General features: G+C 35.3%; 68 protein-coding genes and 2 riboswitches (2 of these 70 running past the window's edge). Of the genes, 61 read left to right on the forward strand and 7 right to left on the reverse strand.

What is annotated here, in order from left to right; genetic code table 11:
- The 6 genes from citF to G7082_RS08895 all read left to right on the forward strand — a co-directional run.
- Positions 1–946: the 3' portion of a citrate lyase subunit alpha gene (citF, locus tag G7082_RS08870; RefSeq protein WP_420825009.1), read on the forward strand. 593 nt of this gene lie to the left of the window's left edge; only the last 946 of its 1,539 coding nucleotides appear in the window; its start codon lies off the left edge, out of view; its stop codon occupies positions 944–946.
- A 10-nt stretch (positions 947–956) separates the two neighbouring features.
- Positions 957–1,493, forward strand: coding sequence for a citrate lyase holo-[acyl-carrier protein] synthase (citX, locus tag G7082_RS08875; RefSeq protein WP_166034744.1), 537 nt, complete (start codon positions 957–959; stop codon positions 1,491–1,493).
- Positions 1,494–1,495: 2 nt separating this feature from the next.
- Positions 1,496–2,359, forward strand: a complete 864-nt coding sequence (gene citG, locus G7082_RS08880) for a triphosphoribosyl-dephospho-CoA synthase CitG (RefSeq protein ID WP_166034745.1) — start codon at positions 1,496–1,498, stop codon at positions 2,357–2,359.
- A 137-nt stretch (positions 2,360–2,496) separates the two neighbouring features.
- On the forward strand, positions 2,497–2,646 hold the full coding sequence (locus G7082_RS08885) for a DUF3953 domain-containing protein (protein ID WP_166034746.1): 150 nt from the start codon (positions 2,497–2,499) through the stop codon (positions 2,644–2,646).
- A gap of 182 nt (positions 2,647–2,828) precedes the next feature.
- Positions 2,829–3,806, forward strand: coding sequence for an NADPH:quinone reductase (locus tag G7082_RS08890; RefSeq protein ID WP_166034747.1), 978 nt, complete (start codon positions 2,829–2,831; stop codon positions 3,804–3,806).
- A gap of 3 nt (positions 3,807–3,809) precedes the next feature.
- Positions 3,810–4,133 carry a hypothetical protein gene (locus G7082_RS08895; RefSeq protein WP_166034748.1) on the forward strand — a complete coding sequence of 108 codons (324 nt, stop codon included), beginning with the start codon at positions 3,810–3,812 and terminating at the stop codon, positions 4,131–4,133.
- 51 nt (positions 4,134–4,184) lie between these two features.
- Here the strand turns inward: G7082_RS08895 and G7082_RS08900 are convergent, their stop codons facing one another.
- The 3 genes from G7082_RS08900 to G7082_RS08910 all read right to left on the reverse strand — a co-directional run bounded on the left by G7082_RS08900 (position 4,185) and on the right by G7082_RS08910 (position 7,972).
- Complete coding sequence (locus G7082_RS08900; RefSeq protein WP_166034749.1) at positions 4,185–5,924, reverse strand: ABC transporter ATP-binding protein; 1,740 nt, start codon at positions 5,922–5,924, stop codon at positions 4,185–4,187.
- 138 nt (positions 5,925–6,062) lie between these two features.
- Positions 6,063–6,617: a BMC domain-containing protein gene (locus G7082_RS08905; protein WP_166034750.1), complete on the reverse strand. Its 555-nt coding sequence runs from the start codon at positions 6,615–6,617 to the stop codon at positions 6,063–6,065.
- Positions 6,618–6,619: 2 nt separating this feature from the next.
- Positions 6,620–7,972: a 4Fe-4S dicluster domain-containing protein gene (locus G7082_RS08910; RefSeq protein WP_166034751.1), complete on the reverse strand. Its 1,353-nt coding sequence runs from the start codon at positions 7,970–7,972 to the stop codon at positions 6,620–6,622.
- A 300-nt stretch (positions 7,973–8,272) separates the two neighbouring features.
- Here G7082_RS08910 and G7082_RS08915 point away from each other — a divergent pair, with 300 nt between their 5' ends.
- The 55 genes from G7082_RS08915 to G7082_RS09185 all read left to right on the forward strand — a co-directional run bounded on the left by G7082_RS08915 (position 8,273) and on the right by G7082_RS09185 (position 54,156).
- On the forward strand, positions 8,273–9,370 hold the full coding sequence (locus G7082_RS08915; RefSeq protein ID WP_238842723.1) for an oxidoreductase: 1,098 nt from the start codon (positions 8,273–8,275) through the stop codon (positions 9,368–9,370).
- 25 nt (positions 9,371–9,395) lie between these two features.
- Positions 9,396–9,740 (forward strand): BMC domain-containing protein, encoded by a 345-nt coding sequence (locus G7082_RS08920; RefSeq protein WP_166034753.1) that lies wholly within the window; start codon positions 9,396–9,398, stop codon positions 9,738–9,740.
- Between the two features lie 18 nt (positions 9,741–9,758).
- Positions 9,759–10,202: a EutP/PduV family microcompartment system protein gene (locus G7082_RS08925; protein WP_166034754.1), complete on the forward strand. Its 444-nt coding sequence runs from the start codon at positions 9,759–9,761 to the stop codon at positions 10,200–10,202.
- Complete coding sequence (locus G7082_RS08930; RefSeq protein WP_166034755.1) at positions 10,202–10,765, forward strand: cob(I)yrinic acid a,c-diamide adenosyltransferase; 564 nt, start codon at positions 10,202–10,204, stop codon at positions 10,763–10,765. Before G7082_RS08925 ends, G7082_RS08930 begins: the two co-directional genes overlap by 1 nt.
- 66 nt (positions 10,766–10,831) lie before the next feature.
- Positions 10,832–10,980, forward strand: a riboswitch (adenosylcobalamin (AdoCbl) riboswitch).
- Between the two features lie 271 nt (positions 10,981–11,251).
- On the forward strand, positions 11,252–12,364 hold the full coding sequence (locus G7082_RS08935; RefSeq protein WP_166034756.1) for a 1-propanol dehydrogenase PduQ: 1,113 nt from the start codon (positions 11,252–11,254) through the stop codon (positions 12,362–12,364).
- Positions 12,365–12,427: 63 nt separating this feature from the next.
- Positions 12,428–12,772, forward strand: a complete 345-nt coding sequence (locus tag G7082_RS08940; RefSeq protein ID WP_275115389.1) for a BMC domain-containing protein — start codon at positions 12,428–12,430, stop codon at positions 12,770–12,772.
- 43 nt (positions 12,773–12,815) lie between these two features.
- Positions 12,816–13,388, forward strand: coding sequence for an ANTAR domain-containing response regulator (locus G7082_RS08945; RefSeq protein WP_166034757.1), 573 nt, complete (start codon positions 12,816–12,818; stop codon positions 13,386–13,388).
- Positions 13,381–14,796, forward strand: a complete 1,416-nt coding sequence (locus tag G7082_RS08950; RefSeq protein ID WP_166034758.1) for a sensor histidine kinase — start codon at positions 13,381–13,383, stop codon at positions 14,794–14,796. The genes G7082_RS08945 and G7082_RS08950 overlap by 8 nt, the downstream gene beginning before the upstream one ends.
- A 175-nt stretch (positions 14,797–14,971) precedes the next feature.
- Positions 14,972–16,348, forward strand: coding sequence for an ethanolamine ammonia-lyase reactivating factor EutA (gene eutA, locus G7082_RS08955; protein ID WP_238842724.1), 1,377 nt, complete (start codon positions 14,972–14,974; stop codon positions 16,346–16,348).
- A gap of 51 nt (positions 16,349–16,399) precedes the next feature.
- Positions 16,400–17,767, forward strand: coding sequence for an ethanolamine ammonia-lyase subunit EutB (locus G7082_RS08960; protein WP_166034760.1), 1,368 nt, complete (start codon positions 16,400–16,402; stop codon positions 17,765–17,767).
- A gap of 18 nt (positions 17,768–17,785) precedes the next feature.
- Positions 17,786–18,694, forward strand: coding sequence for an ethanolamine ammonia-lyase subunit EutC (gene eutC, locus G7082_RS08965; protein WP_166034761.1), 909 nt, complete (start codon positions 17,786–17,788; stop codon positions 18,692–18,694).
- Between the two features lie 30 nt (positions 18,695–18,724).
- Complete coding sequence (gene eutL, locus G7082_RS08970) at positions 18,725–19,381, forward strand: ethanolamine utilization microcompartment protein EutL (RefSeq protein WP_086951833.1); 657 nt, start codon at positions 18,725–18,727, stop codon at positions 19,379–19,381.
- Between the two features lie 32 nt (positions 19,382–19,413).
- On the forward strand, positions 19,414–19,863 hold the full coding sequence (locus G7082_RS08975) for a BMC domain-containing protein (RefSeq protein ID WP_166034762.1): 450 nt from the start codon (positions 19,414–19,416) through the stop codon (positions 19,861–19,863).
- Between the two features lie 14 nt (positions 19,864–19,877).
- Positions 19,878–21,356: an acetaldehyde dehydrogenase (acetylating) gene (locus G7082_RS08980; protein ID WP_166034763.1), complete on the forward strand. Its 1,479-nt coding sequence runs from the start codon at positions 19,878–19,880 to the stop codon at positions 21,354–21,356.
- Between the two features lie 58 nt (positions 21,357–21,414).
- A complete protein-coding gene (eutM, locus tag G7082_RS08985) occupies positions 21,415–21,693 on the forward strand; it encodes an ethanolamine utilization microcompartment protein EutM (RefSeq protein ID WP_218778632.1) in 279 nt (92 codons plus the stop codon).
- Between the two features lie 92 nt (positions 21,694–21,785).
- Positions 21,786–22,406, forward strand: a complete 621-nt coding sequence (locus tag G7082_RS08990) for a hypothetical protein (protein WP_166034764.1) — start codon at positions 21,786–21,788, stop codon at positions 22,404–22,406.
- Between the two features lie 45 nt (positions 22,407–22,451).
- Positions 22,452–23,099: an ethanolamine utilization phosphate acetyltransferase EutD gene (eutD, locus tag G7082_RS08995; protein ID WP_166036054.1), complete on the forward strand. Its 648-nt coding sequence runs from the start codon at positions 22,452–22,454 to the stop codon at positions 23,097–23,099.
- On the forward strand, positions 23,092–23,697 hold the full coding sequence (locus tag G7082_RS09000; protein WP_166034765.1) for a hypothetical protein: 606 nt from the start codon (positions 23,092–23,094) through the stop codon (positions 23,695–23,697). Before eutD ends, G7082_RS09000 begins: the two co-directional genes overlap by 8 nt.
- Positions 23,698–23,699: 2 nt before the next feature.
- A complete protein-coding gene (locus G7082_RS09005; RefSeq protein WP_166034766.1) occupies positions 23,700–23,969 on the forward strand; it encodes a EutN/CcmL family microcompartment protein in 270 nt (89 codons plus the stop codon).
- Positions 23,970–24,005: 36 nt separating this feature from the next.
- Positions 24,006–25,112, forward strand: a complete 1,107-nt coding sequence (gene eutH / locus G7082_RS09010; protein ID WP_166034767.1) for an ethanolamine utilization protein EutH — start codon at positions 24,006–24,008, stop codon at positions 25,110–25,112.
- A gap of 2 nt (positions 25,113–25,114) precedes the next feature.
- Positions 25,115–25,570, forward strand: coding sequence for a cupin domain-containing protein (locus tag G7082_RS09015; protein ID WP_166034768.1), 456 nt, complete (start codon positions 25,115–25,117; stop codon positions 25,568–25,570).
- Between the two features lie 18 nt (positions 25,571–25,588).
- Complete coding sequence (eutJ, locus tag G7082_RS09020; protein ID WP_166034769.1) at positions 25,589–26,422, forward strand: ethanolamine utilization protein EutJ; 834 nt, start codon at positions 25,589–25,591, stop codon at positions 26,420–26,422.
- A 13-nt stretch (positions 26,423–26,435) separates the two neighbouring features.
- Positions 26,436–26,894: a GNAT family N-acetyltransferase gene (locus tag G7082_RS09025; RefSeq protein WP_166034770.1), complete on the forward strand. Its 459-nt coding sequence runs from the start codon at positions 26,436–26,438 to the stop codon at positions 26,892–26,894.
- Positions 26,895–27,009: 115 nt separating this feature from the next.
- Positions 27,010–27,178: riboswitch (cobalamin riboswitch) on the forward strand.
- 150 nt (positions 27,179–27,328) lie between these two features.
- Entirely contained in the window at positions 27,329–27,844 is a 516-nt protein-coding gene (locus tag G7082_RS09030; protein WP_166034771.1) for an ECF transporter S component, read from the forward strand.
- A 1-nt stretch (position 27,845) separates the two neighbouring features.
- Entirely contained in the window at positions 27,846–28,928 is a 1,083-nt protein-coding gene (gene cobD / locus G7082_RS09035) for a threonine-phosphate decarboxylase CobD (RefSeq protein WP_166034772.1), read from the forward strand.
- Positions 28,909–29,799, forward strand: a complete 891-nt coding sequence (locus tag G7082_RS09040; protein WP_166034773.1) for a GHMP family kinase ATP-binding protein — start codon at positions 28,909–28,911, stop codon at positions 29,797–29,799. Before cobD ends, G7082_RS09040 begins: the two co-directional genes overlap by 20 nt.
- Positions 29,796–31,169, forward strand: a complete 1,374-nt coding sequence (locus G7082_RS09045; RefSeq protein ID WP_166034774.1) for a cobyrinic acid a,c-diamide synthase CobB — start codon at positions 29,796–29,798, stop codon at positions 31,167–31,169. Before G7082_RS09040 ends, G7082_RS09045 begins: the two co-directional genes overlap by 4 nt.
- The gene (gene cbiB / locus G7082_RS09050; protein ID WP_166034775.1) at positions 31,166–32,119 is read left to right on the forward strand and encodes an adenosylcobinamide-phosphate synthase CbiB; all 954 of its coding nucleotides are present in this window, start codon (positions 31,166–31,168) and stop codon (positions 32,117–32,119) included. The genes G7082_RS09045 and cbiB overlap by 4 nt, the downstream gene beginning before the upstream one ends.
- 29 nt (positions 32,120–32,148) lie before the next feature.
- On the forward strand, positions 32,149–32,793 hold the full coding sequence (locus G7082_RS09055) for a cobalt-precorrin-8 methylmutase (protein ID WP_166034776.1): 645 nt from the start codon (positions 32,149–32,151) through the stop codon (positions 32,791–32,793).
- A gap of 2 nt (positions 32,794–32,795) precedes the next feature.
- Positions 32,796–33,920 (forward strand): cobalt-precorrin-5B (C(1))-methyltransferase CbiD, encoded by a 1,125-nt coding sequence (gene cbiD / locus G7082_RS09060; RefSeq protein WP_166034777.1) that lies wholly within the window; start codon positions 32,796–32,798, stop codon positions 33,918–33,920.
- Positions 33,917–34,525 (forward strand): cobalt-precorrin-7 (C(5))-methyltransferase, encoded by a 609-nt coding sequence (locus G7082_RS09065; protein WP_166034778.1) that lies wholly within the window; start codon positions 33,917–33,919, stop codon positions 34,523–34,525. The genes cbiD and G7082_RS09065 overlap by 4 nt, the downstream gene beginning before the upstream one ends.
- Positions 34,515–35,072, forward strand: a complete 558-nt coding sequence (locus tag G7082_RS09070) for a decarboxylating cobalt-precorrin-6B (C(15))-methyltransferase (protein WP_166034779.1) — start codon at positions 34,515–34,517, stop codon at positions 35,070–35,072. The genes G7082_RS09065 and G7082_RS09070 overlap by 11 nt, the downstream gene beginning before the upstream one ends.
- A complete protein-coding gene (locus G7082_RS09075) occupies positions 35,073–35,831 on the forward strand; it encodes a cobalt-precorrin-4 methyltransferase (RefSeq protein WP_166034780.1) in 759 nt (252 codons plus the stop codon).
- The gene (locus G7082_RS09080; RefSeq protein ID WP_166034781.1) at positions 35,831–36,874 is read left to right on the forward strand and encodes a cobalt-precorrin 5A hydrolase; all 1,044 of its coding nucleotides are present in this window, start codon (positions 35,831–35,833) and stop codon (positions 36,872–36,874) included. Before G7082_RS09075 ends, G7082_RS09080 begins: the two co-directional genes overlap by 1 nt.
- A gap of 4 nt (positions 36,875–36,878) precedes the next feature.
- Positions 36,879–37,604 (forward strand): precorrin-3B C(17)-methyltransferase, encoded by a 726-nt coding sequence (gene cobJ, locus G7082_RS09085; protein WP_166034782.1) that lies wholly within the window; start codon positions 36,879–36,881, stop codon positions 37,602–37,604.
- A complete protein-coding gene (gene cobK, locus G7082_RS09090) occupies positions 37,601–38,350 on the forward strand; it encodes a precorrin-6A reductase (protein ID WP_166034783.1) in 750 nt (249 codons plus the stop codon). Before cobJ ends, cobK begins: the two co-directional genes overlap by 4 nt.
- Complete coding sequence (cobA, locus tag G7082_RS09095) at positions 38,347–39,777, forward strand: uroporphyrinogen-III C-methyltransferase (protein WP_166034784.1); 1,431 nt, start codon at positions 38,347–38,349, stop codon at positions 39,775–39,777. Before cobK ends, cobA begins: the two co-directional genes overlap by 4 nt.
- Positions 39,774–40,550, forward strand: a complete 777-nt coding sequence (locus tag G7082_RS09100; protein ID WP_166034785.1) for a sirohydrochlorin cobaltochelatase — start codon at positions 39,774–39,776, stop codon at positions 40,548–40,550. Before cobA ends, G7082_RS09100 begins: the two co-directional genes overlap by 4 nt.
- Positions 40,551–41,255 (forward strand): cobalt-factor II C(20)-methyltransferase, encoded by a 705-nt coding sequence (locus tag G7082_RS09105; protein WP_166034786.1) that lies wholly within the window; start codon positions 40,551–40,553, stop codon positions 41,253–41,255. It begins immediately after the preceding gene.
- Positions 41,256–41,271: 16 nt separating this feature from the next.
- Positions 41,272–42,006: an energy-coupling factor ABC transporter permease gene (locus tag G7082_RS09110; protein WP_166034787.1), complete on the forward strand. Its 735-nt coding sequence runs from the start codon at positions 41,272–41,274 to the stop codon at positions 42,004–42,006.
- On the forward strand, positions 42,003–42,299 hold the full coding sequence (locus G7082_RS09115; RefSeq protein WP_166034788.1) for an energy-coupling factor ABC transporter substrate-binding protein: 297 nt from the start codon (positions 42,003–42,005) through the stop codon (positions 42,297–42,299). The genes G7082_RS09110 and G7082_RS09115 overlap by 4 nt, the downstream gene beginning before the upstream one ends.
- Positions 42,286–42,966 carry a cobalt ECF transporter T component CbiQ gene (gene cbiQ / locus G7082_RS09120; RefSeq protein ID WP_166034789.1) on the forward strand — a complete coding sequence of 227 codons (681 nt, stop codon included), beginning with the start codon at positions 42,286–42,288 and terminating at the stop codon, positions 42,964–42,966. The genes G7082_RS09115 and cbiQ overlap by 14 nt, the downstream gene beginning before the upstream one ends.
- A 14-nt stretch (positions 42,967–42,980) precedes the next feature.
- Positions 42,981–43,784, forward strand: a complete 804-nt coding sequence (locus G7082_RS09125) for an energy-coupling factor ABC transporter ATP-binding protein (protein WP_166034790.1) — start codon at positions 42,981–42,983, stop codon at positions 43,782–43,784.
- A gap of 5 nt (positions 43,785–43,789) precedes the next feature.
- Entirely contained in the window at positions 43,790–45,295 is a 1,506-nt protein-coding gene (locus G7082_RS09130; RefSeq protein ID WP_166034791.1) for a cobyric acid synthase, read from the forward strand.
- Positions 45,296–45,889: a cob(I)yrinic acid a,c-diamide adenosyltransferase gene (locus G7082_RS09135; RefSeq protein ID WP_166034792.1), complete on the forward strand. Its 594-nt coding sequence runs from the start codon at positions 45,296–45,298 to the stop codon at positions 45,887–45,889. It begins immediately after the preceding gene.
- Positions 45,870–46,310: a precorrin-2 dehydrogenase/sirohydrochlorin ferrochelatase family protein gene (locus G7082_RS09140; RefSeq protein ID WP_166034793.1), complete on the forward strand. Its 441-nt coding sequence runs from the start codon at positions 45,870–45,872 to the stop codon at positions 46,308–46,310. The genes G7082_RS09135 and G7082_RS09140 overlap by 20 nt, the downstream gene beginning before the upstream one ends.
- Before the next feature lie 6 nt (positions 46,311–46,316).
- The gene (hemA, locus tag G7082_RS09145) at positions 46,317–47,621 is read left to right on the forward strand and encodes a glutamyl-tRNA reductase (RefSeq protein WP_166034794.1); all 1,305 of its coding nucleotides are present in this window, start codon (positions 46,317–46,319) and stop codon (positions 47,619–47,621) included.
- The gene (gene hemC, locus G7082_RS09150) at positions 47,593–48,570 is read left to right on the forward strand and encodes a hydroxymethylbilane synthase (RefSeq protein WP_238842635.1); all 978 of its coding nucleotides are present in this window, start codon (positions 47,593–47,595) and stop codon (positions 48,568–48,570) included. Before hemA ends, hemC begins: the two co-directional genes overlap by 29 nt.
- Entirely contained in the window at positions 48,518–49,252 is a 735-nt protein-coding gene (locus tag G7082_RS09155) for a uroporphyrinogen-III synthase (protein ID WP_166034796.1), read from the forward strand. The genes hemC and G7082_RS09155 overlap by 53 nt, the downstream gene beginning before the upstream one ends.
- Positions 49,230–50,207: a porphobilinogen synthase gene (gene hemB, locus G7082_RS09160; RefSeq protein ID WP_166034797.1), complete on the forward strand. Its 978-nt coding sequence runs from the start codon at positions 49,230–49,232 to the stop codon at positions 50,205–50,207. The genes G7082_RS09155 and hemB overlap by 23 nt, the downstream gene beginning before the upstream one ends.
- A complete protein-coding gene (gene hemL / locus G7082_RS09165) occupies positions 50,208–51,521 on the forward strand; it encodes a glutamate-1-semialdehyde 2,1-aminomutase (protein WP_166034798.1) in 1,314 nt (437 codons plus the stop codon).
- A complete protein-coding gene (locus tag G7082_RS09170) occupies positions 51,508–52,242 on the forward strand; it encodes an AIR synthase related protein (RefSeq protein WP_166034799.1) in 735 nt (244 codons plus the stop codon). The genes hemL and G7082_RS09170 overlap by 14 nt, the downstream gene beginning before the upstream one ends.
- Positions 52,243–52,256: 14 nt before the next feature.
- Positions 52,257–52,850, forward strand: a complete 594-nt coding sequence (gene cobU / locus G7082_RS09175; RefSeq protein ID WP_166034800.1) for a bifunctional adenosylcobinamide kinase/adenosylcobinamide-phosphate guanylyltransferase — start codon at positions 52,257–52,259, stop codon at positions 52,848–52,850.
- Entirely contained in the window at positions 52,847–53,605 is a 759-nt protein-coding gene (cobS, locus tag G7082_RS09180) for an adenosylcobinamide-GDP ribazoletransferase (RefSeq protein ID WP_166034801.1), read from the forward strand. Before cobU ends, cobS begins: the two co-directional genes overlap by 4 nt.
- Complete coding sequence (locus tag G7082_RS09185; RefSeq protein WP_166034802.1) at positions 53,602–54,156, forward strand: histidine phosphatase family protein; 555 nt, start codon at positions 53,602–53,604, stop codon at positions 54,154–54,156. Before cobS ends, G7082_RS09185 begins: the two co-directional genes overlap by 4 nt.
- A gap of 11 nt (positions 54,157–54,167) precedes the next feature.
- Here G7082_RS09185 and G7082_RS09190 read toward each other — a convergent pair whose 3' ends face one another.
- The 4 genes from G7082_RS09190 to G7082_RS09205 form a co-directional block, all read right to left on the reverse strand.
- Complete coding sequence (locus G7082_RS09190) at positions 54,168–54,893, reverse strand: aminotransferase class IV (protein WP_166034803.1); 726 nt, start codon at positions 54,891–54,893, stop codon at positions 54,168–54,170.
- Positions 54,894–54,908: 15 nt separating this feature from the next.
- On the reverse strand, positions 54,909–56,267 hold the full coding sequence (pabB, locus tag G7082_RS09195) for an aminodeoxychorismate synthase component I (protein WP_166034804.1): 1,359 nt from the start codon (positions 56,265–56,267) through the stop codon (positions 54,909–54,911).
- Positions 56,267–56,854: an anthranilate synthase component II gene (locus tag G7082_RS09200; protein WP_166034805.1), complete on the reverse strand. Its 588-nt coding sequence runs from the start codon at positions 56,852–56,854 to the stop codon at positions 56,267–56,269. The genes pabB and G7082_RS09200 overlap by 1 nt, the downstream gene beginning before the upstream one ends.
- A 240-nt stretch (positions 56,855–57,094) precedes the next feature.
- Positions 57,095–57,671: the 3' end of a collagen binding domain-containing protein gene (locus G7082_RS09205; RefSeq protein ID WP_166034806.1), read on the reverse strand. The gene runs 1,988 nt beyond the window's last position; the window shows 577 of its 2,565 coding nt (coding positions 1,989–2,565); its start codon lies off the right edge, out of view — the gene reads right to left on this strand; its stop codon occupies positions 57,095–57,097.

Raw genomic sequence — 57,671 nt, forward strand, 5'->3', positions numbered from 1 at the left:
TAAAGTCGTTTTAATCACGGATAACTTAGTTCCTTATCCTAATACACCAATCAGTATCCCGCAAACACAAGTAGATTATATTGTGGAAGTTGATGCCATTGGTAATCCAGATAAAATTGGTGCTGGAGCAACTCGTTTTACCAAAGATCCAAAAGAATTGAAAATTGCTGAGACAGTGAAAGATGTTATTGTTAACTCACCTTATTTTAAAGAAGGATTTTCATTCCAAACGGGAACGGGTGGGGCAGCTTTAGCCGTGACTCGTTATTTAAAAGAAGAAATGAAAGCTAAAGACATTAAGGCGTCATTTGCTTTAGGTGGTATCACGAAACCAACTGTGGAATTACTAGAAGAAGGTTTGGTTGCTAAAGTATTAGATGTTCAAGATTTTGATAAAGGTGCAGCAGAGGGAATGGCACAATTTGAAAATCAACAAGAAATTGATGCGTCATTTTATGCAGGTCCTCATAATAAGGGGGCAGTTGTTAATCAACTAGATGTAGTTATTTTATCTGCTTTAGAGATTGATACTCAGTTCAATGTGAATGTTATGACTGGATCAGATGGTGTTTTAAGAGGAGCTATCGGAGGACATCAAGATGCAGCAACTGCTAAGTTAACGATTATTTCAGCACCTCTTGTTCGTGGTAGAATACCAACAGTTGTTAAAGATGTGACAACTTTAATTACACCAGGATCAAGTATTGATGTTCTTGTTACAGAAATTGGTATTGCGATTAATCCGTTACGTCAAGATTTAGTAGATATCTTTAAAAATATTAAACGTATTCCTGTATTTACAATCGAAGAGTTACAACAACGCGCTGAAAAAATTGTGGGTGTTCCAGAACCTTTGCAGTTTACAAATCGTGTGGTTGCTTGTATCGAATATCGTGATGGCTCACTATTAGATGTTGTGAAAGAAATTAAACCTTATAAAGAATAGGAGAATTTAGATGATATTTGGATCAGGTGTAGAACAAACAGTGGAAGACATGCTAAGACATAGGGAACAACGAATGATGTTCCAAAAGAAATTGTTAAACGATAATGAAGAAGTAACCCTTATTTCTTATACCATGAATATACCTGGTCCAATTAAAAATAATTCAGCTATTTTTGAAATGTTTAATTATGGTTTTGGACTGATAGAACAAGCATTAAAAAACGAAAAGGTTGAGATTATTTATCAAAAAATAATTCAGCTACCAAGTGGAAATGACGGATTTTTTCTAGTGAAAGAACTACCTATTCCGGTAAAAGAGTTAACAATGAAATTAGAGGAACAAAGTGAATTTGGTCGTTTACTAGATATTGATATTTTGTCTATAGAACAGGAAGAATTAATTCAAGTAAGTCGATCACACTTTAAGGAAAATCCGAGAAAATGCTTATTGTGTTCCGCTGATGCCAAAAATTGTGCGAGAAGTCGAAAGCATTCTGTGGAAGAATTACAAATTAAAATAAATGAAATTTATGAAAGGATGACGTAAAGGTGGAACAAGCGGTAAAAAAAATAGCTCAGCAAGCTCAATTAGGGTTATTGTACGAAGTATCTTGTTTTCCTAAACCCGGTTTAGTTGATCCAATTGATTCAGGTTCTCATAATGATATGGATTATTTTACCTTTTTGGAAAGTAGTGTTGTTTTGTTACCTTTCTTTGAAGAATTCATTCAAGTAGGGTATGAGTTGAAATATCTGCCAATTACTGAAACTTTCAAAAAAATTAGAAAAATTGGTGTTTTAGCAGAGAATGAAATGCTTCATGTGACGCAAAATGTGAACACGCATAAAGGAGTTATTTTTTCATTAGGTATTTTCTTAACGATTTGTGGTAGGTTAGAAGTTTGGAAAAATGATGTTAGTTTAAAGCAATTCCAAATGGAAATAAAAGAGATGACATGTGATTTGTTAAATGATTTTGAAAACTTACCTAATGATAAAAGTGAGTTAACTTTTGGAGAAAAATTGTTTGTGGAACATGGAATGACTGGGATTCGAGGCGAAGCTCAATCTGGTTATCCAAGTGTGTTTGACTATGGCTTAACTTTCTATGATAAGTATCAAGGTAAAAATAATGAACAATTAATTGATACGTTGATGTTTTTATCACTTCATGTAGAAGATACTAACTTGATTAAACGGAGTCAGAGTATTTCAGTATTTGAATCGTACCGAGAAATGGCAAATAATTTTCTTGAGTTAGGCGGTTACTCGACTGAGTCAGGGCTGAACTATCTAAATAAATTAAATAGGCTGTTAAAAGAAAAAAATTGGAGCTTAGGTGGAAGTGCGGATACTTTGATATTGGTTGTTTTTGTTTCGAAATTAGTGAAGTTAGGATATTTGAAAAAGTAAGTTAAATGTGTACGAAAGTAACTATTTGTAAGTTTTTTTGGATAATCATTAAATTTAACACAAATTTAAAAATAAACCGTCCAAACTTACTAAGTTCTTAACCTTTAATTGATATACTCAAATAAAGGAGGGATAGTATGGGATTTTGGGTAATGATTTCTTTACTATTTTTAGGTTTACTTTTATTTTCTATTGGAAATAAAAAGGCTAAGCGATTTAGTGTATTTTTTAAATTGAGTGGTAGTATTTGCTTGTTAGTAGCTATCTGGCTAGGATTTCCTAAATAAGGTTCAATTCTTTTTTTATAAAATTAAAGGTGATTAGATGTAATTACAGAATCTAATCGCTTTTTACTATACTTTTATATATATATTAAACCTAAAATCAAAAACAAACCAATTGTTATCTTTCCACATTTTACCCCCGTTAGTATATAATAATCCTATCAAACAAAAAAAGGATGGATGACATGAAAGGTATTTTAGTTTCAGAATTTGGTAGTAGTGATGTTTTAAATTATACAGAATTACAAAGCGTACCAGTTGGGGACGACGAGGTAAGAATATCTTTAAAAGCAGTGGGAATTAATCCTGTTGAAACCTATATCCGTCAAGGAACATACAGTCTTTTACCAGAATTACCATACACACCAGGCAAAGATGGTGCTGGAATTATCGAAGAAATTGGTAAAAACGTTACAGAATTTAATGTAGGAGATCGAGTTTTTGTCTCAGTTGGAGGAAACAAGGGTCGTGGTACTTATGCAGAAGAAATAATTTGTAACACGGAATTTATCTATCCATTACCAGATAATTTAAACTTTGAAGAAGGCGCAGCCCTTGGAACAGCTGGAATGACGGCTGTTCATGCCCTTCATCAAAAAGGAAAAATTAAACCTGGTGATTATGTGTTAATTCACGGTGCAACGGGTGGTGTGGGGAATTTAGCTGTACAATTAGCTAAGTTACATGGTGCTATTGTTATTGCCACAGCGGGTAGCATTGAAGGGATGACCATGCTAGAAAAATTAGGAGCTGATTTCGTTCTTAACCATCGTGAAGAAAATTATCTAACTGTGATTGATGACATCACAAAAAATCACGGTATTGATGTGATTATTGAGATGTTAGCTAATGTTAATTTAGGTAAAGATTTAGAAGTCATGGCGTTAAATGGTCGAGTAGTGATTGTTGGAAATCGTGGTGAGGTGACGATTAACCCGCGCTTGATGATGACCAAAGACGTTCAGGTGATGGGATTTATTTCAGCAAACATGACACAAACAGAACGAAAAGAAAACAGCCATCAATTGGTTGCAGCTTTAAAATCAGGGGTTAGACCAGTCATTGAGCAGATTTTCTCCCTTGAAGATGCTCATAAAGCGCAAGATTTTATGATGAGTGAACGCAAAACCTTAGGTAAAATTGTGCTGAAAGTGGGGGAATAATCCATGAAAGATAGTTTATTAAAAGAACTCCAACAGCATGTGGCGTCTGAAAAAACGTATCTTGGCGATGGGTATTACCGAATTAGAGAAAAATCTGAGAAAGAAGTGGAGTTAGCTTTTCTTTTGATGGACCCTTGTGGTGGTAGTGTCGTAAATCCGCAAATCACCTTAGTGAAGGCTAAAGATAATTGGGAACCGGTAAAACTAATTGATTTAGGAATTAGCCCAACTGAAATGTATGAGGTGAGTGAAGAAACAGCTGAAAAACTTAAAGCTAGGTTGGATGAATTAGTTGGAAAATTTCAAGGCGCGATTAGCTCTAATTAATATAAGATAAAAAATCAGAAAGCGGGAAATTGCCACGCTTTCTGATTTTTTTTATTTAAATTGAGCATCATAGAGTGCTCGATATTTACCTGATTTATTCAACAATTCAGTATGAGTACCAGTTTCAACAATCCGCCCATCTTCCATTACGATAATCTGATCAGATTTTTGAATCGTGGAAAGACGGTGAGCAATCACTAAAGAAGTTCTGTGGCTTAATAATGAATCCAGAGAAGCTTGAATGTAGCGCTCTGATTCATTGTCTAAAGAAGCGGTTGCCTCATCTAAAATCAAAAGCGGGGCATTTTTTAAGAAGGTTCTGGCGATGGCGATTCGTTGTTTTTGTCCACCAGAAAGTTTTATTCCACGTTCTCCAACTTCGGTTTGAAGGTTATCTGGCAGAGAGTTAACAAAATCTGCTAATTTTGCTGCATGAACAGCATTTTCAATCTCAGATTCTGTTTTTCCTTCTGATCCATATAAAATATTTTCTAAAATAGTCCCATCAATTAACTCAATATCCTGCGTAACTAAACTAATATGTTGTCTCAAAGAAGTCAGAGTATAGTCTTCTATGGGATGATGATCAATCAAAATCTGGCCGCTTGTCACGTCATACAAACGTTCAAGGAGTTTCGTAATCGTTGTCTTTCCAGAACCAGACACGCCAACCAAAGCAGTCATTTTACCTTGCTCTATTTCAAAAGAAATATCTTTTAATATCGGTTGTCCGTTTGAATAGCTGAAATTAACGTGATCAAAAACAATACTTTCTTTAATTTCAGATAGATGTAAGGGGACTTTACGATCAATGACAGTTGGCTGAACCTCGTAGAGTTCAACGATTCTGTTGTAAGACACCACAGCTTGTTGAAAGCGACTCACCATTTGAGTGAACGAACGAATCGGTGTTTGTAGCATTTTTAGATAAGCCAGATAAGCAACTAATTCACCAATTGTTTGTCTGCCTTGGGTAATAGAAAATCCTGAATAAAGCAAAACAATCGCCATGCCAAGATAGTTAACTAGATCAATACTTGGAGCAAAAATTGTTTGATAAGACATGGCTTCAATGTAATTGGCTTTATTTTTATTGTTTAATTCTTCAAAAGTTTGGCTCTCATTTTTTTCATTGACGAAGGTTTTAATTAATAAAATAGAGGTCAAACTATTTTGTAAATGGTTATTGATTTCAGATGTAGAACTTCTGACTTTTCGAAAAGCTTGTTTAATGTGTTTACTGAAGAACAGATTTAGTAAGTAAAGCAGCGGAAAGGTAAGCGTGATTAACAATGTTAGGGTGACATCCTGAAACAACATAAAACCATAGATAAAAATAAAGGTGAAGAGGTTCGAGACTAATTTCAAACTTTGAGGCGAAATTAAATCTTGGAGGGTCTTCACATCACTTGTTAAACGTGTCATCAAATCTCCTGTTTTGGCATTTTCAAAAAATGAAAAATCTAAACCTAATAAATGTTGATATAAATCATTTCGTAATTGTGTAATCATGTTTTGACTTAAACGACTCATCATCATGGTGGAAAGATAGGTGAGGGCGCTTAAGAAAGAAGCACAAACAAGCAGCAACATCACTTGAGTAAAAATAAGAGACATGGATTTTTCTGGAATAGCGTGATCAATGATTTTTTGTGTAATTTGAGGAATGTTGAATTCAAAAAAGGAGATGCCTAGTAATAAAATGAAACTAATAAAAAGCTTCTTTTTTTCGTTTTTTAAAGAATGTCCTAAAAAATGTAACATGTCTAAAATATTGTCGTTTTTATTCAAAAAAATCCCTCCTATTCCTCTTTAAATATTCTTAAGACAACCATATTCTCGTTTGCTTGAAAAGTCAATTTAATGAGAAAAAAAGTACACTTCTAAAGTTAGTTTTATAATCTAACTTTAGAAGTGTACTAAGTCTATTTAAAACACCAAGCTATGAATTAACTCTTTTCTAGGATTAGGTAAGACAATGTGATTAATAATCATGGCTTCATCTTTAGCGCCTTCAATCCCAGCTTCAACGGCGGCTTTAACTGCATCTACGTCACCAGTTAGAACAACAAAAGATTTACCTGCAATACCAGTTGCGAGTTGTAAACTAATTAAATCAACATTAGCTGCCTTAACTGCAAAATCAGCGGCGATAATTGAACCAGCAGCGGAGTAATATTCAATGGCACCAATGGCTTTCGTATTTTCAGGTACATGAGTCATGTTAATCGCTCGAATGACTTGTGGATCAATTCGCGGAATGATGAGTTTTCCTACAACGTGCATGCCACCGATTCTAGCACCTTCTTCAATGGATTGACTAATTGAATCCACTCGTCCAGAAATTAAAATGTAATATTTTCCAGGACAGCTAGCTTTTGCCGAAATTAATTCGCAATCTGCCGCTTTTAGCATATAATCAACTGCTTCAATTCCTTTAGCAATACTGTTTAATTCTAAAAATCCTAATGTATCAATTGCCATAATTAAGCCACATCCTTTTTAATTTGAATTAATGAATCACTCACGCAGATGACTTCACCAGAAATACTGGCGTGAATCGGTGCGCCTAGTTTACCTTCATCCATATCAGCAATTAACTGACCCTTTTCAACACGGTCGCCTTTTTTGACTACTGGTTGGCAAGGAGCCCCAATGTGCATTTTTAACGGAATAAAAACTTCATCAGGTTCAAAAGTAATCAATTGACTTAAATCATTATTCACATATTTTTCTAAGCCCATTTTAAGAAGAATATTTTTAGGCGGTGTTTTTTGATACTCTCGCATAGGTTGTGGAATTAACTCTTCTCCGTTGTACTCATAGCGAATGCCTTTTTCAGCTAAACGCTGTTTCACGTAAATATTAACTTGTCTTGGAGATAAAGACATAGGACAAGCAATGACTTCACAAATACCACATTCACAACAAAGAATGGCTTGTTTCCAAATAGGGTCATCATCAATGTCATTTGGCACATCACTTGTTGCGAGATGTCGCATGACTTGGTGAGGATGTAAAGGAATCCCAATTTGGAAACGAGGACACAGTTGAGTACATAAACGACACTGAATACAAGCGGCTTTTGCTTGGGTAATGATTTGACTCATTTGGCGCTCATGTAGTGAATAGAGATATTCTTTTTCTTCTAGAATAATAATTCCAGAGGTTGTTTTTGTGACGACTTGATCATGAAAATTGTTATGATTGCCAATTTTCCCCATCATTGGTCCACCATTTAAAAAGATAAACTGTTTTAAAGGTGTGCCACCAGCTAGTTCTAAACAAGTTGAAAAAGACGTGCCAATTGGGACAAGAATCATGGTTGGTTTGTTCACTTCACCTGTTACGGTAATTAATTTTTGAGTCACAGGCGTTTCGTGCTCCATCGCTTCATAAATATTTAGCATGGTGGTAATGTTTGAAACAATACAGCCAACTTGTAAAGGAATGCCAGTTGGTGGAACAGTTCGTCCAGTCACTTCAAAGACCATCACTTGTTCGTCCCCTGCAGGATAAAAATTCTCCATTTTGTGAATCGTAATCGGGGCATTTTGTTCTTTGATTGCGGCTTCTAGGCAGGCAATCTCTTCATGGTAATAATCTTTTGTTGCAATCACAATGTGTTCACATTCCACAGTTTTTCCAACTGCTGTGATTGCCTTAATGCACTCACTGGCAAAATGTTTCATCACATAGTGGTCAGTTTTTAAGAGAGGCTCGCATTCAGCAGCATTGATGATGAGATACTCAGCTTTAGCATTTAATTTTTTGGATGTTGGAAAGCCAGCGCCACCAGCACCGACAATTCCTGATTTGTGAATTTTTTCTAATAGCATTTAATCACCTACAATTATTTATTTTTTAATGTAGAGGTCGTTGTCACGTTCAATTGTAAGCTCTTAACTTTTTTAAATCAATCATAATTAACAAAAATGTTTATAAATGAAAACGATTATCAGTCTCGTCTTGTGAAAAAAGTATAAGCTAGACGGACTATTTAAATTTTGCTATAATGTGGAACGAGTCAATAATTCAAATTAAATAAAGGACTTACACAGTGGTGAGTTCAACTTGCAAAGGCGCAAAAAGATTAAGTTCTTTTTGCGTCTTTTTTTATAAATGGAGGGATGAAGTTGATGAAAGCTAAAGAGATTTTTCAGTTACCGTCAGGGGTTACGTTGAAAAACAGGTTAATTTTTGCGCCGATTTCAACCATGGAAGACCCGCTTGATGGAAAGATGACATCAGATGAACTCAATTTTTTTAAATTAAGAACGGGGGCTGTTGGGGCAATTGTTGTGGGCTCTGCCTATGTTTCCCCAGATGGTCGAGGATATGGTAACAATATAAGTATCACTCATGACAGGTACATAGATAGTTTGAGTCAAGTGGCTTCAACCATTCAACAAGATAATACCAAAGCTTTCTTACAAATTTATCATGCTGGAGCTAATGCTAAATCAAAAAAATGGTGTGTGAGCTGTGAATCTCAAAATATCGTTGAAGAAAAAGACTATCAAGAATTATCAACAGCAGAAATTGAAAGAATAATCAAGGATTACCAAGAGGCAGTTTTAAGAGCTATTAAAGCTGGTTTTGATGGTGTTGAGTTACACATGGCGAATTCTTATTTACCAAACCAATTTATGATGCCAAGTTGGAATGTAAGGCAGGACGAGTGGGGTGGATCAAGAGAAAGACGTTTAAATTTTGCTAAACGCATCATTGAATCATCTTTAGAAGTTATCAAACAACATGCCAAAACTCCTTTTGCTTTAGGAATTCGATTTTCACTTGAAGATACGATGCTACTGGAGGATAATGAAAGAGATCAATCGTTCAAAGAATCACTAATGATTTTAAAAGAACTAGATAACATGACTCTCGATTATGTTCATGTCACTAGTTCGGATATATTAAGCAAAAAAGAATTAGAAGGTTATTCATTTGAACTACTAGATATTTTAAAACAAGTGCTACTAAAAACACCTTTAATCGGTTCAGGTAATTTACTTCAAGCTGAATCAGTAGAAAAAACCTTAGAGAAAACTGAATTAGCCTCTGCTTGTCGACCCTTTATTTTTCAACCAGATTGGGCACAATGCATTCTAAATCAAGAAGAAGTGGTGTTACCGAATAATCAGTTAACAGGTGAGATGAGGCAAACATATCAAATTCCAAGAAATTTATGGCGAGGCATTTTAGAAGCGTCAGATTGGTACTTATACAGATAAATTAAAAGAAGAAGAGGAAATAATTATGTCAGATAAAACAAGAGTGATACAAGAATCAGTTCCAGGGCGTCAGATAACCATTGCCCACGTGATTGCTAGTCCAGATAAGAGAGTCTATGAAAAAATTGGCTTGTTTGATTGTGAAAAAGAAGCCTTAGGTATTCTAACCATTACACCAGGTGAAGCAGCGATTGTGGCGGCGGATGTGGCTTCAAAAGCAGCAGCAGTAACAGTTGCTTTTATGGACCGATTTAGTGGAACGGTTGTCTTAGCAGGGGACGTCACAGCGGTTGAAGCAAGTATTGAAATGGTGAACAGCACTTTAAATGAATTGTTACAAATTCAAAGTGCGCCTGTTACAAAATCATAAAAAGCAAGTGGGATGAAAATGAAAAAAATTATGTTTATAGGTGCAGTTGGCACAGGGAAAACAACACTAACACAGAGACTTCAAGGTTTGGATATTACTTACCAAAAAACGCAAGCTATCGAATCAAGTCAATATATTGTGGATACACCAGGAGAATTTGTACAACGTCGTCAATTTTACAGTGCCCTTCAAGTGACATCCAGTGGGGTCGATTGTATTGGTATTCTGCAATGTGTGGACGAAAAATTCAATACTTTTCCACCAGGATTTGGCTCAATGTTTTCAAAACCGGTGATAGGGATTATTACTAAGATGGATAAAACAGATGATCCCGAACTGATTAAGAAGGCTGAACAATCGTTAAGAAGTTCAGGTGCAAGAGAAATTTTTAAAGTCTCATCGATTGAGGATGATGGCATCAAAGAATTATTAGCCTATTTAGAGTATGAGGAGGAAGCGTAATGGCAAAAATATACACTAAAACCGGAGACAAAGGCGAAACAAGTATTATTGGCGGTGAAAAAGTCGCTAAATGTTCTAATCGTGTGGAAAGTTATGGAACAATTGACGAACTTAATTCTTTTATTGGAATCATTGTTAGTCATATGAAAAATAGTCAAGATGTAAAAAAAGACTTGGCTGAAATCCAACAAATTTTATTTGATTGTGGGACAGATATGGCAACGCCCAATAGCACCAAAGGGTATCGTACAGCAGAAACTTCAACAAAGTGGCTAGAAGAGTGTATTGATAAATATTTAATCTCACCACCACCCATTACGGAGTTTATCATCCCTGGCGGTGATCCTGTTGCAAGTGAACTGCATTTTGCGAGAACCATTGCTAGAAGAGCTGAACGGATTGTGGTAGCCACTAGTTTAGAAGCTGAAATTAACGCAGAAGTATTGAAATTTTTAAATCGGTTATCAGATTATTTCTTTGCAGCAGCAAGGCTCATTAACTACCGTGAAAACCGTCCAGACGTTAGCTATCGTAGAAATAGTCAGGTTTTTTATAACGATTAATGAATCGTTTTCATTTTTTACTTTAAAAGTGTTGTCATACACAAAGTAATATGTTAATATCGACACATAGATTGAAAAATTTAATTATTTAGATGGAACTTTGGTGAAATTCCAAGACGGTCCCGCCACTGTAATAAGCAGATTGCTTTAAGTCAGGTCTTTCTAATAAATTAAACTTGGTACTTACTGTTCCGTGGTAGATCAGTGGGAGTTAGGAAACCAAAACGTAACGTTTTCTGACATTTAGCCGCTTGTTTTATTACAGTGCGTACCATATTCGATACTGATAAAAACACAACGATTCGTGTTTTAATAAAGCAATAGGCAAATGGAGAGACTTACTACTTGGTAGGTTGTAGCACAAAGGGGTGCTATCCTTGCCTTTTTTGTTTTCTAATTAATATAATAGTTGGCAATGACGCTACCGAAAGAACCTTTTTGATAAGGGTATTTTTGGTGGCTTTTTTTATTATCGGAGGTGGAAAAGTGAAACAAATTAAATTTAGTACAGAAATTTACATGGGAAGTGATGCATTAAGTTTCTTAGGCACATTTGAAAATGAACGCATTTGTATTGTGACAGATAAGTTCATGGTCGAATCAGGAATGATTGATTATGTGATAAGTGAAATTAATGATTCCAATGCGTATGAAGCGTTTATGGATATCGTCCCAGATCCAACCATTGAAAATGTTGTTAGTGGTGTGGAGAAATTAGCTGAGTTTAAACCAACACAAATCATCGGTTTTGGTGGAGGGTCAGCCATTGATGCGTCAAAAGCAATCAAATTAATGGGCGTTGAACTTGGACTAATTGAAGCAGCGAAGTTAATCATTATTCCAACAACAAGTGGAACAGGTTCTGAGGTTACTAACTTTTCAGTAATTACTAATAAAAAGGAAAATTTAAAATACCCATTAGTGGATGACCGATTACAACCAGAAGTGGCAATTTTAGATCCACGATTGGTTAAATCAGTTCCTCCTGTTATTACGGCAGACACAGGGATGGATGTTTTAACTCATGCTTTAGAAGCTTATGTTTCAACAGAAGCAACAGTTTTCTCAGATGCCTTGGCAGAAAAAGCTGTGGAGTTAATCTTTAACTATTTGGAAAGAGCTTATAAAAATGGTGAAGACATGGAAGCAAGAGAGCAAGTTCACTACGCTTCATGTTTAGCAGGTCTTGCTTTTAACCAAGCGTCACTGGGATTATGTCATGGTATTGCGCATACGATTGGTGGTAAATTACATTTAGCTCACGGTCGAATTAACGGCGTGTTACTTCCTTCAATTGTTCAATACAATGGAAATGAAAGTCAACGAGCGTTAGAGCGTTATGCTTTACTCGCTAAGAAACAAGGTCTTTCTAATTCTCGAGGTAAAATGGGTGTTAGAAACTTGATTAACGAAATAACTAGTCTAAGATCAAAACTGAACATGCCAAGTAACTTTATCGAAGCTGGACTAACAAAAGAAGATGTGGCACCTTTTATCAGTCAAATCAGTGAACAAGCACTACTTGATCCAACAACGAAGACTAACCCAAAAGCACCAACAGTGGAAGATGTTAGAAAAATTGTGACAAATTTATTTTGATTATAGAGTGATGACAAGGGTATAATACTTTTATAGTAAATAAAAGTGGAAAGGACGAGCGTCTTGGAAGAAAAACAACGATTGATTCAAGAATATGTTCCAGGTAAACAAGTAACGATGGCTCATATTATCGCGAATCCAACTCAAGACAGTTATGACAAGCTAGGTTTGATGAATGAAGGGTATGGTTCAATCGGAATCTTAACTATTTCACCAAGTGAAGCAGCCATCATAGCAGTTGATTACGCTCTAAAATCAGGAGATGTTGAAATTGGTTTTATTGATCGATTTAGTGGAACGGTTATTCTAACAGGAGATTTATCTTCAATGGAAGCAGCCTTCTCAAATACTCTTAGATTTTTAGAAGAAACATTAGATTTTGCTAGTACAGTAGTCACCAAAACATAGACGTTTTGAAAAAGTAAAATGATAAAAGCTAGGAGTGAAGCTCGTGAAAGGAAAAGTTATCATTGTCGATGATGAACCTCTTACAAGAGTAGACTTAAGAGACATGTTAGAATTAGAAAACTATGATGTTGTCGGTGAGGCAGCAGATGGCTTTGAAGCAATTGAGTTGGCTAAAAAGCATCATCCAGATTTAATTATTATGGATGTTCAAATGCCACTTTTAGACGGTTTAAGTGCTGGTAAGAAGATTATGAATGAAAAATTAGCAAGTGCTATTTTGATGTTAACTGCTTATAGCGATGTGAGTAATCGACAAAAAGCCATGAGTTTTGGGGCAGCAGGTTACTTAGTCAAACCATTAGATGAAAAATCCTTTATCCCAATGGTGGAAATGGCGATCACTAAAGGCAATCAAGTGGAAAAGCTTGAAAAAAATGTGGATAAGCTGTCTGAAAAACTTGAACAAAGAAAAATGATTGAAAAGGCAAAAGGAATCCTAATGGCAAAACAAGCTTTGTCAGAAGAAGATGCTTATCAACATATTCGTAAATTGAGTATGGATAAGAGATGCCCAATGATTGATGTGGCTGAAATGCTTGTGATGGCAAATGATTGAGTCAAGGATTCGAGAATTAAGTCAGAAGTATTCTAGTTTAAGTGATTCAGATATTGATGAGTTAATAAAAGAGGCAAAACGGATTGAAGAAACAAATAAATATCGTGAAGAAGATGTTTTCATTGATATCTTATCAGATGTAACAGATGAAGCGGTCGTTGTCTATCACCGCAGACCTTGCGAAAATGAATCGATATATAGTGAAAATGTTGTAGGAAAAATTGCTAAAAGGCTCAATGAACCAGGTGTTTATCGGACCTTTGAAACAGCTCTTATTACAGAAGGACTTCTTGCAAAGACGCAAGAGAATCACTGGATAAGGCAAAAAGTTTTTCCTTTACGAAATAATAAAAAAACAATTGGTGTCCTTATTGTGGAATTTCCAGTTAAAGAGATCAGGGGTGAAGCTATCACTGAGAATTCTCAAAAAGACTTGGACGTACCGGATGCTACAACTGTGTTTTACAATTCTTTAATGGATAACCTAGACGAAGCTATTCTTATATTTGATGCCAACGGTTATCTTGTAATGAATAATGAAGTAGCCAATAGTTATTACTTCCATTTTGGATACATGGAGAAAATAATTGGTCTTCATTATGACAATTTATCTTTAGATACATCAACCTTTGAGCAAATGATTTACTTAAAAGGAACTGAAAAGTGGTGTAACATTCGCGAAAAAGAAATTGTTTTTGGTAGTTCTCATTTTCAAATGAAGCGATTCTTTGATGAGAAGACGGGCATGTTTACCATGATCTTACATGATAAAACAGAAATTTATAATCGAGAAGTTGAAATTGTGGAAAAATCGGTGGCAATTAAAGAAATTCATCACCGAGTAAAAAATAATCTGCAAAGTATTGTTTCTCTCTTAAGAATTCAGTCCAGACGTTCGAACAATCAAGAGGTTGTGAAGGTGCTTCGAGAAAGTGAATATCGAATTTTAGCTATTTCTGCCACACATGAATTATTATCTAAAAAAATTGATAATGATATCAGTTTAGCAGAAGTGTTAGACGTGACAATTTCCAATTGTTACCGGGCATTTTTAGATAACAAGAAAGTCATTATTGAAAAGAATATTGACGAAACAGTTGTCCTAGATAGTGATAAAACAGTTACCGTGGCTTTAATAACCAATGAATTATTACAAAATAGCTTTGAACATGGTTTCTTGAAAGAAAGTAAAACAAACAAAATTAAAGTGGATGTCATTCGATTAGAAGACAATATGGTGTCAGTGTCTGTTAAAGACAATGGTGCAGGTTATCACACGAGTGACGTGAACAATAGCAGTTTAGGTTTAAAAATAGTCACAAGTTATGTCAAAGATAAATTAAGAGGTAAGTTAAAAATTGTTTCCAGTCATGCGGGAACATCAACTTACTTTAGTTTTAAAATTTAATATACTTTAGACAAAGTAGTTTAAAGATCAAGCAATGGTGCTTAAGATAATTCTAATGTTTATTAGGGTTATTTTGAGCACCTTTTATTTTCAAAAAAATTAAGGAAGGAGGGATTTAGTGTCAGAAGAAGTAGTATTAAGTGTTGGCATTGATTTGGGAACCTCAACGACTCAGATGATTATTTCCAAATTACATATCAAAAATATGGCATCTTCTTTTACGATTCCAAGAATTACCATTACGGATAAAGAAGTCGTCTTTAAAAGTGATATCATGTTCACTCCTATTTTAGAAAATAATTTAATCGACGTTAAAGCGATTGAAAACTTTGTTAAAACCCAGTATGAAAAAGCGAATATCAGTAAAAGCGATATTCAAATTGGTGCGGTGATTATTACCGGTGAAACAGCGAGAAAAGAAAATTCAAGCAATGTGTTACAAGCTTTAAGTGGCTATGCGGGAGATTTTGTTGTCGCTACAGCAGGTCCAGATTTAGAAAGTATTATCGCAGGTCGTGGGGCAGGGGCTCAGACTTATTCTAAAGAGAAACACACAACGGTGGTTAATTTAGATATTGGCGGTGGTACAACTAACTTAGCCTTGTTTTATGATGATGAAGTCTTTGATACAGGGTGTTTGGATATTGGTGGACGACTGATTAAGGTCAACCGACAAACTCAAGTCATCGAGTACATCGCACCAAAAATAAAAGAAATAATTGCTAAGGAAAATTTAGATATTTCCCTTGGACAAAAAACAACAGCCGAAAAATTACAACCAATAATCAAAATTATGGTCAACACACTTGAAAATAGTGTGGGGATTGGCGAAAAAAGTCCCTACTACGACATGATTATTACGAATAAAGGCTTATCTTTCAATCGTAAAATCGAAGCCATTTCATTTTCTGGTGGTGTCGCTGATTGTATTACCCAAGATAATTTAGCAGACCCATTTAAATACGGGGATATTGGGTTATTACTTGGGCAAGGAATAGCTAATTCAGTACTTGTAAGGGAGTTTGAAGTGGTTAAATCCGTTGAAACAATCAGAGCAACTGTTGTTGGTGCAGGCTCTCATACGGCCGACATTAGTGGTAGTACGATTACTTATAAAAAAGAAATCTTGCCCATTAAAAATATGCCGATTCTAAAATTATCTCAGCAAGATGAAAGTGGTCAAAAGGCTGAGATAGCTGAAGCCATTAAACAGAAGATGAAATGGTATCAATTAGAAAATGAGTTCCAAACAATCGCTTTGGGAATTGAAGGCGAAAAAAATCCGACATTCCAACGAGTCTTAGATTATGCAGAAGCGATTGTTGAGGGCTTGGACTTAATCATTCAAAAAAAAGAACCACTCGTGATTAGCGTCCAAGAAGATATGGCAAAAGCTTTAGGTCAATGTTTGTTCAGTGTTTTACCTAAAGACTATCCATTTGTCTGTATTGACAGTGTGAAAGTTGAAAATGGGGACTACATTGATATCGGCATGCCTGTTGCCAATGGTAATGTCTTACCAGTAGTTGTAAAAACGTTAATTTTTAATTAGTTCGTTATGAACTAGATGAAATAAATAGTTAAATAAGGAGGAATTTAAACGATGATTTTGAAAACTAGACTTTTTGGCAAAACTTACGAATTTAAATCAGTAAAAGAAGTTCTTGCTAAGGCTAACGAAGTAAAATCAGGAGATACATTAGCACGAGTAGCTGCTGAATCTGCTGAAGAGAGAGTAGCGGCGAAAGTTGTACTTGCTCAATTACAATTAAAAGATTTATTCAATAACCCAGTAGTACCTTACGAAGAAGATGAGGTAACACGTATCATCATCGACGACGTGAACAAAAGAATGTACGAACAAATTAAACACTGGACGGTGGAAGAATTACGTGAGTACATCTTAGATTTTAAAACAAATGATTACGAAATCAAACAAGTTGCTCGTGGGTTAACTTCTGAAATGGTTGCTGCTGTAACTAAATTAATGTCTAACATGGATTTAATCTATGCAGCACAAAAAATTATTGTTATCAAAACAGCAAACACTACTATTGGTGAACCAGGACGTTTGTCTGCTCGTTTACAACCAAATCACACAACAGATGATATTGATGGTATTACAGCTTCACTACTTGAAGGGTTATCATATGGTATTGGGGATGCGGTTTTAGGTCTTAACCCTGTAGATGATTCAACAGAAAGTGTTGTTCGTATCTTAAATAAATTCGAAGAAATAAGAAATGAGTGGGAAATTCCAACGCAAACTTGTGTGTTAGCTCATGTTAAGACACAAATGGAAGCAATGAGAAAAGGTGCGCCAACTGGCCTTGTTTTCCAATCAATCGCAGGCTCTCAAAAAGGAAATACAGCGTTTGGATTTGATGCTAATGATTTAGCAGAAGCAAAATCTTTAGCTCTTGAAACTGGTGCAGTTGCTGGACCAAACGTGATGTATTTTGAAACAGGTCAAGGTTCTGAATTGTCATCAGATGCTCATTACGGCGCTGACCAAGTAACAATGGAAGCTCGTTGTTACGGATTTGCCAAACGTTTTGATCCATTTATCGTAAACACCGTAGTAGGATTTATTGGACCTGAGTATTTATATGACTCTAAACAAGTTATTAGAGCTGGTTTAGAAGATCACTTCATGGGTAAACTTTCAGGAATTTCAATGGGATGTGACGTATGTTACACAAACCATATGAAAGCTGACCAAAACGATGCTGAAAACTTAGCGGTTCTTTTAAATCAAGCAAACGTTAACTTCATCATGGGTATCCCTCATGCAGATGATATCATGTTAAATTACCAAACAACTGGTTACCATGAAACAGCTACATTACGTCATTTAATGAACAAACGCCCAACAAGAGAATTCGAAGGTTGGATGGAAAAAATGGGACTTATGGAAGATGGTCGTTTAACTGAAATCGCTGGTGACGCATCAATTTTCTTGAAAAAGTAAAGGAGGTCAATAAAAACAATGGTAGATGAAAAAAATTTAAAAGCTTTGATTGAAACAATTTTAGCTGAAATGTCAGGCCAAGAAGGTCAAACAACAACGGAGGAAGTTGTCTCAAGTGTTCAATCTCACTTATCAAACGAGCAATCTGACGTTGAAGATGGATGTATTCCAGATATTACAGAAGTTGATATTAGAAAACAATTTTTAGTACCTAACGCACATGATGAAGAAGGTTACTTAAGAATGAAGTCATTTACACCAGCTCGTCTTGGTTTATGGCGTTCAGGTCCTCGTTACAAAACGCAATCAATGTTACGTTTTAGAGCAGACCACGCTGCCGCTCAAGATGCTGTTTTCTCTGATGTACCAGAAGAATTAGTCAAAGAAATGGGCTTCACTTCAGTTATTACTAAATGCCAAGACAAAGATGAGTATGTGACTCGTCCTGACTTAGGTCGTCAATTTGATGTTGAAAATCAAGAAATCATTAAGAGCAACACAACGAAAGGTGCGAAAGTTCAAATCGTTGTAGGTGACGGTTTAAGTTCAGCCGCAGTTGGAGCAAACATTAAAGAAATTTTACCATCAATCAAACAAGGTTTAAAAATGTTTAACCTTGATTTTGATACGCCGGTTTTTGTTAAATACTCACGTGTTGGGGCAATGGACGAAATTGGTGAATTAACAGATGCTGATTGTGTCTGTATGTTAATTGGTGAAAGACCAGGTTTAGTAACTGCTGAATCAATGAGTGCTTACTTAGCGTATAAACCAACAGTTGGTATGCCAGAAGCACGTCGTACAGTAATTTCTAACATCCACAAAGGTGGAACACCAGCCGTTGAAGCTGGCGCATATATTGCCGAAATTATTAAAAATATCATTGTTAAGAAAAAATCAGGTATTGATTTAAAAGAATCAGAGTAACTCTTTAAAACAAACGAGGAGGAAATGTTAATGATTAATGATTCATTAGGAGCTAACGTATTAAGCTCAAAAATTATTTCTAATATTGATCCAGGTTTAGCAAAAGCGTTAAATCTTGATCCGGTGAAACACCGTAGTTTAGGTTTAGTCACAGGTGATTGCGATGATGTTACTTATGTGGCTTTGGATGAAGCAACTAAAAAAGCAATGGTTGATGTGGTTTATGCTCGCAGTCTTTACGCTGGAGCTGGAAGTGCTAGCACTAAATTAGCCGGTGAAGTCATTGGAATTATTGCTGGTCCTAACCCTGCTGAGGTTAAAAGTGGTTTAGATGTGGTTGTTTATGAAATCGAAAACAGTCCAGGTTTTGTGAGTGCTAATGAAGACGATAGTATTCCTTACTACGCTCATTTAGTGTCTCGTACAGGAACTCATTTATCTAAAGAAGCTGGCATTAAAGAAGGCGAATCTTTAGCTTACTTGATCGCTCCGCCAATCGAAGCAATGTACGCTTTAGACGCAGCAATTAAAGCAGCAGACGTTGAAGTGGCAGCCTTTTATGGCCCACCATCTGAAACGAACTTTGCGGGTGGTTTATTAACGGGTAGTCAATCAGCTTGTCAAGCAGCGTGTGACGCGTTTGCTCAAGCGGTTCAATCAGTAGCGGCTAATCCAAAATCATATTAGTTGTCACTTAATATAAGAAGGAGGTAGCCAAAATGAAAATAGAATCATTAGGATTAATTGAAATCAAAGGGTATCTAGGTGCCGTAGCTGCAGCAGATGCCGCTTTAAAAACAGCCGATGTGACCCTTTTAAATGCAGAAGTCATTAAAGGTGGTCAAACAACGATTCAACTAGTTGGAGACGTGGCAGCTGTCAAAGTTGCCGTTGAAGCTGGTAGCGTTGTTGCTGAGAATTTAAACTGTTTAATTTCAAGCCATGTCATTCCGAGAATGGCACAAGACACTGCTGAGATGGTAATGGCAAGTGTTGAGGCTAAAAAAAAAAACAAAGAAGCTAAAAAAGAAGTAAAACAAGAGATTGTGGTTGAAGAAATTGAGATCAAAGAGGAACTTAAAGTAGAAGAAACACCAACATCAAAAATTCCTAAAATTGATTTGAAAAAATCAGAATCTAAAAAAGTAACAAAACCTAAAAAGAAATAAGGAGGGAATAAATTTTGGTAAACGTAGTTGATAAAGATTTAATTTCAGTCCAAGAAGTTCGTAATCTTTTAAGAGATGCGACAGAAGCACAAAAAGAATTAGCTACTTTTTCTCAAGAAAAGATCGATAATATCTGTCAAGCAATGACAAAAGCAGCTTATGATAACCGTGTGAAGTTAGCCAAAATGGCCAATGAAGAAACTGGATTTGGAATTTGGCAAGATAAAGTAGTCAAAAATTCATTCGCTTCTAAAGCTGTTTGGGAAAACATGAAAGACATGAAAACAGTTGGCGTAATTAACGAAGATAAAGTGAATAAAGTCATGGATATTGCAGTTCCTGTGGGAGTTGTTGCTGGTTTGATTCCATCAACTAACCCAACATCAACTGTTATCTATAAAGCACTTATTTCATTAAAAGCTGGAAACAGTATTGTCTTTTCTCCACATCCAACTGCCTTAAAATGTATCACTGAAACAGTAGATATCATTAGAAATGCAGCTGTTAGAGAAGGATGTCCAGCCGGAGCAATCAGTGTGATGGCAACACCAACGATGCAAGGAACTGCTGAATTAATGAAACATGATTTAACTAAATTAATTTTAGCAACAGGTGGCTCTGCCATGGTTAAAGCGGCTTATTCATCAGGAACACCCGCAATCGGTGTCGGACCAGGAAATGGCCCAGCCTTTATTGAAAAAACGGCAAACATTCCTGTGGCTGTTAAACACATTATGGAATCAAAAACATTTGATAACGGAACAATTTGTGCTTCTGAACAATCAATTGTTGTTGAAGAAGTCAGTAAACAAGCTGTTATTAGTGAATTCAAAAAACAAGGTGCTTACTTCTTAACGAAAGAAGAAGCGGCTCAATTAGAGAAATTCATCATGCGTGCAAACGGCACAATGAATCCACAAATTGTCGGGAAATCAATTGATACTATCAGTAAATTAACTGGTTTAACTTTCCCACAAGGCACACGTGTCTTAATCGCTGAAGAAGATCGAGTGGGAATGAAAGTTCCTTATTCTAGAGAAAAATTAGCACCAATTTTAGCATTCTATACAACCAAAGATTGGGAAGATGCTTGTCAGTTATGTATTGAAATATTAACTAATGAAGGTGCCGGACACACAATGGTTATCCATACCGAAGATGATAACGTGGTTAGAGAATTTGGCTTGAAAAAACCTGTCTCTCGTTTATTAGTCAATACGCCAGGAACATTAGGTGGTATTGGAGCCTCAACAAACATTAACCCAGCTTTAACATTAGGTTGTGGTGCTGTCGGCGGAAGTTCAACTTCAGACAACATCAGCCCAGAAAACTTATTTAACTTAAGAAAAGTCGCTTACGGCGTTTGTGAATTAGATGAATTACGTGGTGAAGATCTTAATCTAGTTGATAATAAAGTTGAAACATGTTCAACTAAAGATTCAAAAGATGAATTAATCAACAAGATTGTGGCAGCAGTGCTAGAAAAACTTTAAACTTGGTTTTAATTATATTAAAATAAATTATACATAAAATATTAGGAGGAACATTATTATGAACGCAAACGCATTAGGAATGATCGAAACAAAAGGTTTAGTAGGAGCTATCGAAGCAGCAGATGCAATGGTGAAAGCAGCTAACGTAACATTAATTGGTAAAGAACAAGTAGGTGGCGGATTAGTAACAGTTATGGTTCGTGGTGATGTAGGTGCTGTTAAAGCGGCAACTGACGCTGGAGCTGCAGCAGCTGAACGTGTTGGAGAATTATTATCAGTTCACGTAATTCCTCGTCCACATTCAGAAGTTGACGAAATTTTACCAAAAATGGGTTAATTCTTTAACTTAATATGAGAAAAAAATAAAGAGTCTAAAGGGTATATGTCTATATGAATATACCCTTTTCTCAAAGAGAAGGGTGTGTTATCGTGGCCGTTTTAACTGAATATGACGTTCGAAATATCTTAAAAAAAGAATGTCTAACGGAAATGATAATTGCAAAAGGAACCATTGTAACACCTTCAGCTAAAAGTTTTTTAAATGATAAAGGCATTACCATTCTTTTTGAAAAAGATGAGGCAGCGCAAGTTGAGGTTGAGATTTGTGAAGAGGAAGTTTCGGAAACACATGAAGTTCCTCAGTTTAGTGGTGATCATTTTTTACTCAAAAAGAATTCTATTCAGTGGACACTGCTAAAAATTGAGTTTATTAAATTTCAAAAAAGCTTAACAGAAGTAGAAAATAGTCATTTGAATGATCCTTTACATTTAATTTTAAAAATGATTGATGACGTTGTTTCAGGTCTAGGACAGACCTTTTGGCTTAATACGAACTATTTAACTTTGGAAGAAGAATCAAAAGAAGTTGAACTTAGTATTGAATTAGAAGACTATCAACTTGAATTATATCGCTTAATGCTACTTACAAAGAAGCGTTGTTGTGAGTTAGTTGAGTGCCATAAAGACGGTTTTGGTATCTGCCAAAGAGAAGATTTACTGGAGTTAGAAGTGAGATTCCCTGAATACATTAAGTCATTGATTAATAGTTAAAAATGTTTATTTACTCTAAACGAAGGAGGTTATCAAACAGTGGAAATTACAAATGAAAATATTGATGAAATCATCAAAGAAGTCGTATCAAGATTGCAACCTAAACGTGATTTTGAAGTGGAAGCAAGTGGTCGTCACGTCCATTTATCTCGCGCCGACATTGATACATTATTTGGAAAAGGCTATCAATTGACTAAAGTCAAAGACTTGTCTCAACCAGGCCAATTTGCCTGTAAGGAACGGATTAATTTAATCGGTCCTAAAGGTGTCCTTAAAAATGTTGTCATTTTAGGCCCTGAAAGAAAAGAATCTCAAGTAGAGATTTCTGGAACAGACGCTTTAACACTAGGTGTGAAAGTACCTGTCAGAGAAAGTGGCGATATTGTTGGCACTCCAGGTATTCTGATGATGAACGGAATGACAAGTTTACAATTATCAAAAGGATTGATTATTGCTAAGCGTCATGTCCATTTAACAGAAGAAGATGCGTGGCGTTTTAAAGTCAAACAAGGAGAAATCGTTCAAGTTAAAATTGACGGCGAACGTCCACTTATTTTTGATGATGTGGTGATTCGTGTGAGTTCTAAATTTGCGACCTATATGCACATTGATTACGATGAAGCCAATGCATGTGGCTTTAAAAAAGGAACCAGAGGAACAATCATTAAGAAATTAGGTAATTGGAATGGATAATTTTGAAGAACTTGTTCAGATTGTGACTCAAAAGGTTTTAGAGGCTTTAGGAGACAAAACAGGAATCTACCAAGATAAAACAAATGCTTTCGGTGTTTATGGTGAAGAAACAGAGGTCTTAAAACAATTCATAAAAGATTCAGAGCATGAAATTTCTGTATTATCAGATTCTTCAACTGGTGTGGTAATATCACAACTTTCATTAGAAACCTTGATGAGAATTGCCAACATGTTACCTGAAACACCAGCAGAAAAAATTATTTTAGAAGCTCTTTTGGAAAAGAAAAAAGTTTATGTTTTAAACAATGGTAAAGAATACCGATCACTCATTAAGAAAAGTCTTTACGGTGTGAAAGAACAAGTCCAAAAAGCTGAAAATCAGTGGTCAAAATTTGGTGCCGAGTTTGTCACAGTTAAATTAACAAGCGTGACAAATGAAAACAATAAAAAAGTTATCACAAGGGAATCACTACAAAAAGAAATGAATCAAGGCATAAGTGAATGGACAGTCACAGATTCAATGATTGTCACACCTTTAGCTAAAGATTTTATTCGGGAAAAACAATTAAAGTTTAATTATGTAAGAAATGAGGAATAGTCATGTTAATTGGAACGGTATCAGGTAGTCTTTGGGCAACTCGCAAAAATGAAAATTTGAGTGGCTTAAAATTTTTATTAGTAGACATTGAAGAAAAATCACCAGATGTACCCACAAAAACAATCGTAGCAGCTGATACTGAAGGTGCTGGCTTTGGCGATGTTGTCTTAGTGACAACAGGTGGTTCTGCTAGGGTGGCTCTAGGCTCATCTGAAGTTCCAGTTGATGCGGCAATTGTTGGTATTATCGATTCTGTTGAAAGAAATCAGTAGTACTAAGTTAAAAAGGACATTAGGAGGCAGCAATTAATGAGTATTAATGAAATTATTATGTATATTATTGCATTCTTCATGGTTTTAGGCGGAATTGATTACGTTTTAGGTAATAAATTCAATCTAGGTAACCAATTTGAAGAAGGTATTATGGCAATGGGAGCTTTAACTTTATCAATGGTGGGGATTATTACTTTAGCTCCAATCTTAGCAAATATTTTAAAACCAATCGTTGTGCCAATTTATACAGCGCTAGGAGCAGATCCAGCAATGTTTGCAACGACTTTATTAGCAAACGATATGGGTGGTTATACACTAGCTATGGAAATGGCTCAAACGCCAGAAGCAGGACTTTTTGCGGGAACTATTTTAGGTGCCATGATGGGACCTACAATTGTTTTCACGATTCCAGTAGCATTAGGAATCATTAAAAAAGAAGACCAAAAATATTTAGCAACAGGTGTTTTATCAGGAATGGTTACTATTCCAATCGGAGCTTTTGTGGGTGGTTTAGTGGCAGGCTTTGAAGTTAAGATGCTTATCATGAACTTAATCCCAATCGTTATCGTAGCAGCTTTGGTTATGGTGGGCTTATTATTAATTCCAGATGGTATGATCAAAGGTTTCACTTACTTTGGTAAAGGTGTGGTTATCATCGCTATCATCGGTTTAGTATTAGGTGCACTGCAACAATTAGTTGGTATTACAGTGATTGAAGGCATCGCCCCAGTTTCAGAAGGTATCGAAGTAGTCGGTGGGATTGCTTTAACATTAGCTGGAGCATTTGTATTAGTTCAAGTGATTACACGTGTCTTCAAGAAACCTTTAATGGGCTTAGGTAAAGTCTTAGGTATGAACGAAACATCTGCAGCAGGTTTAGTAGCAACTCTAGCAAACAACATTGCTATGTTCCAAACAATGAAAGACATGGACGAACGTGGAAAAATTATTAACGTGGCATTTGCTGTATCAGCGTCATTTGTTTTAGGTGACCACTTAGGCTTTACAGCTGGTGTTGCTAAAGAGATGATTTTCCCAATGATCGTTGGTAAATTAGTTGGTGGTATTACAGCGATTGCTGTGGCAATTTTTATGGCAAACAAAACAATGAAAAAAGCAGAAGCAACTAAAGAGGTGGCTTAATCATGGATGATAATCAAAAAAGTATTATTGAAAGCGTTGTTCGCCAAGTCTTAATGGAAAAAATGAGCGGACTCTCTCAATTAACTAAAAATGTTGACCCAAGTGGTGTTTTATCAGTTAAGTTACCACTTTTAGAAGTAAATGAAGATGATCGTTTAGATACAGGAACACCTAGTGATGTGGTTTATTGTAAAGACCTTGTGACTTTAGAAGAAAGCCCACGTTTAGGCTGTGGACTAATGGTAATGAAAGATACAACTTTCGACTGGACACTTGAGTATGATGAAGTTGACTATGTTATCGAAGGAACATTAACGGTGATTGTTGATGGACGTCGAATTTCTGCTGGTCCTGGAGAAATTCTATTTGTACCAAAAAGCAGTAGTATTCAATTTTCAGTTGAAGGGGATGCAAGATTCGTCTATGTGACGTATCCGGCAGACTGGGCATCACAATAATTTTTTAGGAGGTTTATTATGGTTGATTTAAAACAAGTGAATCAGGTACTACAAGAATTTAATGAGATCGTAAATACTAAAAAATATCGCCCTTTTGACAAGAATAAAACACTAAAAGTTGGCGTGGATTTAGGAACTTCTTCGATTGTTTTGGCTATTTTGGATGAACAAAATAAGCCGATTTATGGAAGTTTTGAATATGCGGAGGTAGTTAGAGATGGCTTAGTAGTGAACTACATTCAAGCAGTTCAAATTGTGACGAAGTTAGTTCATGAAGCTGAAGAAATACTTGGCGTTGAATTAACAGAAGCTGCAACGGCTGTTCCACCTGGTACATTAGGGAATGATTTTAAAGTCGTTTCTAATGTGTTAGAATCTGCTGGCTTAAATGTAACGACTGTTGTTGATGAACCATCAGCAGCAGCTCGTTTACTTGATTTAGAAAAAGGTGCTGTTATTGATGTGGGTGGTGGTACAACGGGGATTAGTATTATTGAAGATCATACTGTTGTTAAAACGATTGATGAGCCAACTGGTGGGACACACATGTCCTTAGTTTTAGCTGGCTATCATAAAGTACCAGTGCCAGAAGCAGAATTAATTAAGCGAGATCGAAGCCGTGAGTCAGAAACCTTTATGATCATTAAACCAGTAGTGGATAAAATGGCGAATATTACAAAACAGTTTCTTGAAACCTATCCAATCGAACCTTTATTTGTTGTTGGTGGCGCCAGTTTCTTCGATGATTTTTCGAAAGTCTTTTCTAAGTATCTAGGAAAAGAAGTGCTTAGACCTGACTACCCTCAATTTGTAACACCAATTGGTATTGCCATTGCGAGTGAAAAAGAGTAGAGGTGTTAGTGAGATGATTTCAGAAGTAAAAAAATTATCGGTCGATGATTTAGATGAGTGTGTTGCAACCTTTAAAGATGCCTCTTTAAATCAAGCCTATGCTGGTCAAGTGATTGATTGGATAAAAACTGGATTAAGTCATAATGAGTTATGGGGTGCGTTAACTAATACAGGCGAACTCATAGGAATCATGTGGATAGAAGAAAAAGGCTTTTTTCACGAGTATCCATATCTTGCTTTAATATGTGTGAAAGATTCTTATCAAGGCAAGGGATTAGGTACTTTTTTACTAAGTATCTATGAAGCAATTGGTAGAGCCTTGAATAAGAAGAAAATAACACTTATGGTAGGCGATTTCAATGTGAATGCTAAAAGGTTATATGAATCTGTAGGATATCAAGAAATTGGTAAAGTTCCTTCAGCGTACATGCCGAATATTGCTGAATTTATTATGTTAAAAGAGTTAGATTAGTAGTAAGGGAAATTCAATTAAACTTAAATTAGTGAATGATTAAACTTTCACAATCAGTTCGAATTTTATTGATAAAGAGGCACGAGTGTTATATTATTAAACTAGAGATTTATGACAATTTAATAGCAGTTTTAGTGATGGGAAATGAGGTGTAATTCCTCAACAGACCCTTTCTACTGTAATGCGGACGAAATTCTTGAAATACCACTGTCGAAAGATTTGGAAGGTAAGAAAAGTAGGGTGAAGCAAAGTCAGGATATCCAAGCTAAATCGAGAAAAAATAATTCTATCGGGAAATTGTTTTTTTTGGTGTGTTAGCTTGCTTTTTTTAGGGGTATTCTAACAGATATTTAGTATACAAAAAAAACAAACTATTGTTCTGATTGAACGATAGTTTGTTTTTTTTATATAAAATTATAAAAGGAGCGTTTGGAATGAACAAAAAAACAAAAGAAATGACGTTGATTGCATTGATGATTGCACTGAGCATTCTAGGAGCAAATATTAAATTACTTGGCTCGATTGCACTGGATTCTTTTCCGGCTTTTATTTCTACAATTATTTTAGGGCCAGGAGTTGGAATGATGGTTGCTTTCTTTGGTCATATGGTTTCAGCAATGTTATCAGGATTTCCTAGTACCTTACCAATTCATTTGATGATTGCAACCATGATGATGCTATGTGTCTTTGTATATGGTTACATTAGAAAAAAATACAGTCGGTACCCAGTGATGTCTAAAGTGGTTTCAATTGCAGTAGCCTTTATAATTAATGTTCCTCTAGACTTACTTTTACTATATCCATTCTTAAAAGAAGTTGTTTTTGTATTATTTGTACCTCTAACAATTGCAACATTTGCTAATCTATTTTTAACAGAAGTTGTGTATGCTTGTTTACCTTCTAAAATAAAAAATTATTCTAAAATCCAACAAGATATGAAAGGACATTAAGATGGTCGGACCTCACGGTGGTAATGTTAAAGAACTAACTGAGTTATATCAATTATCAGAACAATCAATCATTGATTTTAGTGCCAATATCAATCCATTAGGTGTATCGAAAAAGCTTAAAGAAGAGATAAATAATAAATTTGATCAGGTACTTCATTATCCAGATTTAAGATATAAAGAATTAAAAAATCTTATTGCTAAGCATCATGAAGTTAAATCAGAGGAGATATTTTTAGGTAATGGTGCAGCAGAAGCAATCTATGCTTTAGCAAGTGCTTTGGATTCAGAAAAAGTCTTAGTGCTAGCTCCCACATTTTCTGAATATGAAGATGCTTTTGCTCATAAATTAACAGATATTCGTTACTTTAAAACTGAAAGTACTGATTTTTCAGTCAATATGGATGATTTAATATCTGCTATTAAGCAAGAAAATGTAGACACGATTTGTCTATGTAATCCTAATAATCCTACTGGAAAACTAATAGAGAAAAAAGAAATTAAGCGTTTGTTAGCGTACTGCGACGAACATAATATACGCTTAATCGTAGACGAAGCTTTCATGGATTTTTTACCTAAAGAAGAATCTTTAACGAGTGAATTAGCAGAAAATCAGCATTTATTTATTATTAGATCATTAACGAAAATTTTTGCTATTCCTGGCTTGCGTCTAGGTTATTTACTAACAAGTAATGAAAGTGTCATGATCAAACTAAATCAAAGAGCGATTCCGTGGCGGATTAATTGCTTTGCAGAAATAGCGGGAAAAGTTTCTTTAGAAGATGAAGAATATCTAAAAGAAAGTCTTTCTTATATTGAAACAGAACGAAAATTTTTAGAAGAAAACCTAAAAAAAATATCAGACATAACATTGTTTAGTAGTACGGTTAATTTCATATTCTTTAATTGTTCCAAGTATAGTTATCTGCAAAAGGATTTATTAGAAAAGGGCATATTAATCCGTGATTGTTCAAACTATCAAGGGCTTTCTGATTATTATTTCAGAATTGCTGTTAGAAGTCATGCTGAAAACGAAGTACTAGTAAAAGTATTTGAGGAGTATTTCTATGGAGAAAATAACAGTTAGCTGTTCTGGAAGTTGCGGGGAGCTTATTCAGGGGTATGTTGATGATGTTCCTTATTTGGTGAGTTGTGGGATTAAGTTATTTTCCTATGTAACGATCAGTGAAGAGGGCAGTCAAAAAAGTCAAATCGGAAAGAAAGCAATAAAAGCTTCTCGTTTAGTTGAAGACTATTTAAACATTCCAAAAGAAAAGCAAAGGCGACTGAAAATAGCCATTCAATCTGAATTAACTAAGTCAAAAGGGATGGCAAGTAGTACTGCTGATATTGCAGCAACTATTTACGGAACGGCGCTTTTTTACGGAATTGACCTTGCTAAAAAAGAAATCGCTTACCTATGTGTCCAAATAGAGCCGACAGATAGTGTTTTTTTTGACTCAATGACCTTATTAGATTTAAAAAAAGGAAGAGTGATGGATATTTCTCAATGGTTCCCTGATTTTTTGGTCTTAATGTTAGAACCTAATAAAGGTATTAATACCCAAAAACATCATACCTCAAAAAATGAATTACTAGCTAAAGAGCAATCTTTACAATTTAGAGAAGTCTATCAAACTTATTATGAAGCAGTGAAGGAGAAAGAGTTAGCTAGATTAGGTGAAGCTGCGACAAAAAGTGCTTGTTTAAACCAAGAAATATTACCAAAACCTTATTTTAAAGAGATACTTTTAGTTAAAAAAAAATTTGATTCTGTTTTTGGTGTTAATGTTGCTCATAGTGGGACAGTTGTTGGTATTTTATTAAAAAATTTAAGTGAAATAGAAGCAATTAAAGAAGAATTAACAAAATTAGGTGTGACACGTTTTTATAAAAAAATAGGTGTCCATCAATCATATTTTGAAGGACTTCAACAAGTGGAGGACATGGAAAAATGAAGAAAATCATGGTGAGTGCGGCATCTAGCGGTTCAGGAAAAACCACTGTCACTTTAGGTTTATTAGAAGCTTTGAAGAGGCGAAATTTAGATGTTCAACCGTTTAAAGTGGGACCAGATTATGTAGATACTAAATATCATAGTCGTATCACAGAAAATTCATCGAGAAACTTAGATTCGTTTTTAATTCAGAATAAAGAGACGATTAAATATTTGTTTGATAAACAGGCAAGTCAAGTTGATATAGCAGTGATTGAAGGTGTGATGGGATTGTTTGATGGCTTTGGCATAGATAAGGATTGTTGTTCAAGTTCTGCTATGGCAAAAGACTTAAACGCACCTGTTCTACTTGTTGTGGACGGTAAATCAGCATCCACCTCGATTTCAGCGGTTGTTAAAGGCTTTGAGGAATTTGATTCAGATTTAAAAATTCAAGGAGTGATTGTCAATAATATCGCGTCTGAAAATCATTTTAGTTTAGTTAAAGGAGCGATAGAAAAATACACGAAGGCAACAGTGTATGGCTATCTACGGAAAAATCGAACCTTTGCTCTTCCTTCGCGTCAATTAGGCTTAGTACCAGATAATGAGATTGATAATGTCATGGGAATTATTGGTTTAATTGCAGACAGTTTGGAGGAGACCGTTGATATTGATCGTTTACTGTCAGATTTAGTAGATGAAGACGTGCAGCAAATCAACTTTCCTTTTGAGTTAGTACCGAGCAATCAATCTATTAAGATTGCCATTGCTAAAGACGATGCCTTTCATTTTTATTATCCAGATAATTTAGAGTTATTAGAAAAAATAGGTGCTGAAATTATTGAATTTAGCCCGATGAGAGATAAAGAATTACCTCAAGCTGATTTTTACTATTTTGGTGGTGGCTACCCAGAAGAATTTGCGAAAGAATTATCAGAAAACAAAGAGATGCGTGAGTCTGTTTTAAAAGCTCATGAAGCTTGTAAACCTATTTTAGCTGAATGTGGTGGGTTAATGTATTTAGGAACTTCCTTAAAAATCGCGGAGGATAGCTTTCCAATGGTTGGAATTTTTGAAGGTCAGAGTGAGATGACTTCGAGATTAAAACGTTTTGGTTATTGTTACGGTGTGTTAAAAGAGGACTGCTTACTTGGTAAAAAAGGGGATAAAGTTTACGGACATGAGTTTCATCATTCTATTTTTGAAACGTCTGAAGAAACAGCCATGTTAATGGAGAAAAAAAGAGATGGCAAGCTTATCTCTTCATGGGAAGGTGGTTATCAAAAAAATAATACTTTTGCTAGTTACTTGCACTTACATTTCTTTCAAAGTGAACCATTTATTTATCAACTTGTTAATTCGATACATGTTCAGGAGGACGAGACATGACCATCATCCTGATTATTTTAGCCTTTGTTTTAGATTTACTAATAGGAGATCCTTATCACTGGCCTCATCCGGTCAAAGTCATTGGCAATTATATTAATTTATTTCAAAAAGATTTTGTCAAACCAACGGATTCATCGAAGAAAAAATATGTATTAGGTGGCTTTTTATGGCTAAGTACGGTGATCTTTGCTTATTTAGCAACTTGGATTTTGATCGTCGTCGCCTTTAATATCAACGCTTATCTTGGAATGGCAGTGTTTGTTTACCTAGCCTATACCACTTTAGCCACCAAATCTTTGGCTAAAGAAGGTAAAAAGATCATTAAAACCCTTGAAAATGGCACGATTGAAGAAGCTAGATATCAAGTCTCAATGATTGTCGGTAGAGATACGAGTGAGTTAACAAGAGAAGAGATTGCTAAAGCTACCGTTGAGACGATTGCTGAGAACACATCGGATGGTGTGATTGCCCCAATGATTTTCTTGTTTATTGGAGGACCACCTTTAGCGATGGCTTATAAGGCGGTGAACACACTAGATTCAATGGTGGGTTATTTGACACCTAAGTACAAAGAAATTGGTTATGTCTCAGCGAAGATGGATGATCTCTGGAATTTGATTCCTGCCCGAATCAGTTTTTTATTGATAGCTCTGAGTAGCGTGTTACTTAATATGAATCCTAAAAATACATTTATGATTGGCTTTAGAGATCGTAAGAATCATAAAAGTCCTAATGGGGGTTATTTAGAAGCACCCGCTGCTGGTGCATTAGGAATTCAGCTAGGTGGAAGTCATGTGTATCACGGTGTAGAAATCTACAAACCAACTATTGGGGAAGCTTTAAAAGAAGTTGATAGTGGTGATATTTTAAAAATGAATCAACTATTGTATTGTTCAGCGATACTAGGTTTAGTGTTGTTTTCAATGATTTTATTTCTGATTCAACGATAAAAAATATAAAAAAGGAATGTGAATGACTGATGAACTATATGAAAGACCCTAAAGGAATCGAAACAGAAAGCTTTGTTATTATCCAAGATACGATTGATGAAATAAATCCTGAATATCGTTTTAAAAATAAAACAGAAGAAATGATTATCAAAAGAGCGATTCATACAAGTGCAGATTTTGATTATTTAGAAAATTTACAATTCACACATGATGTGATTGAAGCAATGAACGCCTTTTTCAAAAACGGAAAAGGCACGATTTATACAGATACAACCATGGCTTTAAGCGGTATCAACAAACGAGTTTTGGATAAATTAAATATCTCTTACAAGTGTTTTATTTCAGATCCTGAAATCGTCAAAATAGCCAAAGAAAAACAAATCACACGTTCCATGGCAGCCATTGAACACGCCAGCACTTTAGAAGGAGACAAAGTATTTGTGATTGGGAATGCTCCAACGGCGATTTATAAAATACTAGAAATGGTTCAAGCAAAAGAACTAGATATTAAAGCTGTAGTGGGAGCACCTGTTGGATTTGTGGGAGCCGAAGAATCAAAAGAGGCTTTATTTGAAAGTGATATTCCAGCGATTGTAGCACGAGGACGTAAAGGTGGTAGTAATGTAGCTGCTGCCATTATTAATGCAATTATTTATCAATTGGACGTGGAATAAACATGGAAGAATTTGTCTATGTAAATGGGAAAAAGATGAAAAAAGGCTATACAACAGGCTCTTGCGCAACAGCTGCTTCAGTTGCGGCGACTCATCTTTTACTGAATTCAGAAGAATGTGAAGAAGTCAGTGTCACAACACCAGTTGATAAGGAAATCCAAATACCCATTGTTTCTTTAGAACGAGTGGATGAAAAGACAGCGATTGCCGCTGTAAGGAAAAATGGCGGGGATGACGCTGATGCCACTCACGGCATGTTGATTTATTCAAAAGTTACTTTAAGAGATGATGCTCCAATCATGATTGAAGGGGGAGAAGGAATTGGTCGCGTGACCCAAGAAGGCTTACTTGTTCCAATTGGTCAACCCGCTATTAATCCTAAACCAAGAAAAATGATTGAAGATAATGTGCGGAAAATTATTGGGGAAAACTGTGGAGCAGATATTCAAATTTTTGCACCAGAAGGTTATGAAATTGCTAAACAAACTATGAATCGTAATTTGGGAATTATTGGTGGTATTTCAATTTTAGGAACAACAGGCATTGTGACTCCAATGTCTGAAGATAGTTGGAAAGCCGCGATTTCGATTGAACTTGAGATGAAGAAGAAACAAGGTTTTGAAAAAATTATCCTTAGTCCAGGGAATTACGGGGAAGAATTTGCAATCAATAAAATGATGATTGATGAAGAAAAAATTGTCTCAATGAGTAATTTTGTGGGTTACGTATTAAAAGAAGTCCAGCGAATTGGATTTAAAGAAGTGTTGATGATTGGTCATTTAGGCAAATTAATCAAGGTATCAGCTGGTATTTTTTCAACGCATAGTAAAGATGCAGATGCCAGAGCAGAAATCCTAGTAGCAAATTTGGCACTCATGGGCATGTCCGTACCAGATTTAGAAAGAGTTTCAAAATGTCTAACCACAGAAGCGGCGGGAGACATTATTAGTGAAACGGGTTATGAAGGTGTTTATCAAGTCATTGTGGATAAAATTAAGTTTCGTAGTGAAAAATTACTAAAATTCAGAGAACCCAAAGTAAAAGTCGAAGCGGTTATTTTTTCTTCAAAAACAGGACTTCTAGCATCAACTCAACCGATTAAAGAGTTAATGGAGGCGTGGCGATGATCACAGTGACTGGTATTGGACCAGGTGAAGAAACTCTTGTGTTAAACAGAGTATTAGATGAAATTAAGCAAGCTGAGATTGTGATTGGAAGTACCCGCCAGTTAGAAATCGTTCCAAGTACTTTTACTGGTTTAAAAAAAGAATTACCCAAAAAATTATCAGAGTTAGAAGATTTTTTACAACAAGAAAAAGCTAAAAGAATCGTTCTCTTAGCATCAGGAGAACCACTACTATACGGTATCGGAAATTGGTTGAGTAATAAATTTGATGAAGAAGAGATTCAGATTATACCAGGTATCAGTTCCATGCAGTACTTATTTAGTCGGTTGAAATTATCGATGAATGATACTTACTTAACGAGTAGTCACGGAAAAGAACCGAATTTTGATTTGATTTTATCCTTACCTAAAGTGGCGTTAGTAACAGATGAAAAAATCGGACCTTTTCAGATTGCTGAGGAGATTCGTCGTCGTGGGTTGAATAGAACTATTTTTATTGGTGAAAACCTAAGTTATCCAGAAGAAAAAATTAGAACATTTAATGAATCGACTGTACCAAATGAAAAATACGAAATGAATGTGGTGGTGTTGTTAGATGAAGGATAGTTTATTTGTCAGATCAAAAGTACCAATGACAAAAGAAGAAATCAGAACCATTAGTTTAGCTAAACTAAATTTAAAAGAAGCTAAACGGTTTTTAGATGTTGGCGCTGGGACAGGTAGTATTTCCATTGAAGCCTGTGTTGAGTACCCTGATTTAGAGGTTATTGCCATTGAAAGTAAAGACATTGCTGTTGATTTGATTTTAGAAAATAAAGCTAAATTTGGTGTTTCTAATTTAGAAGTGATTAAAGGAAAAGCACCGATTGAACTTGAAAAGAAATTTGACAGTATTTTTATTGGTGGCAGTGGTGGCAATTTAGAGGATATTTTAAGTTGGAGCCTTGAGCTTTTAAATCCTGGTGGTGCACTTGTTTTAAATTTCATTTTACTAGAAAATGCAACGGTTGCCTTTAAATGGCTTGAGGAACGAGAAATTGAGTATAGCACCGTTCAAGTTCAAGTAGGTAATGGGACCAAATTAGGAAGTGGTCATTATTTTAAACCACTGAATCCAGTAATTATTATTGAAACAAAGAAAGAGGGAAAATAAATGACACAAGTACATTTTGTTGGAGCAGGTCCAGGAGCGACTGATTTAATCACATTGAAGGGATACCGTCTTCTTCAAGAAGCAGGCATGGTGATTTATGCAGGCTCATTAGTCAATCCCGAATTACTAACTTATTGTCAAAAAGAGTGCGAGATTTTAGATAGTGCCTCAATGACATTGAAGGAAATTATTGATGCTATGGATCGTGGCATCAAATCAGGTAAAGAAGTGGTTCGTTTACAAACCGGTGATTTCTCAATTTACGGCTCAATTAGAGAACAAATTGAAGAGATGAATAAACGTGACATTCCTTTTACTTGTACACCAGGTGTCAGTTCATTCTTAGGAGCAGCTTCAAGTTTAGGTGCCGAATACACTGTACCAGAAGTGTCTCAAAGTGTGATTATCACGAGGATGGCTGGTAGAACACCAGTACCAGAGCGAGAAAGTATTCGTTCATACGCTCAACATAGAACATCAATGGTTATCTTTTTATCTGTTCAATCAGTCGATCAAGTAGTGGACGAATTAGTAGCAGGTGGTTATCCAGAAACAACACCTGCAGCAGTTATCTATAAAGCAACTTGGCCAGAAGAGAAAAAAGTCGTTGGAACATTAGTTGATATTGCTGAAAAAGTAACGGAAGCTGAAATTACCAAAACAGCTTTAATCATGGTAGGAGACTTTTTAGGGGAAGAATTCTATTACTCTAAATTGTACGCAGCCGAATTTCAACATGAATACCGTGATGCTAAGTAATGAGTGAAAAGATTGCTATTTTAACTTTAACTAAAACGAGTTATGAGTTAGGTGAAAATTTGAAAAAAAGCTTTGATGAAACAGAAGAAGTGACGATCTTTGGATTAGAGAAACATGTGACTGAAGACGCAAAAATCTACTTGGATAATAAATTTAGCAGAGGATTTTCTGAAAGTTTTAAGAACTTTGACCATCTCATTTGTATCATGGCAACAGGCATTGTGGTTAGGCATTTAGCTCCTTTGATTCAAGATAAAAGGCACGACCCATCTGTGATTGTCATGGATGAAAAGGGGCAATTTGTGATTAGTCTCTTGTCAGGGCATATCGGTGGGGGCAATGAATTAACGAGAAGAATTGCTGACAATCTGAATGCTCAAGCTGTGATTACTACAGCCACAGACGTTCAAAACGTGACGGCGATTGATAGTTTAGCTAAATCGATCAATGGCTGGTATGAAAATTTTAAAGAAACAACGATACGAGTGAATGGGTTACTTGCGGCTCATAAAAAAGTTGCTCTCTTAGATGAAGAAAAACGTATTACTGATATCAGAGGATTAATGAAGATTGATAATTTAACGGAAGAAGTCATGTCTGAATTTGAAGCCATTATTATTGTGTCGACTAAAAAAATTGAAACTATAGCAAAAACAAGTTATCAAGTTGTTCCTCGCTTATTTGTATTAGGTATGGGAGCTAAAAAAAATACCCCTTTGTCAGTCATCGAGAGCGAATTTGAAACATTTTGTGAGCAACATCAAATTCATCCAAGAAGTATTAAAAAAATTGTCAGTATTGATTTAAAAAAAGAAGAACAAGGAATCATTGATTTTTCAAAAAAATTAGAAGTTCCTTTTGAAATATTTACAAAAGAAGAATTAGAAGAATCATCGTTGAAATACCCTCAATCAGAGTTTGTTAAATCAATCGTTGGCATTGGTAATGTGGCATTGTCATCAGCTGATTATGCAACAGGTGGTCAAGTTTTGACAGATCGATATGGAAACAACGGTGTGACATTTGCATTAGGAAAGGATTGAAAATATGTTATATGTTGTTGGATTAGGACCAGGTGGCAGTGAGCAATTATCATTTGAAGCCAAGGAAGCGATTTTGAATTCAGAAGTGATTGTCGGTTACGTAACCTACATGAAATTAGTTAAAGATTTAGTGAAAGGGAAAGAATTGGTTCATAACGGTATGCGTCAAGAAGTAGAACGTTGCCAAAAAGCAATTGATATTGCTTTATCAGGAAAAGATGTGGCGGTTATTTCTAGTGGAGATGCTGGTGTTTATGGTATGGCTGGACTTATTTTAGAGTTAATTCATACACAAAAAATTGACCTACCTGTTAAAGTGATCCCTGGTATCACAGCAAGTATTGGTGGAGCAGCTCTTTTAGGAGCACCATTGATGAATGATTTTTGTCACATTAGTTTAAGCGACTTAATGACCCCTTGGGAAATGATTGAAAAGAGACTCCGTGCTGCATCTGACGCTGATTTTGTCATCTGTTTATATAACCCAAGAAGTAAGGGTCGTCCTCATCATTTAAAAACGTCTCTTGATATTATGAAGCAATACAAAGGGGAAGACACGATTGTTGGTATCGCTAAAGACGTGGGTCGAGCAAAAGAAGAAATTATCCTAACAACCATTAAAGAGTTAGATGAAACCTTAGTTGATATGACAACGGTTGTCATCGTTGGAAATAAAGAAACCTATGTCTCTAACGGTCGAATGGTAACACCTCGAGGGTATTCTTTATGATCCTCGTTTTAGGTGGAACATCAGACAGTTTAACCATTGCTGAGTCACTTGAAAAAAAGGGTTATGATGTTTGTTTTTCTGTGGTGACTGATTACGGTGAACAGTTGGCCGAAAAAAAAATCAATAAAATTAACAAAGGGCGAATGGATCAAGCGCAAATGGAACAATTTGTGCTTGATCACAAAGTTTTCTTGATTTTAGATGGGACTCATCCTTTTGCGGCAATTGTTTCAAAAACAGCCATTGCAGCTGCAAAAAGTGTTGGAGTTGACTACATTCGTTACGAGCGACCAAGAGTTGATTTAAAAGAAGCTGTAAAAGTAAGGAGTAATTTAGAAGCTTGTGAATGGGTGAAAGCACATGTCACAGGAACAATTTATTTAACGACAGGGAGTAAGACACTAGGATTTTTTGGTGATAATTTACCTTTTGAAAAGATAGTGGCACGTGTTTTACCCACAGCTGAAGTTTTAACGCAAACAGAACATTTAGGCTTTCAAGCCCATCAAATAGAAGGCATTAAAGGTCCATTTTCTGTTGAGATGAACAAGCAATTATTAATGAAGAACAAGGCGGAAGTCATGATAACTAAAGAAAGTGGGATAGCTGGTGGCATTTTAGAAAAAATGGAAGCCTGTCAGCTATTAGGTATTCCTTGTGTGGTGATTGCTAGAGAAGATATTCCCTACCCAAGAATGTACAATGACACAACAAAACTCTATGAAGATTTGGAGGAATATAAGTGAAAGGTCAAATAACATTAATTGGTGCCGGTCCTGGAGAACCAGAACTTTTAACACTTAAAGCGCTCAGAAAGCTAAAAGAGGCGGATGCGGTTTTTTATGATCGATTGATTAATCAAGATTTACTAAATTATTGTTCTGATTCCTGTGAATTGATTGATGTGGGGAAAAAACCGAAAGAACACAAAGTTCCTCAATCAGAAATCGAAGCTTTAATTATCAAGAAGGCTAAAGAAGGCAAGCGAGTTGTTCGTTTAAAAAGTGGTGATCCCTATGTTTTCGGACGTGGGGGAGAAGAAGGGCGAAATATCACTGAAAATGACCTTGATTTTGAAGTGATTCCTGGGATTACTTCTGCCATTGGTGGCCTAGCTTACGCAGGCATACCGATTACGCACCGTGATTTTTCTTCAAGTTTTCATGTGATAACCGGACACCTAAAATCAGAAAATAATCAATTAGATTGGAAAAATCTTGCTAAGACAGAAGGGACCTTAGTTTTTCTAATGGGAATGTCTGAACTTGAAACGATTACCAATCAATTGATGAAGCATCAGAAATCTAAAGACACACCTGTTGCAATCGTTAGATGGGCAACAAGAAAAGATCAAAAAACAGTGGTTGGTACACTTGAAACAATTTGTGATGTGGCTAAATCAGCTCAAATGACCTCACCTAGTTTGATTGTGATGGGTGAAGTGGTGACTCAAAGAGACTATTTAAATTTTTACGAAAGTCGCCCACTTTTTGGCAAACGAGTGATGGTTCCTTTTACAGAAAAAAAAGGAATGACACATCATTTAATCGATGCAGGTGCCTCAGTTTTAGAGTTACCTAAACTAACTAAGAATTTTTTAAGTCAGAATTTCACTATTGAAAGCATGAAAGAGATTGTTTTCCTAGATGGTGAGAGCGTTAAATTATTTATTGATCAATTGATTGAGACTAAGCAAGACATTCGTCAATTACAACATGTAGCTTTTGTCACAATCGGTCATCATACAAAAGTGGCAGTGAATGCTCTAGGGATTCTACCAAGTGAAGTATTTGAGACCTTGTCAGATTATGATTTGAGTAAAAAGGAAATTGAAACGACATTATTTGTTGGTGAAAAAAGTTATATTGATCAGTTAAAAGAACTGAATAATCAGATTAATTATTACTCACCTTTTGAAATGATAAGTCAAGAGTTGAATGAGGAAGAATTAGACGAAGTGGATTATCTCTATCTACCTAGTTCAAAAGCTGCTTACTATTTCATTAAAGATTTATCAAAAGAAATGCTAGAAAAGTTAATAACTAAAAAAATTATGGTCATGGGAGAAGTAACATCTAAAATTTTTGAGGATAAAAATATCCCAGTAATTCAATCAGAAAGACCTAGTTTTGAAAGTGTGATAAACAAACTAATTGAGGAGGATATCAAGTGAAAAAAGCATTGATTATTGTTAGTTTTGGAACAAGTTATAAGGAAACAAGAGAAAAAACAATTGAAGCGGTAGAAAAAAGAATGGTAGAAAATTTTGGTGAATGTGATGTCTACAGAGCTTTCACATCAAACATGGTCATCAAAAAAATTAAAGAAAAAGAAGGCATAAAAGTTCCAACAGTGAATCAATTAATGCTAGAACTAAAAGAAAAAGGCTATAAAGAAGTTTATGTTCAACCACTTCATGTAATTAATGGAAGCGAATATTCAAAAGCAGTTCATCAAGCCAATCATTTTAAGAAAGATTTTGATGTGATTAAAGTTGGCAAACCACTGATGACTGAGTTTGAAGACTACGAAGAAATTGTTGAGTGGTTAAAAGATTTAGCGCAACCTATCGGTGAAAAAGAAGGCGTTGTTTTAATGGGACATGGTACACAACACGCTGCCTTTACGGCTTATGCTTGTTTGGATCATATGTTAGATAAAGAACCGATTTTTGTTTGTGCTGTAGAAAGTTATCCTTCAATTGAAACAGTAGTGGATAAATTAAAAGAAAAACACATCGAAAAAGTTTATTTACATCCTTTCATGTTAGTCGCAGGAGATCACGCAACGAATGATATGGCTTCAGATGAAGAGGATTCATGGAAATCACAGTTAACGAAAGAAGGCTTTATCGTTGAACCTATTTTAAAAGGAATGGGTGAATATCCTAAGATTCAAGATATGTTCTTATCTCATGCTGAAAAAGTAGTAGAAAGAGGCGAGTAGATGGCAAAGTTTTATGGAATCGGAACAGGACCAGGTGACTCTGATTTATTAACAATCAGAGGGAAAAAAGCTTTAGAAACGATTGATTATTTATACACACCAGAACCTAAGAAAAAAGGCAAAAGTTTGGCTTTGTCTATTGTGTCACCCTACCTTCCAGATAATTTAGAAATCAAACAACGTCATTTTCCAATGGTGAATGATTTGTCTGTTAAAGAAGAAGCTTGGGATTTAGTCGCCAGTGAAATCTTGGAAGATGTTAAATCGGGTAAAAATGTGGGCTTTGTCACACTTGGTGATCCTATGGTTTATAGTACTTATAGCTATTTACTGGAACGTTTATCTAATGCGATTGAGACAGAAACGATACCAGGTATTTCATCGTTTTCTAGTATGTCGAACATTTTACAAATTCCACTTGTCATGGATGAAGAAACCTATTCAGTTGTTCCAGCAACAGCAGATGAATCAGTCATTAAGACAGCTTTAGAAACTTTCTCTACGGTGATTATTATGAAGGTTTCAGTGGAGTTACCTAAAATTAAAAGACTACTTGAATCATACGACTTATTAGATTCAACTGTTTTAATCAGTAATGCTTCAATGGAAAATGAAAGTATTATTATGGGGCTTACTGACTTAGACGAAACAAAACGAATTTCTTATTTTTCAACAATGATTGTGTATAAAACAAGAGAAATATAAAAGGAGAATGAATCAAATGAAAAAAGTATTGAAGAAGTTTGCACTAGGTGTTGTACTTGTGGGGATTTTAATCACAATTTTACCTCAAGAAGCACATGCAATGCACATTATGGAAGGTTTTTTACCAATTGGTTGGAGTATCTTTTGGTATGTTGCTTTTGCTCCATTCTTTATTTATGGTTTAATGCAAATGAAAAAAATTGTGGAAGCAGATAAACAGAATAAAATATTATTAGCGTTAAGTGGAGCCCTTATTTTTGTCTTATCAGCTTTAAAAATTCCATCAGTAACAGGCTCAACGTCTCATCCAACAGGTGTTGGTTTAGGAACAGCTATTTTTGGACCTGCAGTGATTAGTGTTTTGGGAACAATTTGTTTATTATTCCAAGCTTTGTTTTTAGCTCACGGAGGTATTACAACGTTAGGAGCTAATGCTTTTTCAATGGCTGTGGTAGGACCTTTTGTTGGGTATGGCGTGTATCTACTATGTAAAAAAATGAAGGTGAACACATCGATTAGTTTGTTTGCCTGTGCTTTTTTAGCTGATATTTCGACTTACTTAATGACTTCGATTCAATTAGGAATTGTTTTCCCTGATCCAAGTACTGGTATTATGGGAGCTATTGTGAAATTTATGGGTGTCTTCTTATTCACTCAAGTACCAATCGGAATTGCGGAAGGATTATTAACAGTCGTTGTTTATAATTTATTAACGTCAAGCTTGAAAGAAGAAGGAGGAATTTTACGATGAAAAAAGGAAATAAAACAAAAGCTAATTTATTGATGGTAGTTGCGATTGTTGCACTTGTTATTGGGGCACTTCTTTTACAACCTAAAGGAGAGTTTGAAGGATCAGATGGCGCGGCAGAAGCAATGATTACAGAAATTAAACCAGATTATGAGCCATGGTTTGAACCCTTGATTGAACCTAAAAGTGGTGAAATTGAAAGTTTATTGTTTACCTTACAAGGAAGCATTGGGGCAGCTATTATTGCTTATGTGATTGGTTATAACAAAGGAAAGAATAAACATGCTATCGATTGATAAAATAGCTTATGAAAGTAAATTAAAGGATGTCTCACCCATTTTAAAAACAGTCTGTTACTTTGGTCTCTTAGTGTACATGTTTCTTTTATCACCTGTTTTTCAAAGTGTGGGAATTTTAATCATTGCAATCTTAACTATTTATACAGCTCGAATGACGATTGTTAGATATATTAAGTGGTTACTTGTGCCGCTCCCTTTTTTACTGATTAGTTTTATCACGATTATTTTAACCGTTTCTACTTCCAAAAGTGAGTTGTTTTTTTCAGCTCACCTTTTTGGAAGGTATGTGGGAGCAACATCAGCTTCCTTAGAAATGGGCTATCAGTTATTTTTCAGATCGTTTGGGTGTTTGGCTTGTACTTATTTTTATGCAATGAGTGTGCCTTTTAATCAAATCCTATATGTTTTGAATAAGTGCCATTTGCCGAGCTACTTGATTGAAGTAACTATGTTAATGTATCGCTTTATTTTTATTTTAATTGATGAGATGTTATTGATTCATCAATCTCAAAGCATGCGGTTTGGTTATCAAACGGTAAAAACAAGCTATCACTCATTAGGTTTATTATTTAGAGTATTATTTCTTCAAAGCATGGCACGTTATAAAAAAATGATGATTGCCTTAGAGATGAAATTTTTCAATGGTGATTTTCCCTTGAATTGAAAGAAGGTTTAGAGATGTTAAAAATTGAGAATGTCTGTGTTTCTTATGACAAGAATACACAAATTTTAAATGATATTTGTATGGAATTTAAAGAAAATACCCCCATTGGAATTATTGGTGCTAATGGCTCAGGTAAATCAACCTTATTTCAAACAATCGTTGGCTTATTAAAACCAACCAAGGGAAATATTTATTTCAATAATCAAAAATTATCTTATAAAAAAAGTAAATTAACGGAATTTAGAAAAAAAGTTGGCATCGTTTTTCAAGAACCAGAACAGCAAATGTTTTATTCAATCGTTGAGGATGATGTAGCATTTGCATTAAAGAACTTAGGAATTTCAGAGGAAGAAATTGTTAAGAGGATGAATAAAGCATTTGATTTGTTAGATATTCAGCATTTGAAAGAAAAGCCGATTCAATATTTAAGTTACGGTCAAAAAAAGCGAGTAGCAATCGCTAGTGTTCTTGTTTTAGAAACGGAATGGATTTTATTAGATGAACCAACAGCAGGTTTAGATCCAGCTGGTAGAGGGCACATGATCGAGATTATCAAACGATTAGTGTCAGAAAATAAAAAGGTGATTTTATCTAGTCATGACATGGATTTAATGTACGAGGTTTGCCAATATTTCTATGTTTTAAAAGAAGGATCAGTTATTCTTGAAGGCTCAAAGGAAGATATTTTCTTAGATAGAGAATTACTCCTATCTGCTAAATTAGAACAGCCGTGGTTGGTTAAAATGCACCAACAGTTAGAGATACCTTTGTTTCCAGATGAAGAAAGTTTTTATAAAAATACGAAAGTTGGGGGATAAGTAAAATGGTTAAAAGTATTATGGTTCAAGGAACAGCCTCAGATGTAGGGAAAAGTATTTTAGTGGCAGGATTGTGCCGAATATTCTCTCAAGATGGGCTTGAATGTGTGCCTTTTAAATCACAGAATATGGCTCTAAATTCATACATCACATTAACTGGTCATGAGATGGGAAGAGCGCAAGTGTTTCAATCAGAAGCAGCTGGAAAAGAAGCTGACGTTCGTATGAATCCCGTGCTTTTAAAACCAACCTCAGATCGTAAATCTCAAGTAATTTTTAATGGAAAAGTTTTAGCTAATATGGATGCCGTAGAATACCACGAGTTTAAACCAACTTTAAGCCATAAGATTTCAGAAATCTATCAAGAGTTAGGTTCTGAAAATGATGTAGTTGTCATTGAAGGCGCAGGAAGTCCAGCTGAAATTAATTTAAATAGTCGTGACATTGCGAATATGGGCATGGCAAAAATTGCAGATGCACCTGTTATTCTTGTTGCTGATATCGACCGAGGTGGGGTCTTTGCCTCAATTTACGGTACAGTTGAATTACTTGAAAAAGAAGAAAGAGCCAGAGTTAAAGGGGTTATTATTAATAAATTTAGAGGAGATAAAGCTTTACTTGATCCAGGACTTGAGATGATTGAAGATTTGACGAATATTCCTGTTTTAGGTGTGGTTCCTTATGAACAGTTTAAAATCGAAGATGAAGACAGTGTGGCGTTGAAAAATGTGAATCGTTTATTTGATTCAAGTAAGAAAATAGATGTGGCAGTGGTTTCTTTAAGTAAAATGTCTAATTTTACAGATTTTAATAGTTTAGAATTAGAACCAGATGTTTCCGTTAGGTATGTTTTTCAAGGAGATAAAATTGGACAACCGGATGTGTTAATCATTCCAGGTAGTAAAAATACCTTAGAAGATAGCTTGTTTTTAAAAGAAAGTGGCTTGGCGCAACAAATTCAAGAATTACGAGTAAAAGGAACTTATATTTTGGGGATTTGTGGTGGTTATCAGTTACTTGGAGAGAAATTACATGATCCACAAAAAATGGAATCAGAAACAGGTTCAGTTGACGGTTTAGGTTTACTTCCAGTGGAAACAACGATTCAAGAAACCAAAGTAACCGCCCAAGTTGAAGGGATGAGAGATGAATTAAAAGTGACAGGTTATGAAATTCATATGGGGGAAACACTTTTAAAAACTGGTCAACCTTTTGCAGAAATTTTAAAAGAAAACAATCAAGAAATCGCTCGATTTGATGGGGCTGTTAGTGAAGATGGTAAAGTTATTGGAACGTATCTTCACGGTATTTTTGATGGTAGTGATTTTAGGCATGATTTCTTTAATCAAGTAAGAGATTCAAAAGGTCTTGAGATGTTAACAGAAAAAACGCAAGAATATAAAGCATTTAAAGAGGAACAATACGACAAATTAGCAGATTGTTTACGTCAAAACTTAGACATGGAAAAAATCTATGAGATTATCAATCAGTCTGACAAAGGAAGTGTTTAGATGGCTGTTTATACTAAAACTGGAGACAAGGGATCAACTAAATTAGTCGGTGGAGTGAAGGTTAGAAAGCATCATCCACGTGTGGAAGCCTATGGAACGACTGATGAATTATGCTCTTTATTAGGTCACAGTCTATCATTTTTATCTTCTGAGGATTATAAGTACAAAGAGGAGTTAATCAACATTCAACAACTTATTTTTGATTGCTCCAGAGATTTAGCTGTGCCAGAAAGAGGCATGCGTCCCTATAAGTTAACATCTGACAGCTACAAGTGGCTTGAAAAAAAAATTGATGCTTACTGGAAGTTATGCCCTGAGATTAATAAATTTATTTTGCCAGGAGGAACACTTTTTGCAAGTTCCCTTCAAGTCGTGCGGACCGTTACGAGACGTGCCGAAAGATGTGTTGTTTTTTTAATGGATGAAGGGGAAGACGTTAATTCAGAAGTATTGGTCTTTTTAAATCGTTTGTCTGATTACTTGTTTGTTTTAGCTCGTTTAGTTAATTTTCAGTCAGGGGAATTAGAGCTTGACTATGAGAACAGTCCCCAAGTTTTTTCTAGGAGGAAAAAAAGTGTACCCGATAACTCTTAATTTAAAAAACAAACCTGTCTTAATTATTGGTGGCGGAAAAATTGCTGCCCGAAAGATTAAAGGACTACTAGGTGAAGGGGCAGATATGACAGTCATTTCACCTATCCTTCATAAAGATATTAAGCAAGAAATGATTACTTGGATACAAAAAGAATATGAAGCAAGTGATATTAGGCCTCAGTACCAACTGATTTTTGCATGTACTGATAATAACTCCTTGAATGAACAAATATTAAGTGATGCACTGCCGTCTCAATTAGTTAATGTTGTGAGTAACAAAGAAAAATCAGATTTTTATAACATGTCGATGATTAAACATAAGGGCATAAAAATTGGCATTACAACTGAAGGAGCCTCTCCAAAAGTTACCAAAGAAACAAGAATTAAATTACAAGAATGGTTAAATAAAAATGAGGAGTAATGTGTCATGCACCTTTTATATGTGGGACTCACCTATAAAAATACACCAGTTAGATTAAGAGAGAGAGCAACATTTTTAAATCAAGACATTAAATTAGCGAATCAGCAATTATTTAGAACGAAAAGTATTCTTGAAAATGTGATTATCTCGACTTGTAATCGAACGGAACTTTATGTAGTAGTGGATCAATTACACACAGGAAAATATTATACGAAACACTTTTTAGCAGATTTTTTTGATTTGCCAGTGGAAGAATTAGAAGCTCATTTAAGCTTTAAAGAAGACGATGAAGTCTTAGAACATATCTTTAGACTTGGTTGTGGACTAGACTCTGCTGTCTTAGGAGAAACTCAAATATTGGGGCAATTAAAGAAAAGTTTCTTAGAAGCACAAAAAGCAGAGACAACAGGAACTATTTTTAATAAACTATTTAATGAGGTCATTCATTTTGCAAAAAAAATGCACAGTACTTATAAGTTCAATGAAATATCCTCATCTCTTAGCCAATCAGCCCTACAAATTGCTAATGAGGAATATCAGGATTTATCAGATAAACATCTTTTTGTCATAGGTGCAGGTCAAATGAGTGAGTTAGTCATTAAGAACCTTAAAAATTTTGAGTTAGAGAAAGTAAGTGTTTTTAATCGAACCATTGAAAACGCAAAAAAATTAGGTCAACATACGACCTTTGAGATGAATTACTATCCATTAGAAGAGTTAACAGCTAATCTGAATCAGGCAGATATCCTGATTACGGCTGTTTCAAGTCAAGAACCATTAATGACTAAACAGATACTAGATGAAGTCAATTTAAATAAAAATCTGCTACTGTTTGATTTAGGGTTACCAAGAAATATTAATCCACATTGTCAGCTTGTTGAAAATGTGACACTCTACAATGTGGACAGTATTGGTGAAAGAATCAATCGGGGTGAAAAAAAACGCCAAGAATTAATGTTAGAAGTCGCAGAAGAAGTCAAACTAGCAGTAGCATCTTTCAAAGAATGGGAAAAACAATTAGGTATTATCCCCGTTATTACAGAACTTCGAATTAAAACCTTAGAAGCTGAAGAAAGTGCTCTAAAAAGTTTGCAAAGTAAGTTACCCGATTTATCTGAAAGAGAAGTAAAAATTATTAGAAAACACATGAAAAGTATTGTCAATCAATCACTTAGAACGCCCATTAGAGAAATTAAAGAATTATCTACTGAAGAAAATGCCCTGTATGATATTCAATTGTTTAAACGAATATTTGGGATTGAATTAAAAGAGGAGAATGACTGTGAAGCGAATTATTCGAGTAGGAACTAGGGGAAGCCAATTAGCAACCACTCAAACGAAACAAGCAATGGCTGAAATAACTGACAGATATCCAGACATTCAACTAGAATTAATTGAAATTGTCACAAAAGGGGACCGATTAAAAAATCATAGTCTAGCCACAATTGGTGGACAAGGAGCTTTTGTGAAAGAGATTGAGCATCAATTAATCGCAGGTGAGATTGATATTGCGGTTCATAGCTTAAAGGACTTACCAACGCTTATTCCAATTGAATTAACCATTGGATGTACATTGAAAAGAAAAAGTCCATATGACTGCTTAATTGTTAGAGACAGTGCTCATAATTTAGAAAGCTTACCTAAGGGTGCAAAAGTAGGAACAAGTAGTTTAAGAAGACAAGCCCAGTTACTAAAACTAAGACCTGATTTAGAAATACTCCCTTTAAGAGGAAATATTGATACACGAATCAAACGATTAGTTGAAGGGAACTATGACGCAATTATGTTGGCCCATGCAGGTATTCAGCGTCTAGCTGTAGCAGAAGAAGAAGTCTTCTTTAACGTCTTAACAAGTGATGAATGTTTACCAGCAATCGGACAAGGAGCTCTTGCTCTTGAGTGTCGTGAAGATGATCATGAATTATTAGAGATATTAAGAAGTATTGAAGATACAGATACAAGAAAAGCAGTGGAAGCTGAACGAGCTTTTCTTAGAACAATGGATGGCAGTTGTACGTTTCCAATTGGTGGATTTGCAAAAATCGAAGGCGAGACCATAGTTGTTGAAGGTATGATTTCAAATTATAACGGCGTTGAAATGCTGAGAGAAACTTGTCGGCATCAAGATCCAATTAAGGCAGGGCAAGAATTAGGTGAATCATTAATCAATCAAGGCGCTAATCGATTAATCAAGGAGTGTCAAACCTATGTTAAGAACAATCCTTTACACACGGGAAGACTCATGCCCGGCAACTATTAAAGAACAATTTCAACGATTAGGGACAACTCTCATAGAACTGCCCCTAATTAAAACAGAAGGCTTAGCTCATTGTTTACCAAAGACATTAATTGATTGGATTTTTTTTACCAGCTCCAATACAGTGAAATATTTGAATCAAGGCTTAGATTATTCGAAGCTCAAGGTAGCTTCTATTGGAAAAAAAACCAGTGAAGCTTTACGTCAAAAAGGTATTCAGATTGATTTTGAACCTAGTGAGGCAGTTGCTGAAATCATGATGTCAGAATGGTTAGAGCAACAAGAAGCGCCACAAGTTATCTTCTTACCAAACAGTGATTTGGCACGAAAAGTAATACCAGAAGCCGTAAAAAAGAGTCGTCATAAATTAATCGAAGAAAAAGTTTATCATACTTATTTTCCAGAAGAATCAAAACGTAAACTAATCAATCTGTTTAAAGAAAATAACGTCGATTCAGCAATGTTTGCTAGTCCTAGTGCATGGCGTCATTTTAAAGAAACTGCGGATGAGGAACAAATTGATATAAGTGCTTGGCAATTTTACTCTATTGGTCCGATTACAAGTCAAGCAATCGAACAATCGGGAGCAGTTGTAAAAAAAGAAAGTAAGGTTCATGACACGAAACATTTATATGAAGTCGTCTTAAAGGAGATTAAAGAAAATGGAAAAATTTATGCGTCATAGAAGATTAAGAAGAACAAATTATATGAGAGACATGGTGAGAGAAAATCATTTGATATTAGATGACTTAATTTATCCTATGTTTGTCATTGAAAAAGGTGAAACAAAAGAAATCAGCTCTATGCCAGGGATTTATCAATACACGTTAGCTGATTTCTCTAAAGAGCTAGATGAACTTAACGAATTAGGGATTAAAGCGATTCTTTTATTTGGTATTCCTGAATGTAAGGATGCTGTTGGAACGGGGGCTTATCATAATCATGGTATTGTTCAAGAAGCCATTCGAATCGCTAAAGATAAATACCCAGAGATGCTTGTTGTGGCAGATACTTGCCTTTGTGAGTACACAGATCATGGTCATTGTGGTGTGGTTGAAGATGGTTATGTTAAAAATGATGAGAGCTTAAATTTGTTAGTTCAAACAGCTGTCAGCCAAGCAAAAAGTGGAGCAGATATTATTGCGCCATCTAATGCCATGGATGGGTTTGTTTATGCGATTAGAAAAGGTTTAGACGAGGCTGGTTTTACGAATATTCCAATTATGTCTTATGCGGTGAAATATGCCTCAAGTTTCTACGGTCCTTTTAGAGAAGCCGCAGGAAGTGCCCCACAATTTGGTGACCGTAAAACGTATCAAATGGATCCAGCGAATGGCCGAGAAGCAATGCGTGAGCTTGAAAGCGATATAGCAGAAGGCGCTGATATGTTTATCATCAAGCCAAGTATGTCATTTCTTGATGTGGTAAAAGAAGCCAGAGGAAAAACAGATGCACCGATTATTTGTTACAATGTAAGTGGCGAGTATTCAATGGTCAAAGCAGCCAGCCTAAATGGTTGGATTGATGAAGAACGTGTAGTAAATGAAATGCTCATCTCAATGAAGAGAGCCGGAGCAGATATGATTATGACGTATTTTGCCAAAGATATTGCTAAAAGAATGAAAGAAGTTGAAAAATAAATGAGACAAACAACGAAATCAGAGACAGCATTTATTAAGTCAAAAGAAGTTTTCCCAGGAGGCGTTAACAGTCCTGTTAGAGCGTTTGGTTCTGTAGGTGGAACCCCTTTATTCATAGATCACGCAAAAGGTGCGCATATTTATGATGTTGATGGGAATGAATATGTGGATTATGTTTTATCTTGGGGTCCTATGATTTTAGGACATGCCCAAGAGCAAGTCCTAAAAAAAGTGATGGAGACAGCCCAAAAAGGAACTAGTTTTGGTGCACCTTCACCTTTAGAAACAGAATTAGCCACATGGGTTAAAAAAAGAGTGCCATCGATTGAAACCATGAGAATGGTTAATTCAGGTACGGAAGCTACAATGAGTGCGATTCGTTTAGCAAGAGGTTACACAAAAAGAGAAAAATTTATTAAATTTAATGGATGCTATCATGGGCATAGTGATTCGTTTTTAGTTAACGCTGGCTCAGGTGTGGCGACATTTGAACTAGAAGATTCACCAGGTGTTCCTAAAGAGTTAATCAAAGCTACTTTAAGTTTGGATTATAATGATTTAGAAGCAGTCGAAGAAGCGTTTAAACGCTACCCAGAAGAGATTGCGGCTGTTATCATTGAACCAATTGCAGGGAATATGGGACTGATTCCAGCAGAGCCAGAATTTCTTAAAGGTATAAGCAGATTAACGAAAGAATATGGTGCTTTGTTTATTTTTGATGAAGTCATGACGGGATTTAGATGCGATTATGATTCGGCACAAGGGCTTTATGATATTGATCCAGACTTAACAACCTTAGGTAAAGTGGTTGGTGGTGGCTTGCCAGCTGCGGTTTTTGGTGGTAAGAAAAAATATATGGACCATATTGCTCCAGTTGGTGCTGTCTATCAAGCAGGCACGCTTTCAGGTAATCCTTTAGCAATGGCAGCAGGGATTGCAACTTTAGAACAGTTAACCAAAAAAGATTACGAAGAGATGAATCAAAAAGTAATGCGTCTAACAAGTGGTATCAAAGAAAGCGCTGAAAAGCATGGTCTGCCAATTCAAGTTTCGGCTAGAGGAACGATGTGGGGCTTCTTCTTTAATGAAAGTCCTGTGGTTGATTTTAAAACATCTAAAAATAGTGATCAACATTTCTTTGGACACTTCCATAAAGAGATGTTAAATCAAGGTGTGTACTTGTCACCCTCTCAATTTGAAACAAACTTTATGTCCACAGCTCATAGTGATGAAGACATTGAAAAAACCATTCAAGCTTTCAATACAACATTCGATGTGTTAGCAAAAAAAGGGATCGTCTATGAAGGTAAGTAATTATCGAGATTTAACCATTATGAATGTGACACCTGATTTACAACTAATGGTGGCCTGTGACAGTAGTGCTAGTATTGGACATAAAGAACATGACACCGTTCATATTGATCCAGAAATAGTGGCTGCCTGTTGTTTGAGAGTCCCATTATTTGAATTAATTTGTGTGGGAGCTAAACCAAATTTAGTTGTTGATATGATTGGTAACGAGTACGAATCAACAGGTAAAAAGATGCTTTCAGGCATTCATTCAGAACTTAAAAAAGCGGGATTAGAAGATATTCCTCTAAATGGAAGTACAGAAGAAAATATGATCTCAACCATGTCTAGTTTAGGAATTACTGTAATAGGAGAGCATTCAGGCAAATTTATACAACCAGTAATTTCTAAAAATGACTACTTATTTCAATTAGGTGAGCCTTTTGTGGGGAACGAAGTCATTGCTAATTTAGATCATTTGTGTGACTATCAAGACTTGTATCAGTTAAAAGCTGATGAGAGCGTCGTAGATATGTTACCAGTTGGTTCAAAAGGCATTGCTTATGAAGGGCACGTTTTAGCTACAGATAATAATTTAAAGATTGAATTTTACCAACCAGATGCTACTGATTTGAAAAAATCAGCTGGACCATCAACTGTGGTCTTAGTAGTTGTTTCAGCAGAAAAAAAATTCGAATTTAGTTTAAATCAGACTAATTTATTGGAAATTGGTCAGTTTAAATAGGAGAGAAAAGAACTATGGGGAAAATTATTTTAGTCATTGGTGGCGCAAGAAGTGGTAAATCATCTTTTGCAGAAGCCAAGTTACGAGATAAAGATTCAGTGTGCTATTTGGCAACTAGTGTGGTTGATCCAATGGACACTGAAATGATTGATCGAGTGAAGAAACATCAAAAGCAACGCCCGAATATTTGGCATACAGAAGAAAGATACCAAAATATCGGGGGCTTTCTTTCTGAGAATAAAGAGTATGACGGTTACTTACTGGATTGTGCCACAACCTTATCTATGAACTATTTTTACGGCATGATGATAGAGAAGTACGGAAAAAACTACGAGTTAATCGATGACAAAATTGCTCATTTTACAGAAGAAGAAAAAGATGAGGTCGAAGCGCAAATTACAAAGGAATGGCAAACTATTTTAGAAGCAGCCAAAGAGCTCAAAGGGGATATTTACATTGTAGCTAATGAAGTTGGATTGGGCATTGTTCCTGAAAACTCATTTACAAGATGGTTTCGAGATGTTTATGGTCGCGTGAATCAATTGCTAGGCAAGGAAGCCGACCAAGTGTATCTAGTGGTAGCTGGAATACCGGTGACGATTAAATGATAAAAAGTTTGATTTTATACTTCCAATTTTTTACGCAAATTCCAATTCCAATCGGTGTGGATAATCCAACTGAAAAAATGTGTACAGGTGTTAAATATTTTTCTTTTTTTGGTTTTCTTGTGGGAATTATTGAATCCCTTGTCTTTTTTATGAGTGCACAAGTCATGAGTTTAAGTATCTCTTGGCTTGTTGTTCTCTTTGTTGATGTGGTTTTAACAGGTGGATTTCACTTAGATGCAGTGGCTGATATGGCAGATGGCTTATTTTCTTCTCGAAAAAAAGAGCGAATGTTAGAAATCATGAAAGACAGCCGAGTGGGTAGCAATGGTGTGTTAATTCTTATCTTTTATTATTTAATTTCCTTTGTCACCTTCTTTGAAATCTCGCCAACTTTAGATATTAAAACAGGTATTTATTTGGTGATAGCCTTTAATTTAATTGGAAAAATGGGGATTTCTCTTTTGTTTTACAAAATGAAATATTCTGGAAGCAATCCAAATGGGTTGGGGACTGTTTTTGTGGGCGTGAAATTAATGGATGTTGTGATTGCACAGATTTTCGGTCTGATTGTTCTTTACTTAATGTTTGGTTACCGTGGATTAGTGAGCTGGCTAGTGGGTTCTCTTTTTGTTTTAGTTTATAAAAGATTCGTCTACAAAAAAATTGACGGCTTAAATGGTGATACATTAGGCGCAGCGTCTCCTTTAAGTCAGATTGTGTTCATGCTTCTTGTGAGCTGGATGCTAAAAGGATGACGCGAAAAATATACTTGATCCGCCACGGGGAAACGGATTTAAATAAAAAAAAATGTTTTTATGGCAGTCTGGATGTTTCAATTAATGACACTGGTAAACAACAAGCCCAAAAATTAAAAGTAGATTTTAAGGAAATAAATGTGGCGACTATTTTTGTGAGTGACATGAAAAGAGCGAAGGAAACAGCAGAAATTATTTTTCCAAAGCAAACTAAAATAGTAAAAGCCAATTTATCAGAAAAAGGTTTTGGAAAGTGGGAAGGATTGAATGCTAACCAAATTGAGGCAAGCTATCCTAAAGAATGGCAAAAGTGGCTAGATGAACCTTTTGACTATACACCACCTGAAGCTGAAAAGTTTAAAGAATTTCGAAAAAGAGTCTTAAGGGTATATCGAGAAATTATTCAAACAACGACAGGTGATATAGCAATTGTCTGTCACTTAGGCGTGATTCGAACAATTGTCAGTGAAGTGAAACAGCTTGATTTTTGGTCTATTCATTTAGCACAAGACGCTTGGTTAGAGCTAGAAATAGAAAACAATCTAAAGTAACCCTAAAAAGGCTATTTTAGATTGTTTTTTGTCATGTTCAGATAATCTTTTAATAAAAAATCACAGATTGTACGTTCTTTGAAAATAAGGTTATCAAGAGAAACGACGGGCATAATCCCTAAAACAGCATTGGTAACAAAACATTCATCCATAGAAGCTAAATCATCAATGGAAATATCGATTTCTTCAATGTCATAGTTTTCCAAAAGATACTCTCTTAAGGTGCCTGGTAGTACGCCATTTTCAAGTCGTGGCGTGATGATTTTTTTGTCTCTAACAAAGAAAATATTAGACGTGCTGCATTCGCTAATTTGGTTTTTTGTATTCATAAAAACAACCTCATTAAAACCTTCTGATTTAGCCAACTCATTTTCTAAAATATTCTCAGCATAATTTAAGGTTTTATGATAAGTCAAAGGAGATGTTTCGTTTCGTTTAACCTCAGAAATCTTCAACTTGAAACCTTGTTGGTACATATCAGCAGTATATGGATTGTCTCGGATTGAAAAAATTTTATTTTCTTCAGAGATGGCAATTTTCAAAACAAAAGAAACACTCGTTTGTTGGCTAATGAATTCGGTTATTTCTACTTCAGTTAGTGTTTGACTAATTTTCAAGTAAGCTAACGAGTGATTGATTCGTTTGAGATGTTTATCAAGAAGGACAGGTTGTTTTTGATCAACATAAATCGTCTCAAAAGCACCGATTCCAAAATAAAAACCTTTATCTAGTTTCATTCAAAAGCTCCTTTCTTAATTTTTGAAGCTTTCAATAATCGCTTTGGCTTTTTGATTGGTTTCTTCAAACTCGTCAATTGGATCAGATTCATAGGTTAAACCACCACCAACACCGAGATGAAAGCAACCGTCTTTAGCAACTGCTGTTCGAATCACAATATTAAAATCGCAGTTCCCATCTAATGAAAAATAGCCAATAGAACCAGTATATAAACCACGGCGACTTTTTTCCAATTCATCAATGATTTCCATAGCTCTAAATTTAGGATTACCTGTAATTGAGCCGCCTGGAGAAGCAGAAAGAATCGCATCCACACTAGAAATTTCCTTTTTAAGTGTTCCCGTCACATCAGCTACTAAATGAAATACAGTGGCGTAAGGTTCGATTGAAAAAAGGTTAGGCACCTTTACAGAACCTGCTTGGCAAATTTTGTTCAGGTCATTTCGCTCTAAATCAACGACCATTAACAACTCACTTTTTTCTTTTTCAGAATTGGCTAAATCTTGCCGTAATAACTCGTCCTCTTCAGGTGTTTGTCCCCGTTTTCTAGTTCCTTTAATCGGACGCGTCGTAATTTCACGATTCTCAATCTTCATGAAACGCTCAGGAGATGAAGAAACAATTTGAAACTCGGGATAATTGAGATACCCTCCAAATGGAGAGGGGTTAATCCTTCTTAATTTTCTGAATAAATCGAAAGGTGTGATATCGCTTTTAATTTGAAGTTGGCGCGTTAAATTCATCACGTAAATATCGCCTTCGTAAATATAATTAACAACCTTTTCAATGGCTGAAATATAGGCATCCTTAGCCATATTCGTTGTGATAACTGGCTGAGATAAATTTTGATTGGCTGGTACGTAATTCTCAGAATTAGTTGTTAAAATTATTTGTTCTAGTGCTTCTAATCTGTCATTAGTAGAGGATAATTTACCATTGCAAACAATTGCTAACTGCTTTTTATGATGATCTTCAATAATAAACGTATCATAGAAACAAAAAATAGCATCATTCATGCCAATCTCATCTTTATGCCGGGTTGGTACACCCATTATTTTTCGACCGTAGTCATAAGAATAAAATCCTAAAGCTCCTTTAGTGATAGGTAACCCTGCTACTGTAGGCGTAAAGTCATTAATAAGTTGCTCATTTAGAATCTCTTCCACCGTTTGATTAACCACTTCATGGTTTAGTTTGACGGAGTTTTCAGAGCTTTCAATAATCAGGTAAGGATCAATGCCGATAATTGAAAAATGACCTAACTCATTGACTAGAGAAGAATCTAAAAAGGCAGCATAATCATCTTCTTTGAATAAATTAAAAATAGTAGAAATACTTGGATAGTCTTGATAATACTTTATTTGTGTACTCATTAAAGATGCTCTCCTTTGCAATAAGAAATAAAGTTCTGGATCACTTCACTACCATATTCGGTTAATAGAGCTTCTGGATGGTACTGAACGCCAAAAATTGGTTTTGTTTTATGAGCAACTCCCATAATAACCCCATCAGAGCTTGTGGCAGTCACCTCTAAACAATCAGGTAGAGTCTCTAGTAAAATTTCCAAGGAATGATAACGAGTCACATTAAAAGTTTCTGGAATTTTAGCAAACATGTTGTGGTTAGTGTGAGTGACTTGAAAAATCTTTCCATGTTGCGGTCTGTTTCCTTTTGCAACTGTTCCCCCGTAGTAATGACCAATCACTTGATGCCCCAAACAAACACCTAAAATAGGTAGAACGCCTTGATAAGTATTTAAAACCTCAATCGATTCTAAAGCATCTTCGGGACGTTTTGGACCAGGAGAGAGAATTAATCCTTTGATAGAATCTTGCTTCTCTTTAATAAATTGTAAATCTAAATCGTCAATCCGCACCACTTTAATGTCTTCACCTAAAGCTTCAAAGTAAGCGGCTAAATTATAAACAAATGAATCGTAGTTATCAATTAAAAGAAACATAAAATCTCCTTTTTGGTTCATTATTCTAATTACTTTAATTCAAATATACCTGTAAAAAATAGGGAGTTCAAGCTGAAAAATAAAAAATTTTAAAGAGTAAAAATTGTTTTAATAGATAACCTTTGATGAATCACTTATACTGAAAATAAGTCATCAAAAAAAGAGAATGAAACTGATAATTGCCAGTTTCATTCTCTTTTTTTATTTCTTCCAGTTGCTTGGAGCTAAACGCCTTTTTCATCACGCTGATTTTCTAATACGAATCATAACTAAACCAGTAAAAGAAGTCATTACTGTACCTACAATAACAAGGAATAAGTTATTTTTTTCCCCAGTTTTAGGTAAGGTTCTTTGAGTCGTTGTTGGTAATGTCAGTGCTTGATTTGATTTTGGTGCTTCATTATCAAATGAACTCTTAACAGCAGGTACGTCTTTCAAAGGTTCTTTGACTTTAGGTGTTATTTCTAAAGTAATTTCTTTTTTAGGTTCTTCTGGTTTAGTAGGTGATTCTTTGATTTCTTTTTTAGGTTCAACTACTTTAATTTCAGGAGTTGTTGTTGTTACTTCTTTTGGTGTCACAACTTCTTCTTTATCAATAGTAACAGTTGGAACTTCAGGAGTAATCACTTCAATTTCTTCAATTTTTTCAGATTCATCGACGAAATTAACTTCAGATGTATCTGGTTTAACTTCAATCTTAGGTTGAGTGGTAGTGATTTCTTTTGAATCAACTAACTCATTTTTCTCAACGTCCGTTTTAGGTGTTTCCGGTTTAACGGTCTCGATATCAGTGATCGATTCTTCATCAAAAGAGTTT

The sequence above is a fragment of the Vagococcus hydrophili genome (assembly GCF_011304195.1).
Taxonomy (GTDB): domain Bacteria; phylum Bacillota; class Bacilli; order Lactobacillales; family Vagococcaceae; genus Vagococcus; species Vagococcus hydrophili.

Coding starts and splice junctions, on each gene's coding strand:
- G7082_RS09080 (WP_166034781.1), top strand. CDS start 35,831: ATGAGTGAAAAGATTGCTATTTTAACTTTAACTAAAACGAGTTATGAG.
- G7082_RS09200 (WP_166034805.1), bottom strand. CDS start 56,854: ATGTTTCTTTTAATTGATAACTACGATTCATTTGTTTATAATTTAGCC.
- cobS (WP_166034801.1), top strand. CDS start 52,847: ATGATAAAAAGTTTGATTTTATACTTCCAATTTTTTACGCAAATTCCA.
- G7082_RS09045 (WP_166034774.1), top strand. CDS start 29,796: ATGAAGAAAATCATGGTGAGTGCGGCATCTAGCGGTTCAGGAAAAACC.
- cbiQ (WP_166034789.1), top strand. CDS start 42,286: ATGCTATCGATTGATAAAATAGCTTATGAAAGTAAATTAAAGGATGTC.
- G7082_RS08920 (WP_166034753.1), top strand. CDS start 9,396: ATGTCAGATAAAACAAGAGTGATACAAGAATCAGTTCCAGGGCGTCAG.
- G7082_RS09185 (WP_166034802.1), top strand. CDS start 53,602: ATGACGCGAAAAATATACTTGATCCGCCACGGGGAAACGGATTTAAAT.
- G7082_RS08915 (WP_238842723.1), top strand. CDS start 8,273: ATGAAAGCTAAAGAGATTTTTCAGTTACCGTCAGGGGTTACGTTGAAA.
- G7082_RS09135 (WP_166034792.1), top strand. CDS start 45,296: ATGGCTGTTTATACTAAAACTGGAGACAAGGGATCAACTAAATTAGTC.
- cobJ (WP_166034782.1), top strand. CDS start 36,879: ATGTTATATGTTGTTGGATTAGGACCAGGTGGCAGTGAGCAATTATCA.
- cbiB (WP_166034775.1), top strand. CDS start 31,166: ATGACCATCATCCTGATTATTTTAGCCTTTGTTTTAGATTTACTAATA.
- cobU (WP_166034800.1), top strand. CDS start 52,257: ATGGGGAAAATTATTTTAGTCATTGGTGGCGCAAGAAGTGGTAAATCA.
- G7082_RS09030 (WP_166034771.1), top strand. CDS start 27,329: ATGAACAAAAAAACAAAAGAAATGACGTTGATTGCATTGATGATTGCA.
- G7082_RS09110 (WP_166034787.1), top strand. CDS start 41,272: ATGAAAAAAGTATTGAAGAAGTTTGCACTAGGTGTTGTACTTGTGGGG.
- G7082_RS08890 (WP_166034747.1), top strand. CDS start 2,829: ATGAAAGGTATTTTAGTTTCAGAATTTGGTAGTAGTGATGTTTTAAAT.
- G7082_RS09125 (WP_166034790.1), top strand. CDS start 42,981: ATGTTAAAAATTGAGAATGTCTGTGTTTCTTATGACAAGAATACACAA.
- eutJ (WP_166034769.1), top strand. CDS start 25,589: ATGGTTGATTTAAAACAAGTGAATCAGGTACTACAAGAATTTAATGAG.
- G7082_RS09055 (WP_166034776.1), top strand. CDS start 32,149: ATGAACTATATGAAAGACCCTAAAGGAATCGAAACAGAAAGCTTTGTT.
- G7082_RS09115 (WP_166034788.1), top strand. CDS start 42,003: ATGAAAAAAGGAAATAAAACAAAAGCTAATTTATTGATGGTAGTTGCG.
- hemL (WP_166034798.1), top strand. CDS start 50,208: ATGAGACAAACAACGAAATCAGAGACAGCATTTATTAAGTCAAAAGAA.
- G7082_RS09190 (WP_166034803.1), bottom strand. CDS start 54,893: ATGAAACTAGATAAAGGTTTTTATTTTGGAATCGGTGCTTTTGAGACG.
- eutM (WP_218778632.1), top strand. CDS start 21,415: ATGAACGCAAACGCATTAGGAATGATCGAAACAAAAGGTTTAGTAGGA.
- G7082_RS09075 (WP_166034780.1), top strand. CDS start 35,073: ATGACACAAGTACATTTTGTTGGAGCAGGTCCAGGAGCGACTGATTTA.
- G7082_RS09130 (WP_166034791.1), top strand. CDS start 43,790: ATGGTTAAAAGTATTATGGTTCAAGGAACAGCCTCAGATGTAGGGAAA.
- G7082_RS09170 (WP_166034799.1), top strand. CDS start 51,508: ATGAAGGTAAGTAATTATCGAGATTTAACCATTATGAATGTGACACCT.
- pabB (WP_166034804.1), bottom strand. CDS start 56,267: ATGAGTACACAAATAAAGTATTATCAAGACTATCCAAGTATTTCTACT.
- G7082_RS09070 (WP_166034779.1), top strand. CDS start 34,515: ATGAAGGATAGTTTATTTGTCAGATCAAAAGTACCAATGACAAAAGAA.
- G7082_RS09015 (WP_166034768.1), top strand. CDS start 25,115: ATGGATGATAATCAAAAAAGTATTATTGAAAGCGTTGTTCGCCAAGTC.
- hemA (WP_166034794.1), top strand. CDS start 46,317: ATGCACCTTTTATATGTGGGACTCACCTATAAAAATACACCAGTTAGA.
- G7082_RS08905 (WP_166034750.1), bottom strand. CDS start 6,617: ATGGCAATTGATACATTAGGATTTTTAGAATTAAACAGTATTGCTAAA.
- G7082_RS09065 (WP_166034778.1), top strand. CDS start 33,917: ATGATCACAGTGACTGGTATTGGACCAGGTGAAGAAACTCTTGTGTTA.
- cbiD (WP_166034777.1), top strand. CDS start 32,796: ATGGAAGAATTTGTCTATGTAAATGGGAAAAAGATGAAAAAAGGCTAT.
- hemB (WP_166034797.1), top strand. CDS start 49,230: ATGGAAAAATTTATGCGTCATAGAAGATTAAGAAGAACAAATTATATG.
- G7082_RS09005 (WP_166034766.1), top strand. CDS start 23,700: ATGTTAATTGGAACGGTATCAGGTAGTCTTTGGGCAACTCGCAAAAAT.
- eutH (WP_166034767.1), top strand. CDS start 24,006: ATGAGTATTAATGAAATTATTATGTATATTATTGCATTCTTCATGGTT.
- G7082_RS09105 (WP_166034786.1), top strand. CDS start 40,551: ATGGCAAAGTTTTATGGAATCGGAACAGGACCAGGTGACTCTGATTTA.
- cobD (WP_166034772.1), top strand. CDS start 27,846: ATGGTCGGACCTCACGGTGGTAATGTTAAAGAACTAACTGAGTTATAT.
- G7082_RS08910 (WP_166034751.1), bottom strand. CDS start 7,972: ATGCTATTAGAAAAAATTCACAAATCAGGAATTGTCGGTGCTGGTGGC.
- G7082_RS08960 (WP_166034760.1), top strand. CDS start 16,400: ATGATTTTGAAAACTAGACTTTTTGGCAAAACTTACGAATTTAAATCA.
- G7082_RS08895 (WP_166034748.1), top strand. CDS start 3,810: ATGAAAGATAGTTTATTAAAAGAACTCCAACAGCATGTGGCGTCTGAA.
- G7082_RS08930 (WP_166034755.1), top strand. CDS start 10,202: ATGGCAAAAATATACACTAAAACCGGAGACAAAGGCGAAACAAGTATT.
- eutL (WP_086951833.1), top strand. CDS start 18,725: ATGATTAATGATTCATTAGGAGCTAACGTATTAAGCTCAAAAATTATT.
- G7082_RS09155 (WP_166034796.1), top strand. CDS start 48,518: ATGTTAAGAACAATCCTTTACACACGGGAAGACTCATGCCCGGCAACT.
- G7082_RS08925 (WP_166034754.1), top strand. CDS start 9,759: ATGAAAAAAATTATGTTTATAGGTGCAGTTGGCACAGGGAAAACAACA.
- G7082_RS09000 (WP_166034765.1), top strand. CDS start 23,092: ATGGATAATTTTGAAGAACTTGTTCAGATTGTGACTCAAAAGGTTTTA.
- G7082_RS09025 (WP_166034770.1), top strand. CDS start 26,436: ATGATTTCAGAAGTAAAAAAATTATCGGTCGATGATTTAGATGAGTGT.
- eutC (WP_166034761.1), top strand. CDS start 17,786: ATGGTAGATGAAAAAAATTTAAAAGCTTTGATTGAAACAATTTTAGCT.
- cobK (WP_166034783.1), top strand. CDS start 37,601: ATGATCCTCGTTTTAGGTGGAACATCAGACAGTTTAACCATTGCTGAG.
- G7082_RS09040 (WP_166034773.1), top strand. CDS start 28,909: ATGGAGAAAATAACAGTTAGCTGTTCTGGAAGTTGCGGGGAGCTTATT.
- G7082_RS08885 (WP_166034746.1), top strand. CDS start 2,497: ATGGGATTTTGGGTAATGATTTCTTTACTATTTTTAGGTTTACTTTTA.
- eutA (WP_238842724.1), top strand. CDS start 14,972: ATGATTATTTCCAAATTACATATCAAAAATATGGCATCTTCTTTTACG.
- G7082_RS08950 (WP_166034758.1), top strand. CDS start 13,381: ATGATTGAGTCAAGGATTCGAGAATTAAGTCAGAAGTATTCTAGTTTA.
- G7082_RS08975 (WP_166034762.1), top strand. CDS start 19,414: ATGAAAATAGAATCATTAGGATTAATTGAAATCAAAGGGTATCTAGGT.
- citX (WP_166034744.1), top strand. CDS start 957: ATGATATTTGGATCAGGTGTAGAACAAACAGTGGAAGACATGCTAAGA.